Source organism: Streptomyces sp. NPDC002309, from assembly GCF_053593375.1.
Genome location: NZ_JBSFCI010000038.1, coordinates 1 through 57,372, shown reverse-complemented (window position 1 = coordinate 57,372; position 57,372 = coordinate 1). Strand labels below are relative to the sequence as shown.

49 protein-coding genes and 1 pseudogene (1 of these 50 only partly in view) are annotated in these 57,372 nt (G+C 71.6%); 20 read left to right on the top strand and 30 right to left on the bottom strand.

Annotated elements, in window-relative coordinates:
- The 6 genes from manA to ACWCPM_RS27660 form a co-directional block, all read right to left on the bottom strand.
- Positions 1-181 carry the beginning of a mannose-6-phosphate isomerase, class I gene (gene manA / locus ACWCPM_RS27685; protein ID WP_450978968.1) on the bottom strand. 971 nt of this gene lie to the left of the window's left edge, so only the first 181 of its 1,152 coding nucleotides appear in the window; it begins with the start codon at positions 179-181; the stop codon falls past the left edge of the window.
- A 158-nt stretch (positions 182-339) separates the two neighbouring features.
- Entirely contained in the window at positions 340-1,473 is a 1,134-nt protein-coding gene (locus tag ACWCPM_RS27680; RefSeq protein ID WP_450978967.1) for an SIS domain-containing protein, read from the bottom strand.
- Positions 1,474-1,565: 92 nt separating this feature from the next.
- Positions 1,566-1,736, bottom strand: coding sequence for a Trm112 family protein (locus tag ACWCPM_RS27675; RefSeq protein ID WP_450978966.1), 171 nt, complete (start codon positions 1,734-1,736; stop codon positions 1,566-1,568).
- A gap of 518 nt (positions 1,737-2,254) precedes the next feature.
- Positions 2,255-3,619, bottom strand: coding sequence for a phosphomannomutase/phosphoglucomutase (locus ACWCPM_RS27670; RefSeq protein ID WP_450978965.1), 1,365 nt, complete (start codon positions 3,617-3,619; stop codon positions 2,255-2,257).
- A 102-nt stretch (positions 3,620-3,721) separates the two neighbouring features.
- Positions 3,722-5,338: an L-lactate permease gene (locus tag ACWCPM_RS27665; protein ID WP_450978977.1), complete on the bottom strand. Its 1,617-nt coding sequence runs from the start codon at positions 5,336-5,338 to the stop codon at positions 3,722-3,724.
- Positions 5,339-5,582: 244 nt separating this feature from the next.
- Positions 5,583-6,005 carry a DUF3499 domain-containing protein gene (locus tag ACWCPM_RS27660; RefSeq protein ID WP_450978964.1) on the bottom strand — a complete coding sequence of 141 codons (423 nt, stop codon included), beginning with the start codon at positions 6,003-6,005 and terminating at the stop codon, positions 5,583-5,585.
- 294 nt (positions 6,006-6,299) lie between these two features.
- Between ACWCPM_RS27660 and ACWCPM_RS27655 the strand changes: the two genes are divergently transcribed.
- Positions 6,300-6,749 (top strand): metallopeptidase family protein, encoded by a 450-nt coding sequence (locus ACWCPM_RS27655; protein ID WP_450978976.1) that lies wholly within the window; start codon positions 6,300-6,302, stop codon positions 6,747-6,749.
- Between the two features lie 39 nt (positions 6,750-6,788).
- Here the strand turns inward: ACWCPM_RS27655 and ACWCPM_RS27650 are convergent, their stop codons facing one another.
- From ACWCPM_RS27650 to ACWCPM_RS27640, 3 genes are all read right to left on the bottom strand, one after another.
- Entirely contained in the window at positions 6,789-8,249 is a 1,461-nt protein-coding gene (locus ACWCPM_RS27650; RefSeq protein ID WP_450978963.1) for a DUF5719 family protein, read from the bottom strand.
- Positions 8,246-11,911 carry a glycosyltransferase gene (locus ACWCPM_RS27645; RefSeq protein WP_450978962.1) on the bottom strand — a complete coding sequence of 1,222 codons (3,666 nt, stop codon included), beginning with the start codon at positions 11,909-11,911 and terminating at the stop codon, positions 8,246-8,248. The genes ACWCPM_RS27650 and ACWCPM_RS27645 overlap by 4 nt, the downstream gene beginning before the upstream one ends.
- A gap of 224 nt (positions 11,912-12,135) precedes the next feature.
- On the bottom strand, positions 12,136-12,399 hold the full coding sequence (locus tag ACWCPM_RS27640; protein WP_003975777.1) for a WhiB family transcriptional regulator: 264 nt from the start codon (positions 12,397-12,399) through the stop codon (positions 12,136-12,138).
- Positions 12,400-13,107: 708 nt separating this feature from the next.
- Between ACWCPM_RS27640 and ACWCPM_RS27635 the strand changes: the two genes are divergently transcribed.
- The 4 genes from ACWCPM_RS27635 (at position 13,108) to ACWCPM_RS27620 (ending at position 16,989) form a co-directional block, all read left to right on the top strand.
- Positions 13,108-13,635 (top strand): cysteine dioxygenase, encoded by a 528-nt coding sequence (locus tag ACWCPM_RS27635; RefSeq protein WP_450978961.1) that lies wholly within the window; start codon positions 13,108-13,110, stop codon positions 13,633-13,635.
- 41 nt (positions 13,636-13,676) lie between these two features.
- Complete coding sequence (gene cofD, locus ACWCPM_RS27630; protein WP_450978960.1) at positions 13,677-14,636, top strand: 2-phospho-L-lactate transferase; 960 nt, start codon at positions 13,677-13,679, stop codon at positions 14,634-14,636.
- Positions 14,633-15,928: a coenzyme F420-0:L-glutamate ligase gene (locus ACWCPM_RS27625; RefSeq protein ID WP_450978959.1), complete on the top strand. Its 1,296-nt coding sequence runs from the start codon at positions 14,633-14,635 to the stop codon at positions 15,926-15,928. The genes cofD and ACWCPM_RS27625 overlap by 4 nt, the downstream gene beginning before the upstream one ends.
- Positions 15,929-15,990: 62 nt before the next feature.
- Positions 15,991-16,989: a DNA-3-methyladenine glycosylase family protein gene (locus tag ACWCPM_RS27620; protein WP_450978958.1), complete on the top strand. Its 999-nt coding sequence runs from the start codon at positions 15,991-15,993 to the stop codon at positions 16,987-16,989.
- A gap of 481 nt (positions 16,990-17,470) precedes the next feature.
- On the opposite strand, the gene ACWCPM_RS27615 is transcribed toward ACWCPM_RS27620, so the two are convergent.
- The gene (locus tag ACWCPM_RS27615; protein WP_450978957.1) at positions 17,471-18,553 is read right to left on the bottom strand and encodes a sugar phosphate nucleotidyltransferase; all 1,083 of its coding nucleotides are present in this window, start codon (positions 18,551-18,553) and stop codon (positions 17,471-17,473) included.
- Positions 18,554-18,736: 183 nt separating this feature from the next.
- A complete protein-coding gene (locus tag ACWCPM_RS27610; RefSeq protein ID WP_450978956.1) occupies positions 18,737-20,209 on the bottom strand; it encodes a peptidoglycan recognition protein family protein in 1,473 nt (490 codons plus the stop codon).
- A gap of 129 nt (positions 20,210-20,338) precedes the next feature.
- Here ACWCPM_RS27610 and ACWCPM_RS27605 point away from each other — a divergent pair, with 129 nt between their 5' ends.
- From ACWCPM_RS27605 to ACWCPM_RS27590, 4 genes are all read left to right on the top strand, one after another.
- Positions 20,339-21,094 carry a TIGR03089 family protein gene (locus tag ACWCPM_RS27605; protein ID WP_450978955.1) on the top strand — a complete coding sequence of 252 codons (756 nt, stop codon included), beginning with the start codon at positions 20,339-20,341 and terminating at the stop codon, positions 21,092-21,094.
- A gap of 394 nt (positions 21,095-21,488) precedes the next feature.
- Complete coding sequence (locus tag ACWCPM_RS27600) at positions 21,489-22,736, top strand: LCP family protein (RefSeq protein WP_450978954.1); 1,248 nt, start codon at positions 21,489-21,491, stop codon at positions 22,734-22,736.
- Positions 22,737-22,981: 245 nt separating this feature from the next.
- A complete protein-coding gene (locus tag ACWCPM_RS27595) occupies positions 22,982-24,766 on the top strand; it encodes an LCP family glycopolymer transferase (protein ID WP_450978953.1) in 1,785 nt (594 codons plus the stop codon).
- A gap of 94 nt (positions 24,767-24,860) precedes the next feature.
- Positions 24,861-26,546, top strand: coding sequence for an LCP family protein (locus ACWCPM_RS27590; RefSeq protein ID WP_450978952.1), 1,686 nt, complete (start codon positions 24,861-24,863; stop codon positions 26,544-26,546).
- A gap of 39 nt (positions 26,547-26,585) precedes the next feature.
- Here ACWCPM_RS27590 and ACWCPM_RS27585 read toward each other — a convergent pair whose 3' ends face one another.
- Positions 26,586-27,620 (bottom strand): glycosyltransferase family 2 protein, encoded by a 1,035-nt coding sequence (locus ACWCPM_RS27585; RefSeq protein WP_450978951.1) that lies wholly within the window; start codon positions 27,618-27,620, stop codon positions 26,586-26,588.
- Between the two features lie 138 nt (positions 27,621-27,758).
- Here ACWCPM_RS27585 and ACWCPM_RS27580 point away from each other — a divergent pair, with 138 nt between their 5' ends.
- Positions 27,759-29,222 (top strand): LCP family protein, encoded by a 1,464-nt coding sequence (locus ACWCPM_RS27580; protein ID WP_450978950.1) that lies wholly within the window; start codon positions 27,759-27,761, stop codon positions 29,220-29,222.
- A 78-nt stretch (positions 29,223-29,300) separates the two neighbouring features.
- Here ACWCPM_RS27580 and ACWCPM_RS27575 read toward each other — a convergent pair whose 3' ends face one another.
- The gene (locus tag ACWCPM_RS27575) at positions 29,301-29,867 is read right to left on the bottom strand and encodes an acyl-CoA thioesterase (RefSeq protein ID WP_450978949.1); all 567 of its coding nucleotides are present in this window, start codon (positions 29,865-29,867) and stop codon (positions 29,301-29,303) included.
- 118 nt (positions 29,868-29,985) lie between these two features.
- Between ACWCPM_RS27575 and ACWCPM_RS27570 the strand changes: the two genes are divergently transcribed.
- Positions 29,986-31,281 carry an LCP family protein gene (locus ACWCPM_RS27570; RefSeq protein WP_450978948.1) on the top strand — a complete coding sequence of 432 codons (1,296 nt, stop codon included), beginning with the start codon at positions 29,986-29,988 and terminating at the stop codon, positions 31,279-31,281.
- Complete coding sequence (locus ACWCPM_RS27565) at positions 31,274-31,897, top strand: HAD family hydrolase (RefSeq protein ID WP_450978947.1); 624 nt, start codon at positions 31,274-31,276, stop codon at positions 31,895-31,897. Before ACWCPM_RS27570 ends, ACWCPM_RS27565 begins: the two co-directional genes overlap by 8 nt.
- Positions 31,898-31,924: 27 nt before the next feature.
- On the opposite strand, the gene ACWCPM_RS27560 is transcribed toward ACWCPM_RS27565, so the two are convergent.
- The 3 genes from ACWCPM_RS27560 to ACWCPM_RS27550 form a co-directional block, all read right to left on the bottom strand.
- Positions 31,925-32,275 carry a four-helix bundle copper-binding protein gene (locus ACWCPM_RS27560; RefSeq protein WP_450978946.1) on the bottom strand — a complete coding sequence of 117 codons (351 nt, stop codon included), beginning with the start codon at positions 32,273-32,275 and terminating at the stop codon, positions 31,925-31,927.
- Between the two features lie 492 nt (positions 32,276-32,767).
- Entirely contained in the window at positions 32,768-33,607 is an 840-nt protein-coding gene (locus ACWCPM_RS27555) for a DUF6461 domain-containing protein (protein ID WP_450978945.1), read from the bottom strand.
- Positions 33,608-33,657: 50 nt separating this feature from the next.
- Positions 33,658-34,284, bottom strand: a complete 627-nt coding sequence (locus ACWCPM_RS27550; protein ID WP_450978944.1) for a hypothetical protein — start codon at positions 34,282-34,284, stop codon at positions 33,658-33,660.
- A 146-nt stretch (positions 34,285-34,430) separates the two neighbouring features.
- Between ACWCPM_RS27550 and ACWCPM_RS27545 the strand changes: the two genes are divergently transcribed.
- Complete coding sequence (locus tag ACWCPM_RS27545; protein WP_450978943.1) at positions 34,431-35,606, top strand: tyrosine-type recombinase/integrase; 1,176 nt, start codon at positions 34,431-34,433, stop codon at positions 35,604-35,606.
- A 199-nt stretch (positions 35,607-35,805) separates the two neighbouring features.
- Here the strand turns inward: ACWCPM_RS27545 and ACWCPM_RS27540 are convergent, their stop codons facing one another.
- Complete coding sequence (locus tag ACWCPM_RS27540) at positions 35,806-36,963, bottom strand: acyl-CoA dehydrogenase (protein WP_450978942.1); 1,158 nt, start codon at positions 36,961-36,963, stop codon at positions 35,806-35,808.
- Between the two features lie 185 nt (positions 36,964-37,148).
- On the opposite strand from ACWCPM_RS27540, the gene ACWCPM_RS27535 reads away from it, so the two are divergent.
- Positions 37,149-38,492 (top strand): UDP-glucose dehydrogenase family protein, encoded by a 1,344-nt coding sequence (locus ACWCPM_RS27535; RefSeq protein WP_450978941.1) that lies wholly within the window; start codon positions 37,149-37,151, stop codon positions 38,490-38,492.
- 203 nt (positions 38,493-38,695) lie between these two features.
- On the opposite strand, the gene ACWCPM_RS27530 is transcribed toward ACWCPM_RS27535, so the two are convergent.
- On the bottom strand, positions 38,696-39,202 hold the full coding sequence (locus tag ACWCPM_RS27530; protein ID WP_450978940.1) for a CGNR zinc finger domain-containing protein: 507 nt from the start codon (positions 39,200-39,202) through the stop codon (positions 38,696-38,698).
- Positions 39,203-39,303: 101 nt separating this feature from the next.
- On the opposite strand from ACWCPM_RS27530, the gene ACWCPM_RS27525 reads away from it, so the two are divergent.
- Entirely contained in the window at positions 39,304-39,663 is a 360-nt protein-coding gene (locus tag ACWCPM_RS27525; protein WP_450978939.1) for a VOC family protein, read from the top strand.
- Positions 39,664-39,679: 16 nt separating this feature from the next.
- Positions 39,680-40,072 (top strand): VOC family protein, encoded by a 393-nt coding sequence (locus ACWCPM_RS27520; protein ID WP_450978938.1) that lies wholly within the window; start codon positions 39,680-39,682, stop codon positions 40,070-40,072.
- Positions 40,073-40,161: 89 nt separating this feature from the next.
- Here ACWCPM_RS27520 and ACWCPM_RS27515 read toward each other — a convergent pair whose 3' ends face one another.
- The 4 genes from ACWCPM_RS27515 to ACWCPM_RS27500 form a co-directional block, all read right to left on the bottom strand.
- Entirely contained in the window at positions 40,162-41,283 is a 1,122-nt protein-coding gene (locus ACWCPM_RS27515) for a dipeptidase (protein WP_450978937.1), read from the bottom strand.
- A 243-nt stretch (positions 41,284-41,526) separates the two neighbouring features.
- On the bottom strand, positions 41,527-42,705 hold the full coding sequence (locus tag ACWCPM_RS27510) for a dipeptidase (protein ID WP_450978936.1): 1,179 nt from the start codon (positions 42,703-42,705) through the stop codon (positions 41,527-41,529).
- Between the two features lie 197 nt (positions 42,706-42,902).
- Positions 42,903-43,427, bottom strand: coding sequence for a 5-(carboxyamino)imidazole ribonucleotide mutase (gene purE, locus ACWCPM_RS27505; protein WP_450978935.1), 525 nt, complete (start codon positions 43,425-43,427; stop codon positions 42,903-42,905).
- On the bottom strand, positions 43,424-44,563 hold the full coding sequence (locus ACWCPM_RS27500) for a 5-(carboxyamino)imidazole ribonucleotide synthase (protein WP_450978934.1): 1,140 nt from the start codon (positions 44,561-44,563) through the stop codon (positions 43,424-43,426). The genes purE and ACWCPM_RS27500 overlap by 4 nt, the downstream gene beginning before the upstream one ends.
- Positions 44,564-44,719: 156 nt before the next feature.
- On the opposite strand from ACWCPM_RS27500, the gene ACWCPM_RS27495 reads away from it, so the two are divergent.
- Positions 44,720-45,223, top strand: a complete 504-nt coding sequence (locus ACWCPM_RS27495; RefSeq protein ID WP_450978933.1) for a GtrA family protein — start codon at positions 44,720-44,722, stop codon at positions 45,221-45,223.
- Between the two features lie 45 nt (positions 45,224-45,268).
- Here the strand turns inward: ACWCPM_RS27495 and ACWCPM_RS27490 are convergent, their stop codons facing one another.
- Together ACWCPM_RS27490 and ACWCPM_RS27485 are read right to left on the bottom strand one after the other, a co-directional pair.
- Entirely contained in the window at positions 45,269-46,537 is a 1,269-nt protein-coding gene (locus tag ACWCPM_RS27490) for an ATP-binding protein (RefSeq protein WP_450978932.1), read from the bottom strand.
- Between the two features lie 53 nt (positions 46,538-46,590).
- Positions 46,591-47,268, bottom strand: a complete 678-nt coding sequence (locus ACWCPM_RS27485; RefSeq protein WP_400034624.1) for a response regulator transcription factor — start codon at positions 47,266-47,268, stop codon at positions 46,591-46,593.
- 490 nt (positions 47,269-47,758) lie between these two features.
- On the opposite strand from ACWCPM_RS27485, the gene ACWCPM_RS27480 reads away from it, so the two are divergent.
- Positions 47,759-49,249, top strand: coding sequence for a peptide MFS transporter (locus ACWCPM_RS27480; RefSeq protein WP_450978931.1), 1,491 nt, complete (start codon positions 47,759-47,761; stop codon positions 49,247-49,249).
- A 140-nt stretch (positions 49,250-49,389) separates the two neighbouring features.
- Here ACWCPM_RS27480 and ACWCPM_RS27475 read toward each other — a convergent pair whose 3' ends face one another.
- The 6 genes from ACWCPM_RS27475 to ACWCPM_RS27450 form a co-directional block, all read right to left on the bottom strand.
- A complete protein-coding gene (locus tag ACWCPM_RS27475) occupies positions 49,390-50,673 on the bottom strand; it encodes a hypothetical protein (protein ID WP_450978975.1) in 1,284 nt (427 codons plus the stop codon).
- Positions 50,674-50,708: 35 nt separating this feature from the next.
- Positions 50,709-51,758: a hypothetical protein gene (locus ACWCPM_RS27470; protein WP_450978930.1), complete on the bottom strand. Its 1,050-nt coding sequence runs from the start codon at positions 51,756-51,758 to the stop codon at positions 50,709-50,711.
- Positions 51,759-51,760: 2 nt separating this feature from the next.
- Positions 51,761-52,618, bottom strand: coding sequence for a COG1470 family protein (locus ACWCPM_RS27465; RefSeq protein WP_450978929.1), 858 nt, complete (start codon positions 52,616-52,618; stop codon positions 51,761-51,763).
- Between the two features lie 235 nt (positions 52,619-52,853).
- On the bottom strand, positions 52,854-53,537 hold the full coding sequence (locus ACWCPM_RS27460; RefSeq protein ID WP_450978974.1) for an LPXTG cell wall anchor domain-containing protein: 684 nt from the start codon (positions 53,535-53,537) through the stop codon (positions 52,854-52,856).
- A gap of 120 nt (positions 53,538-53,657) precedes the next feature.
- Positions 53,658-54,164, bottom strand: coding sequence for an ATP-binding protein (locus tag ACWCPM_RS27455; RefSeq protein WP_450978928.1), 507 nt, complete (start codon positions 54,162-54,164; stop codon positions 53,658-53,660).
- Between the two features lie 176 nt (positions 54,165-54,340).
- Positions 54,341-54,724 (bottom strand): STAS domain-containing protein, encoded by a 384-nt coding sequence (locus ACWCPM_RS27450; RefSeq protein ID WP_450978927.1) that lies wholly within the window; start codon positions 54,722-54,724, stop codon positions 54,341-54,343.
- 239 nt (positions 54,725-54,963) lie between these two features.
- On the opposite strand from ACWCPM_RS27450, the gene ACWCPM_RS27445 reads away from it, so the two are divergent.
- A complete protein-coding gene (locus ACWCPM_RS27445) occupies positions 54,964-55,914 on the top strand; it encodes an RNA polymerase sigma factor SigF (RefSeq protein WP_450978926.1) in 951 nt (316 codons plus the stop codon).
- Between the two features lie 628 nt (positions 55,915-56,542).
- Positions 56,543-57,372, top strand: a pseudogene (locus ACWCPM_RS27440) (ricin-type beta-trefoil lectin domain protein); the annotation flags it as partial.

The window sequence follows — 57,372 nt, the reverse complement described above, 5'->3', positions numbered from 1 at the left end:
CCGGGCCGGCCGCGATCAGGTCGACCAGCGTGCCACGCTCGGTGCGTGAGGGTGCGCCCGGGTGGGCGCCCATCCACATCTCTGCCTGGGGTTCACCGGTCGGCTCGACACCGAGCAGCTGCGGGATCGCGGTGGTGGAACCCCAGGCGTAGGGGCGGACGGTGTTGTCGAGGCGGTCCATTCGAATCTCTCTGCCGGGGTCAGCTGCGCACCGGACGTGCCTACGAACGGCGTGCCAGGTTCGTAGGCCGTTCGTACGCCGTTCGTACGTCTTCGGTTTTCTTCGCGTAGGGGCGCCGGTTCCTCCCGTGTACGGAGGTCCGGGCGTCCTGAGCCAGATCAGGCCCTCGAGGCGAGCGCCAGGTAAACGGCGGCGAAATCCGTGATGGCGATCAGTTCGGAGAGGGTCTCCAGCTCGTCGCCGGGTTCCGGCTCCAGCTCGCTGATCGGTGTGTCGTGGCCGAGGGCCAGCTCGCGGGCGGCGGGGGCGGCGGTGAGACCGCCGATCGGGCGGTCGCGGAGCAGCACCACGTGCGCGTGCAGCGCGGGCTGCTCCTCGACACGGTCGCGGAAGAAGTCGTCGGGGTCGGCGCTGGCGGCGAGCCGGCCGGCCAGCAGAGCGCTGTGCGAGGCGAGCGCCTCGGGGAGTTCGGCCGCCAGGGCGGGCCGGCCGGCCAGTTCCGCGAGGCTGGCGGCGAAACGGCGGCCCGCGGGACCGGCCGACGTGCCCTCCGTCCAGATCACCGGAAGCGCGTCCGCGAGCTCTCCGGCGAGGGTCTTGGCGGCGTTGCTGTAGGCCTCGATGGCCGGCCCGCACCGTTCGGCGATGTGGTCGAGGCGGTCGGCGATCTTCTCCAGCGCCTCCGGCGGCGCGGTGACCAGGCCGATGCGGTCCAGCAGCGCCAGCAGCGGGGTGAGCAGCGCCCACAGGACGCCGGGCGCGGACACGGCGAGCGGCGGCTGCTCGTCCTGTTCGTAGGGGGCGGTCGCCATCGGTACGAAGAGGCCGTGGGCGCCCGCGACGGCCTCGGCGAGCGGGGTGCCGGCCGGCGCGACGGCGGCGACCGTGGAGCCGCGGCGGTATGCCTGCTCGGCGAGCAGGGACAGGCCCGGTTCGGTGCCGTCCGGGGTGGCGATCAGGAGCAGGTCGACCGAGCCCGCCCAACCGGGCAGCTCCCAGCGCAGGGCTCCCGCGGCGGGGGCGACACCGGTGGGCGCGAGGCGGATGACCGGGCTGCCTGGGCCTGCCAGCGTGCCGAGGAAGTCGGCGGCGTGGGCGGCGGCGGCGCCGGGGCCGGCGATGAGGACGGCGCGGGGGCGGCCGTCGGGTTTCAGCTCGCCGACTCCGGCCTCGACGGCGAGCCGGGCGGCGGTGCGGACGCGGGCACCGGACTCGGCGGCGCCGCGCAGCAGGCCGCGCTGGTCGGCCTCTGCGAGGCCCTCCGGGGAGTCGAGCAGCGAATCGTCGAGCATGGGCGGCAGCCTCCGAACGCCTGGGTCGGCGGTTGTGCGGGCGGCGGGTCCCTCTTGGGGTGGACCCGGTCCGCGCGGACGTCTGTGGACCGTTACGCCGGGCGGCGGGCCTCGTCGACGAGGAGGACGGGGATGTCGTCGCGCACGGGGTACGCCAGGCCGCAGTCCTGGCCGGTGCAGACCAGCTCGGCGTCCTGCTCCGAGAGGGGGGCGTGACAGGCCGGGCAGGCGAGGATCTCCAGGAGGCCGGCTTCGAGCGGCATGAGGGGTCCCTTCGGGGCGGGTTGCGGGTACCGGTTCGCGTATGTGTGGTTGTGTGGATGTGCCTGGTCAGGGTACCGCCGTGGGGGCGAGGGTGTACGGGGTTGGGGCGGCACGGTGACGGGGGTGGCGCCCGGGGCCGGGGCGAGGGCCGCGCCCACCGGCGCCGGAACCGCCGTGCGGGCGCCGTGGGTGGTACGACGGGATGCCGTCGCCACCCCCGTCACCGTGCCGCCCCGAACCCGCCCTCGCCGCCCCTGGCCCACCGGCCCGGGTACCCCTCACCCGGCCCCGGCCCCACTCGCACCCGGGCGGGACCGGCGCACGCGCGCGCGGATGATCACGGCGGGCTCACGCCCGGAAGGCCCGGACGGCCCGCACACTCACGCACAGCCCTACCCGGCGCCCTCGCGCCCGGACGGCTCGGCGCACGCCCGCGCGCGGACGGCCCCGGTCGTTTCGCCGTCCGCACGGCGCAGCCGTACCCGGCGCCCTCTCACGCAGCCGGACGCCGGCACGCTCACGCCCGGATGATCCCCAGCGCCTCGTCCCGCACCCGTGCCATCGTCGCCTCGTCCCGTGCCTCCACGTTCAGGCGCAGCAGCGGCTCCGTGTTGGACGGGCGGACGTTGAACCACCAGTCGTCGCCCGTGACCGTGAGGCCGTCGAGTTCGTCGAGGGTGACGCCGTCACGGCCCTCGAAGTCCGACCTGAGCGCGGCGAGGCGGCCCTGCTGGTCGTCCACGGTGGAGTTGATCTCGCCCGAGCCCGCGTAGCGGTCGTACTCGTCCACCAGGGCGGACAGCGTGCCCTTCTGGCCGCCGAGGGCGGCGAGGACGTGGAGGGCGGCCAGCATGCCCGTGTCGGCGTTCCAGAAGTCGCTGAAGTAGTAGTGCGCGGAGTGCTCGCCGCCGAAGATCGCGCCGGTGCGGGCCATCTCGGCCTTGATGAAGGAGTGGCCCACGCGCGTACGGATCGGCGTGCCGCCGTTCTCCTTCACGACCTCCGGGACCGTCCACGACGTGATCAGGTTGTGGATGACGATGCCTTCGCCGCCGTGCTTGGCCAGCTCGCGCGCGGCGACCAGGGCGGTGATCGCGGACGGTGAGACGGGGTCGCCGCTCTCGTCGACGACGAAGCAGCGGTCGGCGTCGCCGTCGAAGGCGATGCCGAGGTCGGCGCCCTCGGCGCGCACCCGCTCCTGGAGGTCGACGATGTTGGCCGGATCCAGCGGGTTCGCCTCGTGGTTGGGGAACGTGCCGTCCAGCTCGAAGTACATCGGCACGAGGTCCAGGGGCAGGCCCTCGAAGACCGTGGGGACCGTGTGGCCGCCCATGCCGTTGCCCGCGTCGACGACGACCTTCAGGGGGCGGATGGAGGTCAGGTCGACCAGCGAGCGCAGGTGGACCGCGTAGTCCTCCAACGTGTCACGCTGCGTGATCGTTCCCCGCTGCGCGGCCGGCTCCGGCGCACCCGAGTCGCTCCACCGCTCCACGAGTTCGCGGATGTCGGCCAGGCCGGTGTCCTGGCCGACCGGGGCGGCGCCCGCGCGGCACATCTTGATGCCGTTGTACTGGGCCGGGTTGTGCGAGGCCGTGAACATGGCGCCCGGCAGGTTCATCGCGCCCGAGGCGTAGTACAGCTGGTCGGTCGAGCACAGACCGATCTCCGTGACGTCGACGCCCTGCAGCGCCGCCCCGCGCGCGAAGGCACGGGACAGCCCCGGGGACGAGGGCCGCATGTCGTGCCCGATCACGATCGCGTCGGCTTCGGTCACTCGGGCGAACGCCGCCCCGAAGAGCTCGGCCAGCGACTCGTCCCACTGGTCGGGGACGACTCCGCGCACGTCGTACGCCTTCACGATCTGCGACAGATCAGCAGCCACGGCCAACCCTCCTGGAAGTACTGTCGGAACCCCCAAACTACCCGCCCCGGCCGACAGCGCACGACGCGGACCGAAACTGGTCCCCCAGCCGTAACCCTGAGGTCAGGGCAGCATCCAGCCGAGCACCGGTGAACTCTGGCCGACCACAATCAGACACATCACGAGCAGCAGCGCCAGGCTCCACGGCAGCACCTTGCGCAGCAGGTCTCCCTCCCGGCCCGCGAGGCCGACCGCGGCGCAGGCGATCGTGAGGTTCTGCGGGGAGATCATCTTGCCCAGGACGCCGCCCGAACTGTTGGCGGCCGCCAGCAGCTCCGGCGACAGTCCCGACTCGCGCGCGGCGGTCACCTGGAGCGCCCCGAAAAGGGCGTTGGCCGAGGTGTCCGACCCCGACACGGCGACCCCGAACCAGCCGAGGACCGGCGACAGGAACGCGAGCCCCGCGCCGGCCGCCGCCACGAAGTGGCCGATGGTGGCCGCCTGTCCGGAGAGGTTCATGACGTAGGCGAGGGCCAGCACGGAGGTCACCGTCAGGATCGCGAACCGCAGTTCGTGCACGGTCGCGAGCCACTCCTTGACCGCCACGCGCGCGTGCACCCCGATCACGACGGCCGTCAGCATGCCCGCGAGCAGCACGAGCGTGCCGCCGGTGGACACGATCGGCCAGATGAACACGTTGCCGCCGACCCGCTCCCCGTCCGGGTCGAGAACGTCGAGGAAGGGCCAGTCGTAGGTCTGAGTGGCCCCGGTCAACCAGTCCTTGACCACCGGAATCTGCGCCACGGAGAAGACCGCCACGATCAACGCGTACGGCGCGTACGCCCGCACGACCTCTCCGCGCGGGTCCCGCTCATCGAGTTCCTCGCTGCGGGCGCCGGTCAGCACGGACACGCGGACGGACTCGGTGGCGGGCCTGCGCGACCGCGGCACGGCGATCAGGGCGCCGGCTCCCGCCAACGCCGCGGCGATGTCGGCGAGTTGGGCGGAGAAATAGTTGGAGGCGGCGAACTGGGCGACGGCGAAGGCGATTCCGCACGCAATCGCCGGCAGCCAAGTCTCCCGCAGACCGCGCTTCCCGTCCACGAGCCCGACCAGCACCAGCGGCACCACGAGGGCCAGCAACGGGGTCTGACGCCCCACCACGGAAGCCACGTCCTCCAAGGGGAGTCCGGTGACCTGGGCGAGCGTCACCACCGGCGTGCCCATGGCGCCGAACGCCACCGGCGCCGTGTTGGCGACCAGCGCGACGACGGCCGCCTTCACCGGATCGAAGCCCAGGGCGACGAGCATCACCGCACTGATCGCGACGGGTGCGCCGAACCCGGCAAGCGCTTCCAGCAGGGCACCGAAACAGAACGCGACGACGAGCGCCTGGATGCGTGGGTCGTCGGAGAGTCGTCCGAACGACCGGCGCAGGATGTCGAAGTGCCCGGTCCGCACCGTCATCCGGTACACCCACAGGGCGTTGACCACGATCCACAGGATGGGGAAGATCCCGAACACCGCACCGTGGACCGCGCCGGAGATCGTCTGGTCCATCGGCATGCCGTACGCGAGCGCGGCGACCAGGACGGCCGCCAACAGGCCGGTAAGGCCCGCGAGATGGGCCTTCATGCGCACACCGCCGAGCAGGATCAGGACGATCGCCAGCGGCAGGAACGCCACCAGGGCGGACAGGCCGAGCGAGCCGGCTACAGGGGCCAGTTCCTGGACGTACACGAGCGCCTCCCCGGATTCCGCCATGCGGAAAGCGATTTCTCACGGGCGAAGGAATGGTCGTGTCCGCGACAAGCGCGCGTCAATGGGTGTGCGCCATTCGACGAATGAGGCGGGTGGGACCACGGGGGAGGAGCGAGAGAAACCGTGGAGACCCGAGAAGAGCCGAAGTGAAGCGGGGAGAACCGAAGAGAATGCAGAAGACCTGAGGAGAACCGAGGAGAGCCGAAGAGAACTGACCGACCGCTCAGTTGTCCGGGGAGCGCAGAACCCGCAGATGGCCGCGGCGCGCGACCTCCATCGGGTCCGCCGCACGGCCACCGCCGCCCGCCTGCGCCGCGCGCTGCTGGGGCCGCGCGGCCTCCCGCACGGCGTTGGCCAGCGCTTCCAGGTCGTCACCACTGGGGCGGGCGGGGGCGGAAGCGTCGAGGAGCCGGACGACCTCCCAGCCGCGCGGAGCGGTGAGGCGCTCGGAGTGCTGGGCGCACAGGTCGTAGCAGTGGGGTTCCGCGTAGGTGGCGAGCGGGCCGAGGACCGCGGTCGAGTCGGCGTAGACGTACGTCAGCGTCGCTACGGCGGGACGGCCGCAAGCGGTGCGCGAACAGCGACGTACAGGGCTCACGACGTTGGACGGTACCGCACTCTTGAGCGGGCCGCGACGACTCTCCACCAGGTCACTCCACCGTGTCGTGTTGTGGAACGCCCCACAGGCCCCTTCGGGCACACGCCGCTGACCTGCGTGGACATGCCTGTGCAGCGTGCCGTACGACCATGAGACCGGTCAACACTCCGTAGGAACGTCGTCAATTGCCTCGTGATCGCCGGTCTCGGAGAGATACGGAATCGCGCTCAAACCTAGCCGGAACGGTCATCCGGAGACATACCGAGGAGCCGCGGCCGGGGAACCGAAAGGGAGCGTGGACACCCGGCACGCGCCTCGCACGAGGACTACGCTTCACCAGTGATGGACAACCGAGTACCGCCCCGTGCCGCAGGCCCCGGGCCCCGCCGCCGTGATCGTCACGGCCGGGGCATGCGCGGGCCGATCGCGCCTCCTCAGGTGCCGCTCGCGGCGAGCCGGGCCGAGGCGTTCGCCGATCTGGTGCAGGACTCCGTGGAGCGCCTGGAGCGGCGGTGGCCGCAGCTCGCCGAGGTCGACTTCCTCGTCCTCGAAGTACCGCGGCTGGACGGTCCCGGGCAGGCGTGGAACGACGAGGCCGTACCGCTCGGCGGTACCGTCCCGGCGGCCGAGGGGCGTCCCGGGCGGGTGGTCGTCTACCGGCGTCCCGTCGAGATCCGCACCAAGGGCCGCGACGAGCGGGCGGCTCTGGTCCACGAGGTCGTCGTCGAGCAGGTCGCCGAGCTGCTCGGTCTCACGCCGGAGACGGTCGACCCGCGCTACGGCGAGGACTGAGCAGCCCGCTCCGGCGCCCGCGGAGCAGCGCGTACGCGCCTACTTCTGGAGCACCGACAGATCCTGCTCCGCCTCCGGCACGGCCACCGTCCCCAGGTCGTCGGGCAGGGTCTGCACCGTGAAGGCGGGGACGCCGTCCTGGGTCGCCGCGAGGGTCCGGGACGCGTGGACCGGCCCGCCCGACACCAGCTCGACCGTCAGCGCGTACGTGCCCTTGAGGCCGCTGGGCACCGGCACCTCGACGTCCTGTGTCGTGCCGGCCTTGACCGCGAACGTCTTCGACACCGGCTCACCGCCCTCGGTGCCCGCCGACGCCGTGACCTTGACCTGCGCCGCCTCGCCCGGAGCGACCAGCGACAGGGTCACGCCCTTCTCCGTGTTGCCGACCGACGTCGCGCGCGTGCCCACGGCTCGCGTGGCGGGGATGAACGCCGTCTCCCGGGAGTCACCCTTGCCGCGCACCACCTGCACGGCGGCCACGACCGGCACCGCCTGGTCCGAGGGCGTCAGCACCAGGGACCCGGCCTCGCCGCGCGTCACGTCGCCGAGGTCGAGGACGGTCGTCATGCCCGACTTCACGCGCAGGGTCTCGCTGCCGGCCGGGGTGATCAGGCCGTTCGGCGAGGCGAGGCGCACCTTGAGGTCCGCGTCGGCGTCGCCCGGTGTGAACGCGATCAGGCGTACTTCCGCGGCGTCTTGGGGAATCCCCGGGATAACCAGGCTCGCCGCCGGATCGGCCGCCGCCGCGAGCCAGTCGCCGCCCGCCTCGTCGTCCAGTGCCTGCACCGCGGCGCCGACCCGCCCGCTGCGGACGTTCACATGGACGGTGACGTCGGCCTCCTCGGCGTCGGTCAGCGTGGACAGCAGGATCGGCTCGCTGGAGCGGGGGGCGACGGTGATGCCCTCACCCACGGTGGACTGGAGCTCCCCGTCCTTGCCGAACAGCTCGATGTCCACCACGGCGGCGGAGTCGTCGGGGTTCGTCAGGTGCGCGTAGTCGGTCCGTCCGGCGGCCGTACTGGCCCCCGGGAACCAGAAGTCGGTGTCCGGAGCCGAGCAGTTGACCCCGAGCAGACCCCGGCCGGCGCCGGCCGCGACCTCGGTCGTCTGCTGCACGGTCCAGCCGGGGGCGAACTTCCCCTCCGCCGTGCCGATCAGCGCGGGCTCCTCACCTCCCGAAGTCTCCCCGGTGACGGGCGTGCCGGGCTCCTCGGGCTTCAGCACGGGCTTGTCGGCCTTGCCACCGCCGGCGGGCAGCAGCTCGGCCTTGCCCTCGCTCCCCGTGCCGTCGGTGACCGGGGTGAAGGAGGAGTACGTCGTCTCGGCGAGGTCGGAGGTGCTCGGCGTCGGGCAGGCCAGGCTGGAGCGCTCCACCGGCAGCTGGGCGGCGGCCTTCGCGGTGCCGGTGCCGGTCGCCTCCGGGGCGGACAGCGTGGCGAACCCGGTGACGGCCGCGAGCGCGCCGGCGCCGGCGATCAGGGACAGGGTGGTGCGGTTCACTGCTGACTCCCGTCGGGGCGCTCGTTGCCGCTGCCATGCGGGTGCTGCTGCTGCGCCGGGTCATAGGCAGGGTCGTAGCCCTGCGGGTACTGCTCGTAGGGCTGCTCGTACGCCCCGGGCTGCTGCTGCCCGTACGCGTACGGGTCGTACTGCCCGCCCTGGTAGGGGTCCGCCTGGTACCGGTCGTTCTGGTACGGCTGCCCGTAGCCGTCCGCGGGATACTGCCGGCCGGTCTCCTGGTACTGCTGCTCGCCGCCGTACGTGCCGTACTCGGCGCCCGCGTAGCTCGCGGTGTCCCATTCCCCGTAGGACGGCTGCTCCGGTACCGAAACCGAGGTCTCCTCCTGCTCGGGAGCCGTGAACTCCTCGTCCTGGCCAGCCTCTTCGGCCTCGGCCTGGGCCCGCAGGCGGCGGGCGCGGCGGCCGTCGCCCGCGAGGTCCTGCGCGGGGATCAGCGGCTCCTCGGGAAGGTCGTCGTCGACGTCACGGCGGCGCCCCGGCAGGGCGAGCACGACGAGGACGACGGCGAGGAAGCCCTGCGCCCACAGCCAGGCGGTGTGACCGAACGGGTCGTCGTAGGTGACGTCCAGGGTGCCGCCGCCGGCCGGGAGTTCGAAGCCCTGGGCCCAGCCGTCCACGGTGGTGCGGGTCAGCGGCTTGCCGTCGAGGGTGGCCGTCCAGCCGTCGGACGCGGTGTCCGCGAGGCGCAGGACGCGGCCGTCGGCACCGGCGGGGACCTCGGTGTGGATCTCGACGGGTCCGGCGGCGACCGGCTGCGGGGCGCCCGACCCGGAGGCCGGGACGACGACCGCGCGCGCGACCTGGCGGTCGACCCTCCACAGGGCGCTGCCGTCCCCCTGGCTGAGCCGGCTCAGGCCGGGGGTGGCGTCGAGGACCCGGCTGACCTCGCGGGGCGCTCCCTTGTGCACGAGGACGTAGCGCACGGCGAAGTCGCCGAGCTGGTCGGCCTGGTCGGCGCCGGAGCCGGCGACGAGGTTGGCGACGACCTTGTCGAGCGCGGCGTTGCCGCCGTCGGCCGCGGCGAGTTCCGCGTCGCCGAGGCGGGCGCCGGAGCCGCGGACCAGGGTGTAGCCGACGTGGGCCGGGGAGTCGCTGTCGAGGACGAGGGTGCGGGCCTGGTCGCGCGTGCCGCTCTCCTCGGCGACGAACGCGGGCACCTGCACCGGGTCGCGGCGCTCCACGGGGCCGTCGGCGCCGCGGATCATCCAGCCGACGGCGAGGATCAGCGGGCCCGCGGCGGCGGCGAGGGCGATGAGCGCGGCGACCGGCTGGCGCCAGCCGAAGCTCTGCTCGGCCACGCGGGTGCGTGCCCCCTCGGCGCCGATCACGGCGGCCGTCAGAAGCGCGATGCCGTAGACGAGGGTCGCGGGGCCGGCCCAGGCGGAGCCGTTGGACAGCACCGCGAGGACGAGGCTCACCAGGGCGACCGCCCAGGCCGACCAGATGCCCCGCCGGCGCTCCTCGCGCAGCAGGGCGGCCAGGGCCGCGAGCACGATGCCGAGCAGCGTCAGGCCGCTGACCGTGCCGGGTCCGCCCGGGCTGGCGCCGAGCAGGTCGAGGGCGGAGGCGGCCGAGCCGCCGTACTCCAGGCCGGCTTCGCGGAAGAAGCCGAACGGCAGCAGGGTCAGCGACCAGGGCGCGAGGACCAGCAGGGGCGTGCCCAACTGCGTCAGAAAGCGCAGGCCGTAGGCGGCGATGTCGCCGCGGCGCACGGCGAGCAGCATGACGCCGAGGATCAGCGCGACGGGCCACACGATCGGCGTGAACGCGGTGGTGACCGTCAGCAGCAGCGCGTAGGCCCAGGTGGCGCGCCAACTTCCGCGCGCGTCCGTGGTGTTCGCGAGACCGCCGGCGGCGACGGCCGCGCGCGCGAGGAGCGGCAGCAGCACGGCGAGGACGGCGGTGCCGAGCCAGCCGCCGGCGAGGGCGCCGGTGGCGGCGGGCAGGAAGGCGTAGGCGACGGCCGCCCAGGCGCGCAGCAGCCTGGACTCGACGAGCGGACGGGAGGCGAAGTACGCGGTGAGTCCGGCCAGTGGCACCGAGCAGACCAGCAGCACCGTGACCGCGAGGCCCGTGGAGCCGAACAGCGTGGAGGCCAGCATCGCCACCAGCGCGAGATACGGCGGCGCGGAGCCGTTGCCGCCGGCGCCCACCGGGTGCCAGGAGTCGAGGTAGCGCGACCACAGCGCGCCGGAGTCGGCGGGGGCGGGCAGCAGGGCGCCGCCCGCGAGGGAGCCGCCGCCGAGGAGTTCGCGGCAGGCGGCCAGCGAGACGAACAGCAGGACCAGGAAGAGCATCGGGGCGGGGTTGCGCGCGATGCGCTTCAGGCGGGCGAACTGCTCGATCTGCAGGAAGTCCCCGTCGTCGCCGGGTCCGGATTCGCCCCCGCCGTGCCGGCCCGCGCCCGAGGTGACCTCCGGGTCGGAGCTGCTCAGGACGCTGCCCGCCACTTGTTCGACGGTGGCCCGCACCGTCGCGCCCGGCGGCGGGAAGAGCGGGCGCAGCTCGCCCTTGTCGACCGTCGGCCGGCCACGCCTGCGGCGGCCCGCGATGATCCGCTCGGGCCGCAGAAGCACACCCATCAGGCCGCGGATCTCGTCGACCGCCTGCCCGGGCACCTTGCCCACCAGATAGGCGAGAGTGCGCAGCAGTGTGCCGAGGACGAGTCGGAGCAGCACCCAGGGCAGCACGGCCGAGCGGGCGTTGACGAGGAGGGTGTAGACGGCGCCGGCCTTGTCGACCTTGTGCGGGGAGGCGGTGGTGCGGCCCGCGCAGTCGACGGCGCGGCGCTCGCGCGAGGACGCCTCGGCGTGGCGTACGACCGCTTCGGGGGCGATGAGGACGCGGTGCCCGGCGGCGTGGGCGCGCCAGCACAGGTCGACGTCGTCCCGCATCAGCGGCAGGCGCCGGTCGAATCCGCCGAGTTCCTCGAAGACGTCGCGCCGGACCAGCATTCCGGCGGTGGACACGGACAGCACGGTCCGGACCTGGTCGTGCTGGCCCTGGTCCTGCTCGCGGCGGTCCAGGCCGGTCCAGCGGCGGCCGGAGTTGGCGATGCTGACGCCGACCTCGAGGAGCTGCCTGCGGTCGTACCAGCCGCGCAGCTTGGGGCCGACGACGGCGACGTCTTCACGGCCGAGTTCGAGTTCGTTCTCGACCACGCGCAGCAGCTCGGCCAGCGCGTCGGGTTCGGGTGCGCAGTCGTCGTGCAGCAGCCACAGCCACTGCACGGGCTCGCCGTGCGGCAGCTCGGGCATGTCGTAGGCGTCGTCGCGCCAGCTGCGCGTGACGGGATCCCAGCCGCTGGGCCGCTTCAGGTACGGCAGCTCCTCCGGGGTGAGGAGGGGCGCCGCGCGGTTGACCTCCTCGACGGCCTGGCCGAAGCCGGTGCGCCGGGCGAGGTGCACTACGCGGTCGGGGCCGAGCGCGTCGGCGACCTGCTGCGCGGAGTCGTCCGCACTGCCGGTGTCGGCGGCCATGGCGAACTGGACCGGCCGCTCCTGGCCGAGCAGCCCGGCGAGCGCGTCGGGCAGCCAGCGGGCGCCGTCGTGGGAGACGAGGACCGCGGTCACCACATGACGCGGGAACTCTGGTGTGGCAGCGGCATCGTGATGGGCTGCCGTGTGGCTGTGCACGGACATCGAGGTACGGGCCCCGGTTCGGTGGACTGCGGTGGACACCTGTGCCGTACGGGGGCGGCGGGGTGTCTCGGACGAGCGCCCACACTATCGGCAGAACCATGAGGGGCGGCGCGGAGCGCCTCGATGAGGGGTGGTGGCCGGGCGACCACGGCCCGCAGCCGGTGGACGACCCACCCGCGACGGGCCGTTCGCCCCGTATGCGCCGGGACGACGTGTCCCGTCGGTCAGACGGCCGCCTTCTTCAGGCGTCGGCGCTCACGTTCGGACAGTCCGCCCCAGATGCCGAATCTCTCGTCGTTGGCCAGGGCGTACTCAAGGCATTCGGAGCGGACCTCGCAGGCGAGACAGACCTTCTTGGCCTCTCGGGTCGAGCCGCCCTTCTCGGGGAAGAAGGACTCGGGGTCGGTCTGGGCGCACAGCGCGCGCTCCTGCCAGCCGAGTTCCTCGTCCGCGTCGTCGACCAGCAGTTGCTGCACCAGCTCGGTCATGTGCGCCCCTCGTCTGTCTTCGCGTCCCCGTGATGCGGCCGTTACCGATTCCGGCTGAACGACACGAGTGAAATTACAAGTGTGCTGCTCCGGGCGAGTCAAGCCGAGATCTGCTATTGAGCCCCTTATTCACTCTGCGGAACCAAGGCCGTGCGGAAAGTGTTCAAATCGCCATAAACCTTGACACGCCGTCGAGCCCGGGAGGCCACCGGCCCCACACGAGCCCTGTACGGAGAAGGACGCCCAGTGACTCGATCTCGTTCCGACGCGCACGGCGAAGCGCACCGGATCACATTCGGATCACGGAATGGCAACGACGCCTGCGCGCCCGGTTGTGCGCCATGTGTCCCGGTCAACACGTGAGCAAACCTTTCATCTGAGTGATGAACCGGAAGAGGTGAAAGATGTCCCACATATCGGACGTCGAGTTGACAGTGAAGGTGTCAGCCGGTGTCCTTGTGGGCATGCTCGCGAACTTGGCGCCCACCTCGACCCGCTCCGCCGGGTCCCCCGGTGCTGCCCACGCTCGCCGTAGCTGTTGTTGCTGTTCCGGCTGTTGAGCCCCTCGCGCTCCGGCCACCCCTGAGTCCACGCGACTCGGCTGCTGTTCCCCACGCCCCACCCGGGCGCCCCCTCCCGCCCGCGACCCGGGCGGACGGTCGTGACATCCAGCCCCCCGCCTCTCTCCGCCGAGGAACCACCGCATCCATGAACAGCGACAGCGACCTCCAGATCGCCGGCGACATCCTCGAAGTCCCGCACCTGCTCCAGGCCCCGCGCGAGCACCCGGCCACCGTCGCCGACTTCGTCGGCCTGGCCCGCTCGATCGCGGCCGACCGCGACCGGTGGGAGCACCTCGTCCGGTACGACGCCGGCAGCCGCTGGTACCACCGGCTGCGCACCGGCCCGGGTTACGAGGTCTGGCTGCTGTCCTGGCTGCCGGGCCAGCGCAGCGGACTGCATGACCACGGCGCCTCCTCCGGCGTCCTCACCGTCCTCGCGGGCACGCTCACCGAGCGGACGGAGCGGGGCACGCGCGCGTGGGGGCCGGGCGGGTCACAGGGCTCGCCGTCGGAACGGAGCGGGCAGTGGGGGAGGGTGTTCGCGCCGGGCTATGTGCACGAGATGCTGAACGACACCCTCGAACCGGCGGTCAGCCTGCACGTCTACCACCCGGGCCTCACCGAGATGCCGATGCACAGCCCGCGGTGCACGGCCCTCGCCGAGCTCCCGTAACCGCGTGCCACGGTGTCGTACCCGCCTGCAACACTTGCTCCATGCGGATTGTGGTTCTGGCAGGCGGCATCGGCGGTGCCCGGTTCCTGCGCGGTCTGAAGCGGGCCGTGCCGGACGCGGACATCACCGTCATCGGCAACACCGGTGACGACATCCACCTCTTCGGGCTGAAGGTCTGCCCGGACCTCGACACGGTCATGTACACGCTCGGCGGTGGCATCGACGAGGAGCAGGGCTGGGGGCGGACCGGCGAGACCTTCCGTCTGAAGGAGGAACTCGCGGCGTACGGCGTGGGACCGGAGTGGTTCGGCCTCGGCGACCGGGACTTCGCCACGCACATCGTGCGGACGCAGATGATCGGCGCCGGGTACCCGCTCAGCGCGGTCACCGAGGCCCTCTGCGACCGATGGCAGCCCGGCGTCCGGCTCATCCCGATGACGGACGACCGCGTCGAGACGCATGTCGCCGTGGAACTCGACGGCGAGCGCAAGGCGATCCATTTCCAGGAGTACTGGGTCCGGCTGCGGGCCTCCGTCCCCGCTCACGCCGTCGTGCCGGTCGGCGCCGAGCAGTCCAAGCCGGCGCCGGGGGTGCTGGAGGCCCTCGCCCGGGCGGACGTCATCCTCTTCCCTCCGTCCAACCCGGTCGTCTCGGTCGGCACGATCCTGGCCGTGCCCGGCATCCGGGAGGCGATCGCCGACGCCGGGGTGCCGGTGGTCGGCCTCTCCCCCATCGTCGGGGACGCGCCGGTGCGCGGGATGGCCGACAAGGTGCTCGCGGCGGTCGGTGTGGAGGCGACGGCGGCTGCGGTCGCCGAGCACTACGGCTCCGGGCTGCTCGACGGCTGGCTCGTGGACACCGTGGACGCGGGCGTCGTGGAGCGGGTCGAGACAGCGGGCATCCGCTGCCGGGCCGTACCGCTGATGATGACCGACGAGGAGGCGGCGGCGCAGATGGCGCGCGACGCGCTGGCGCTGGCCGAGGAGGTGCGGGCCTCGTGACCGGATACCGCGTCTGGGCGGTGCCCGGACTGCCCGAGGTGGCGCCCGGCGACGACCTCGCCAAGCTGATCGCCGCCGCCGAGCCGGGCCTGGCCGACGGGGACGTGCTCCTCGTCACCTCGAAGATCGTCTCCAAGGCGGAGGGCCGGATCGTCCAGGCGGACGACCGGGAGGCCGCGATCGACGCGGAGACGGTGCGGGTGGTGGCCCGGCGCGGGCCGCTGCGCATCGTCGAGAACCGGCAGGGCCTGGTCATGGCGGCCGCGGGCGTCGACGCCTCCAACACGCCCGGCGGGACGGTGCTGCTGCTCCCGGAGGACCCGGACGCCTCGGCCCGCGCCCTCCGCGAGGGGCTGCATGACGCCCTCGGCGTCGACGTCGGTGTCGTCGTCACCGACACCTTCGGGCGGCCCTGGCGCGCGGGGCTCACGGACGTGGCGATCGGCGCCGCCGGTGTACGCGTCCTCGACGACCTGCGGGGCGGCGTGGACACCCATGGAAACCTGCTCAGCGCCACCGTCGTCGCGACCGCGGACGAACTCGCCGCGGCGGGCGACCTGGCCAAGGGCAAGACGGGCGGACTGCCGGTCGCCGTCGTCCGCGGCCTGGCGCACACCGTGGCCGAGGAGGACGGGGAAGGAGCGCGGGCACTGGTACGGAGCCCGCGTGACGACATGTTCCGGCTCGGCACGTCGGAGGCCGTACGCGAGGCGGTGACCCAGCGGCGCACGGTCCGATCCTTCACGGACGAGCCCGTCGACCCCGGCGCGGTACGCCGGGCGGTCGCCGCGGCCGTGACGGCGCCCGCGCCGCACCACACCACGCCGTGGCGTTTCGTCCTGCTGGAGTCGCCCGGGGCCCGTGCCGACCTGCTGGACGCGATGCGGGACGCCTGGATCGCGGACCTGCGGCGGGACGGCAAGTCCGAGGAGTCCGTCGCCAGACGCGTGAAGCGCGGGGACGTCCTGCGCAACGCGCCCTACCTCGTGGTCCCCTGCCTGGTCATGGACGGCTCGCACACCTACGGGGACACGCGGCGGGACGGGGCCGAGCGGGAGATGTTCGTGGTCGCCACCGGAGCGGGCGTACAGAACTTCCTGGTGGCGCTGGCCGGGGAGCGGCTGGGTTCGGCCTGGGTGTCGTCGACGATGTTCTGCCGGGACGTGGTCCGCCAGGTGCTGGGGCTGCCCGGCGACTGGGACCCGATGGGAGCGGTGGCGGTCGGCCATCCGGCGGAGGAACCCCGGCCGCGCCCGGCCCGGGACGCCGGCAGGTTCATCGAGGTGCGGTGACCATGCCCCGCGCCCGCCTACCCTCGTAGAGCATCAGTCCTCTCTCCCCTGGGGTCACCTCCATGGCCGGCCGTTTCGCTCCCCGTCCCACCCGTACGACAGTGCGCGGTGGGGAGGTCGCCGTGCCCGCGGGCGTGCCCCGGCAGGCGGCGCCGGCACGGGTCCGGACCTGGACGCCCGAGGGCCCGCTGGAGCTGGGGCTCGTGCTGGGACCCCTGCGGCGGGGCCCCGGCGACCCGACGTTCCGTACGACACCCGACGGTTCGGTGTGGCGGGCGTGTCTGACACCCGCCGGGCCGGGGACCCTGCGGGTGTCGGTGCTCGACGGCCAGGCACGCGGCGAGGCATGGGGCCCCGGTGCGGACTGGCTCCTCGACCAGCTCCCCGACCTCCTCGGCGCCTCGGACGACCCGTCCCTCTTCGCGCCACGGCACCGGATCCTCGCGGTCTCCCGGCACCGGCGGCCGGGGCTGCGGCTGGGGCGGAGCGGGCTGGTGCTGGAGTCCTTGATCCCGTCGATCCTCGAACAGAAGGTCACGACCGACGAGGCGTACCGGGCGTGGCGACTGCTCGTCCGGAAGTTCGGCGAGCCGGCGCCCGGACCGGTGCCCGCGGGCATGCACGTGATGCCGGCGCCGCGCACCTGGGCCCTGATCCCGTCGTGGGAGTGGCACCGTGCCGGCGTCGACGACAAGCGTGCGTCGACGATCCTGCGGTCGGTACAGGTCGCCGCGCGGCTGGAGCAGACGACGGGCATGGAGCCCTCGGCCGCGCGCGCCCGCCTCGAGGTCGTACCCGGCGTGGGGCCGTGGACATCGGCGGAGACCGTCCAGCGCAGCCACGGCGCGCCGGACGAGGTGACGGTCGGTGACCTGCACCTGCCCGGGATCATCGGCTGGGCACTGGCCGGGGACCGGGAGGCGGACGACTCCGTGATGCTGTCCCTGCTGGAGCCCTACGCCGGGCAACGGCATCGCGCGGCACGACTCATCCTGCTCAGCGGCAGGGTGCCCCCGAGGAGAGCACCGAGAATGCCTCGCGGCGACATCGGCCGCTTGTAGCGCCGCAGGAGCCTGCCGGCGCGGAACCAGTCACCGGGGCCGAGGCCCGACATGCGGAACCCGGCGTGGGTGTCGAAGCCTCACGTGCGGAACCCGACGCCGGTGCTGAGGCCGGGGCGTGGCGCAGCCCGGCGGAACGGGGTGCCGCCCGCGCCCACCCGTGCCGCCCCAGGCGGCACGACTGCCCGCGGATGGCGCGCCCGACATGCCCGCCCGCACCCTTCCCGAACCGTCACCCGCGGAGTGTGCGGCACGAAGGACGGCGTTCTGCGCGGGCCGAGGGCCTGCCCGCGAAACCGCACCCGCGTACGGCGGGAGGGGGCGGGTCGGGGGGTGTCCGCCCGCAGCGGTTGGCGCGTCAACCCGGGCAAGTCGGTAAGTGACCGATTCCGCGCCGTTCCGAGGACGGACACCCCCCGGCCCGACCCCGACCCACCCACCGGACAGACGGCGCCGCAGGCACCCGCACCCGCACCACCCCCTACTGGTCCGACGAGAACCGCACCGCACCCCCCGGGATCCGCACGTCGCACCACACCCGCGCGCCCTCGCGGAGTTCGTTGTCGGGGCCCACCACCGCGCCGTCGCCGATGACCGCCCCCGTCAGCACGGACCGGCGCCCGATGCGGGCATGGGTGCCGATGAGGGAGTCGGTGATGACGACGCCGGGCTCGATCACCGCGCCCGGCAGGATCGTGCTGCCGAAGACACGCGCGCCCTCCGCGACGAACGCCCCCTCGCCCACCACCGTGCCGCCGGCCAGTTTCGCGTCCGGCGCGACCCTCGCCGTGGGCAGCACGAGACGGTCGCCGCAGCGCCCCGGCACCGCCGGAGAGGGCGCCCGGCCCAGCACCAGATCGGCCGAACCCCGCACGAACGCCGCCGGGGTGCCCAGGTCGAGCCAGTACGTGGAGTCGACCATTCCCTGCAGATGCGCGCCCGCCGCCAGCAGTTCGGGGAACGTCTCCCGTTCCACCGACACCGGCCGGCCCGCCGGGATCGTGTCGATGACCGACCGGCGGAAGACGTACGCCCCCGCGTTGATCTGGTCGGTGACGATCTCCTCCGGCGTCTGCGGCTTCTCCAGGAACGCCGTGACGCGCCCCGTCTCGTCCGTCGGCACCAGCCCGTAGGCCCGCGGGTCCGTCACCTGCGTCAGGTGCAGGGACACATCCGCGCCGGTCGTCTCGTGCGTGCGCACCAGCGCCCTGATGTTCAGCCCGGTCAGGATGTCGCCGTTGAAGACGAGGACCGGATCGTCAGGACCGGAGTGCAGCCGTGACGCCACGTTCCGGATCGCGCCACCCGTGCCGAGCGGCTCGTCCTCCGTGACGTACTCGATGTGCAGCCCCAGCGACGAGCCGTCCCCGAAGTGCGGTTCGAAGACCTCCGCCAGATAGGACGTGGCGAGCACGATGTGCTCCACGCCCGCCGCCCTCGCCCGCGCCAACTGATGCGTGAGGAACGGCACCCCCGCCGCCCTGACCATGGGCTTGGGCGTGTGCACCGTGACGGGGCGCAGCCGGGTGCCCTTGCCGCCGACCAGGAGGATCGCTTCTGTCACCTGTCGTCTCTGCTTCCTGCCGGGACCGGCCGAACTGTCGTTCGGCCGGCCAGTGTATGCAGACCGATGTCCGGTGCCTTCGACGGCCGTACGCCCTCACCGAAAGCCCCCCTCTGAACACGTCCGCCCCGTTTCTCCACCTGACGGTGGGTCCGCCGAGCCCCGCGGCACGCCTCCCGGCCCTCATGGCCGCCCCTGGAGACGTGACGCCTGCTCACGGATGGATCCGAGCTTGCCGTACAGAACCCGTCCTGGGCAGTCCGTCGCGAAACCGTCACGGTGTCCCGAGATGACGTTCAGTCGTACGTTCGTACCCTTTTTGTAGAGGTTGCCACCGCCGGACTTCAGGTTTGTCCTGCCTCCCGGATCGGCTCCGAAGAGCCCGAGCTTCCAGGCCGCCACCTGCCCCACGGCCTTCACCGTCGTCGCAGGCGGTGAAGCGGTGCTGAACGTGCCGATGACGGCGATGCCCGTGCTGTCGTTGTTGAACCCGAGGGTGTGAGCCCCCATGACCGCCTTCGCCACACCACCGGCGCGTCCCTCGTAGATGTTTCCGCACTTGTCGACGAGGAAGTTGTAGCCGAGGTCCCGCCAGCCCATGCTCACGACGTGGTAGCGGTAGATACCGCGAATGACGGATGGGGCCTGTGCGCAGGTGTAGTTGTTCCCGGTGGCGGTGTGGTGCACGAAGGCCGCCTTGACCGTCTTGGTGTAGAGGAACCCCTTCTCGCGCACCTTCTCGTCCGCTCCCCAGCCGTGCCGGGTGGTGATGCGCGGACGCGGGCCGATGTACGGCTGGGCCAGTTGCTCCTGGGTCATCTCGCCGGCGCGCAGCACGAACAGTTCGTCCTCGGTGTCCGCCCGGCCCAGCGCGGGGATCTCGGTGGCGCCGAGCGGGGCGAGCAGGGCGTTGGGCTCCGCGGAGGCCGCGGTCTCCGCGCTGAGGGGGCCGGTGAGCGGGGGGTCGCCGTCGGCACCGGAGCGCCCGGCGTCGGCATCAGCGGCGGCGGCATGGACGGTGGCGGCATGGGCGGTGGCGGCATGGGCGGCGGCGTCGGCCTCGCCGGTGTCCGCGTCGGCGGTGTCCGCGTCGGCGTCGGTCTCCGTCCGGCCGGGGTCCACGAGTTCGAGGCGGAGGCCGGAGGGGAGCGGGCCGGCCGTACGCCCGTCCGGGCCCACGGGCTCGACCCGCACCTCCACGCCGTCGGAGTCCCCGACCCACAGCGGTGCCGTGGCGCCGCGCAGGCGGCCGGAGGTGGCTTCGGGGCTGCCCGGGTCGGGGGCGTGTTCGCCGGTGTGGGTCTCGATGTCCTGCCAGCCGGACCAGGAGCCCGTCCCGGCCGACCGGGTACGGACCTGGACCCGGCCCTGGAGTGCGGCGTCCGGGTCGTCCCAGACGACGCCGACGAGGGAGAACCGCGGTACGTCCTGGCGGGGGAGGCCCTGCGCGGCGGGCGCGCCGGGGGCACGCTCACCGGTCAGGGGGACGAGGGGGAGGGACTGGGTGCTGCCCGGCACTTCGGGCTGCACGGACCGGCCGGCTGCTCGGCCGGCCTCGGGGCCCGGCGCCGTCGCGGCGCCGGCGGGCAGGGTCAACGGCAGGGAGAGGGCGGCGGCACACGTCACGCCGATGGAGGAAGCAAGGAGTCCACGCATGCTCCTGATCCTGGACATAGCCCTATAAATCTGTCCATCGGGGAATTGACACGCCGTCGAAAGGGACTCGCCCGAACCGGTGGCCCCACCGCTCCCTGCGCGCCCGGCCGCGCGCGTACGCTTGCGCGGGTGAACGCCACCGATCGCACCCCTGCCGACCTGCTGCGTTCCGCGCTCGCCGCGGACCCCGCGCGCCCCTTGGTCACCTTCTACGACGACGCCACCGGAGAACGGGTCGAATTGTCCGTGGCCACCTTCGCCAATTGGGTGGCCAAGACGGCGAACCTGATCCAGGACGGGCTGTCGGCCGAGCCGGGCGACAGGATCGCGCTGCTGCTGCCCGCGCACTGGCAGACGGCCGTGTGGCTGCTGGCGTGTTCCTCGGTGGGCGTGCTCGCGGACATGGACGGCGATCCGTCGCGGGCGGACTTCGTGGTGGCCGGCCCGGACCGGTTCGAGGACGGCCTCGCCTGCCGCGGCGAGCGGTACGCGCTGTCGCTGGCCCCGCTGGGCCGGCGCTTCCCGTCCCCGCCGGCGGGATACGCCGACTACGCGGTGGACGTGCCGAGTCACGGCGACCGGTTCGTGCCGTACGCGCCGGTGGACCCGGAGGCGCCCGCGCTGATCGTGGCCGGGGCGGAGTACACCGGGGCGGAGGTCGTGGAGCGGGCGGCGGCCGACGCTCCCGGGCTGGACCTGACGGGCCCCGGATCGCGCATCCTGTCCGCACGGCCGTACGGCACCTGGGAGGGGCTCAGCGCCGGGCTGTACGCCCCGCTCACGGTCGGGGGGTCCGTGGTGCTGTGCCGGAACCTGGACCGGCTGGACGGCGAGCCCCTGGCCAAGCGCATCGAGGCCGAACGCGTCACGGCGACCGCCCGCTAGGGCCTGCCCGGCCCCGGCGCGCCCCCCTCTCCGGCCCCCTGGGCTTCTCCCCCGGCGCCCCCGCACGAGAGCCCCCTCCGGCACCCCGACGGCTGCTCCGCGGCCACCCCCACACAAGAACCCCCTCCGGCACCCCTGCGCTCCTCCCCGGCCACCCCCACACAAGAACCCCCTCCGACCCCCTGCGCTCCTCCCCGGCCCGCCCCTCCAACCCCCTCTCGCACACGCCCCCTTGGCAGGCCCGGCGTCACCCGATCGGCCCATCAGCACCCGCGTCCGCACCCCATCCGGGCCATGGTCGAAGGAGCAGTAAGGGCAGCGCGACACGCTCGGACCGTTCGTACACGCTCGTACTCCATGAGGGGTGGACTCCGTCGTGAGGGACACCGCAGGCATGCCATCCGGGGGCCCGGACGACACCACGCCGACGGTCTCCCTGGGGCCGGGCGCCGGGTCCTCGGCAACCGGCGACGGGCTCATACGCCGGCGCCGGCGCCGCTGGACGCACGGAGGGACCGCCGGGATCGCGGCGATCCTGGCGGGCGCGACGTTCGCCGGATGGATCGTCTACACGAAGCTCGACGGGAACATCACACCCGACGAGGCCGCGGCCGCCGAGCTCGCGCGCTACGAGCGGGAAAGGCCCACCGCGCTGGTCCGGGACGCTCAGAACATCCTGCTCATCGGTTCGGACTCGCGTGCCGGTGAGGAGAACGGCGAGTACGGGCGGGACACCGGCACCGAGCGCTCGGACACCACCATCCTGCTGCATCTGTCGGCCGGGCGCGGCAGCGCCACCGCGGTGTCCGTCCCCCGCGACCTGATGGTGGACGTGCCGAGCTGCCTGCGCCCGGACGGCACGCGCAGCGACCCGATGTTCGCGATGTTCAACTACGCCTTCGAGACGGGCGGTTCGGCCTGCACCATCCGCACCGTCGAGAAGATGACCGACATCCGGATCGATCACCATGTGGTCGTCGACTTCAGCGGGTTCAAGAAGCTGGTCGACGCCGTCGGCGGCGTGCGGATCTGCGTGGCCGAGCCGATCGTCGACGAGGACGCCAAGCTGCGGCTGCCGGCCGGCCTCGTCACGCTCGACGGCGAACAGGCCCTCGGGTACGTGCGCGTCCGCAAGTCCCTGGGCGACGGCAGCGACACCGAGCGGATGGAGCGCCAGCAGCAGTTCCTCGCGGCCCTGGTGCAGAAGCTGCGCGGCAACGACGTCCTGCTCAATCCCGTGAAGCTGTATCCCGTCCTGGACGCGGCGACCTCGGCGCTCACCACGGACCCGGGCCTGGCGAGTCTGCGGGGTCTGTACGACCTTGTCCGCGGTCTGCGGAACATCCCCACGGACCGTGTGCAGTTCCTGACGGTGCCGCGGGAGTCGTATCCGGGCAACGCCAATCGCGACCGGCTGCTGGAGCCCGAGGCGGAACAGCTCTTCGAACGGCTCCGCTCCGACGCACCGGTGCAGGTCTCCGGAAAAACCGTTCTGGATTCCGCCGGAAGCGCGTACGAGGAGAACGGCGGTACGGATTCGCAGTCGAACGGTTACGGGGAGTACGCCGATTCCGTCCTCTCCCCCGTTTCCCCGGCACCCACGTTCAGCGGGAAGACCGCCGTCGAGGACGACTGCCGGTAAAGCGCGGACCAAGTCATCAGACATTCGTTCCGGGAAATGGGCGGATTGCCCAGTTGTAGGAACGTGGAATTCGTCACCGTCGTCGCTCGACGTTGAACTGGGCGGATAGTGTGAGCGCTTCGGTGCACCCCGACCCCCGGTCACACAGTCCATTTCCGGGGTCGCGCACTGTACGAGGTTTGTACGAGACCGAGCGCCTCAAGGGGGAAGGCGCCGCGTGGCCCCGACGGAGGATTCAGGCAACCGTGGACGCGCAAGGCCGTGGGCGGGCGGAGAACATCGATCCCGCAGACCAGTGGGTACTCAATCCGAACACCGGCGAATACGAACTGCGACTGGGCCCTTCCACACCGCAGTCAACGGTTCCCGGCCCGCGCAGAGCGGGCAACCGCGGTTCCGGCGGAGCACCCCGCGCCCGGACCTCGCCCGCCGGGCGGGAGAGGACCGGGAGGGAACCGGCCGGGAGGGAACCGGCCGCGGGGGAGAAGCCGAGCGCGTCCGACCGCGGTGAGGTGCCGGGGCAGCGCAGGCGCCGTGGCGCGCCCGCCGAGCCCCCCGCCGGGCGGCGCGGACGCAGGCCCGCGAAGAAGTCCGGGGCGCGGAAGGCCGTGCTGTGGACCGGCGGCGTCCTGGCCTTCGTGCTCGTCGCGGGTGCCGGGGCCGGATACCTCTACCTCGACCACCTCAACGACAACATCGACTCCGTCTCGGACGACGGTGCGAGCACCGGTGGCTTCCAGACGGACAAGGCCATCAACATCCTGCTGATCGGCACCGACAAGCGCACGGGCGCGGGCAACGGGTCCTACGGCGACACCGACAGCCCCGGCCACGCCGACACCACGATCCTGCTGCACGTCTCCAAGGACCGCTCCAACGCGACCGCGCTCAGCATCCCGCGCGACCTCAAGGTGGACATCCCGGACTGTCCGACCACTCAGGAGGACGGCACCACGGAGGTCATCCCGGGCACGCCGGACACCCGGTTCAACGAGAGCCTGGGGCAGAGCGGCCGTACGCCGAGCTGCACCATGCGCGCGGTGACCGAGCTGACCGGGGTCAAGCCGGACAACTTCATGGTCGCCGACTTCAACGCCGTCAAGACGCTGACCACGGCGGTCGGTGGCGTCGAGGTGTGTCTGGCCAAGGACATCGACGACGACAAGTCCAAGCTGAAGCTGTCGGAGGGCACGCACACGATCCAGGGGGAGCAGGCGCTGGCCTTCCTGCGCACCCGGTACTCCGTCGGCACCGGCGGCGACCTGAGCCGGATCGGCCTCCAGCAGCAGTTCCTGAGCGCGCTGATGCGCAAGCTGAAGTCCAACGACACGCTCACCAGCCCGTCGAAGATGCTGAAACTGGCCGAGGCGGGCACCGAGGCGCTGACCGTCGACTCCCAGCTGGACAGCATCGGCAAGCTGAAGGACCTCGGTCTCGAACTGGGCAAGCTGAACGTCAAGAACCTGACGTTCACCACCGTGCCGGTGGTCGACAACCCGGCGGAGACCGTCAAGGCCACCGTCGTCGTCAACGAGTCGCAGGCGCCCGCGGTGTTCCAGGCCATCCAGAACGACGTCTCCTTCACCGCGGTCAAGGAGAAGAAGGCCAAGGAGAAGGCCGAGGTGGCCGCCCGGCTCAAGGGCAGCAAGGCCGACGCCTCCGAGGTGCGGGTGCGCATCCTCAACGGCGGCGCCCCGGGCGGCAGCGCCTCGGAGACCCTCAGCTGGCTCCAGCTCGAGGAAGGCGTGTCCAAGTCGGAGAACGCCGGGAACGCCGACGAGGAGCTGGGCAAGACCACGCTGGAGTACGCGCCGGACCAGGCCGACCAGGCACGACGGCTGGCCGAGATCATGGGGCTGTCCGGCTCCGCGATGAAGCCCGGTGAGAGCGTGACCAACGCCCAGGGTCTGCCGACGATGACGCTGACGCTCGGCAAGGACTTCAAGGGCGCGGGCACACCTGTCTCCGGTCCGGCCAAGGCGCCGAACGTCGAGAAGTCCACGGCGGACAAGGTCGTGTGCGCCGAGTAGGAAATTGAGGGGTAACCCAACGGGTCCGTCATGCGTCTGACTTGGCGCGGGGCGGACCCGTTTGTTGACGGCGCAGGAGCGGGAGGGCAGGCAGATGGCACAGAGCAGTGTGCGCAAGGACGTGCCGGCGGTGGAGGGCACGGACACGGAGCCCCACACCGCGCGGGACGAGGAAACCACGGGCACACGCGCGGCGGTCCGCGGCGAGGCACATGGTGGTGGCGGGCGGCGCGGGGGAAGCCGGGGCACTCCACGGCGGCCTCGCAGACGGCGTGTGCTGCGCTGGTCGGCGACAGTGCTGTCGGTGGTCATACTCGGGACCGCCGGCGCGGGTTATCTCTACTACAAGCACCTCAACGACAACCTGGAGACCGGCCGGCGCAGCGGCGGCGACTCCAAGGCCGAGAAGCCCCGGCCGAACGCTGCCGGGCAGACACCGCTGAACATCCTGCTGATCGGCTCCGACAGCCGGAACTCGGCGGAGAACGTGAAGCTCGGCGGCTCCAGGAGCAGCATGGGCAACAAGCCGCTCGGCGACGTGCAGATGCTGGTGCACCTCTCGGCGGACCGTAAGAACGCGTCGGTGGTGAGCATTCCGCGGGACACCAGGGTCGACATACCCGCGTGCACGGACCCCGAGACGGGCGAGACGTATCAGCCGACCAACCGGATCATCAACGAGTCCCTCGCCCGCGGCGGGCCCGGCTGCACCCTGACGACCTGGGAGAACCTCACCGGGGTCTACATCGACCACTGGATGACGATCGACTTCGCCGGTGTGGTCGACATGGCCGACGCGATCGGCGGCGTCGAGGTCTGCGTACTGCAGAACGTGTGGGACCGCCCGCTGCCGGGCGTGCCCGGCGGCTCCGGGCTGAAGCTGGAAGAAGGAAGCCGCAAGGTCCAGGGCAAGCAGGCCCTGCAGTGGCTGCGCACCCGGCACGCCTTCTCCAGCGACCTGGGCCGGGCCAAGGCCCAGCACATGTACATGAACTCGATGATCCGCACTCTGAAGGAGCAGAACGCCTTCACGGACACCGGCCGGCTGATGGACCTCGCCGAGACGGCCACGAAGGCGCTGAAGGTCTCGGAGGAGATCGGCAGGGTCGAGGATCTGTACGACCTCGCCATGGAGTTGAAGACGGTGCCGACGAATCGCATCACCATGACGACGATGCCGTCGGTCACCGACCCGCAGGACGCCAACCACCTGGTGCCCCACAGCGCGGACGCCGAGAGGCTCTGGTCGATGATCCGCGACGACGTGCCCTTCGACAAGAACGGCAAGCCGACCTCGAAGAAGCCCACTGACCTCGCGGACAAGGACGGGAGCACCGCGAGGCCGTCCGGCGACCCGGCCGCCGACGACGCCGAGATCGGCGTGCTGGTGCAGAACGCCACCGGGTCCGCCTCCGCGGGCGCCGTCGACGGGCGGGCGAGCACGCTCGCCGGGGCGCTGGTGGCGAAGGGCTTCACCAGGGCGGCGGCGGACACAGCGGGCGGGCTGTCCGTGGAGAAGACCGTCGTCCGCTACCCCAGCGCCGAGTTGGAGGGCGATGCCCGGCGGGTCGCCGAGTCCCTCGGGATTCCGCTGAGTTCGGTGCGCAAGTCGACCGATGTCACCGGGGTCACGCTCGTCGTGGGCGCCGACTGGCGCGACGGCACGACGTATCCGAAGCAGGAGGCGCCGAAGGCCGGAGACGTGCCCGAGTCGGCGGGCGCGATCAACGGGTCGGACCGCGGCCAGTGCATGGACGTGTACGCGCCCTACCGCTGGTAGCCGTGGCGGGGCGCGCCTAAGGGCGCGCCCCGACGACGCTCACGCGGTGGCGGAGTCCCGCACGGCGGGGCGGCGCGAGGCGATGACCCGCTTCGCCAGGGACCTGGGGCTGGTCAGGAAGCCGTACCCCCACGACATGTGCATCGTGGCGAGGGCGACGGGGATCTGGAGCCGGGCCTTCAGCGGCAGGCCCCTGCCCGCCGGCACGGAACCCAGGGTGATCGCCGCGAGATAGCCGCCGGGGATCAGGAACCCCCACGGCGTCAGCGCGGCGCCCACGACCAGACCGGCGGCGATCGCGCAGACGGCGGTCGGCGGGGCGAGGTAGCGCAGGTTGATCGAGCCGGCGTGGTAGCGGGCGACGACGTGCCGCCAACGGCCGTAGTCCTTGTACTGCTTGGCCAGCGCCTTCACGCTGGGCCGCGGCCGGTACGACACCTTCAGCTCGGGCGAGAACCAGATCAGCCCGCCGGCCTCGCGTATGCGGAAGTTGAGCTCCCAGTCCTGGGCGCGGATGAACTCCTCGTTGTACCCGCCCTGCTGTTCGAGGGCCGCGCGGCGGAAGACGCCGAGGTACACGGTCTCCGCGGGCGCCGCCTGCCCCCCGGTGTGGAACGCGGCGTTGCCCACGCCGATCTTCGACGTCATCGCGGCGGCGACGGCGTGCTCCCAGTCGTTCTCGCCCTCGGCGTGCATGATGCCGCCGACGTTCTGCGCGCCGGTCTCCTCCAGGAGCCGCACGGCGGTCGCGATGTAGTTCGGGGAGAGGATGCCGTGGCCGTCGACGCGGACCACGACCGGGTGCCGGGACGCCTTGATCGCCGCGTTCAGCGCGGCGGGCGTACGGCCGGTCGGGTTCGGGACGGTGTGCACGCGGGGGTCCTCGGCGACCAGTTCGGCGGCGATCTCGTCCGTGCGGTCCGCGGAGGGGCCGAGGGCGATCACCACCTCCATCTCGCCGGTGTACTCCTGGGCGAGGATCGCGTGGACGGCGCCGCGCAGATGCCGCTCCTCGTTGAGGACGGGCATGATCACGGACACGGCGGGGAGCTGCACGTCGGGCTTCGTGTTCATAGGGGGCTCACGTTACCGCGAACGGGGGACAGCGAGCCGCCCCGCCCGTGGCGGTGCAGCGGTCCACAGATCGTATGGGCCTACGGTGCTGATGATCCCACGTACGGCCGTAGCGCCCGCTCCAGCGGAGGTCTTCCCATGCCCGCCTCGCCGCCTCGGTCCCCTGCCCGCCCGCAGCGCCGCCCGCAGCCGCGCCGCGCGGTGCGTCCACCCGTACGGCGGAGGAAGCCGCGTTGGGCCATGCGGGCGGTGACCACGCTCTCCGTGGTGATTCTCGCCTCGGCCGGGATCGGGCACGCGGTGGTCAGCAGCCTGGACGCAGGGATCGCCCGGGTGGATCCGTTCAAGGACATGAAGAACCGGCCGCGCGCCGGACACGGGATGAACGTGCTGCTGGTGGGCACCGACGGCCGGGACAAGATCTCCGAGGCCGAGCGGCGCCGGTACCGCCTGGGCGGAGCGCCCTGCCACTGCACCGACACGATCATGATCGTGCACATCTCGGAGGACCGGGAGCGGGCCAGCGTGGTGAGCCTGCCGCGCGACTCCTACGCGGAACTGCCCCCGCACACCGACCGCAACAGCGGCACACCGCACGCGGCGCACCCGGTGAAGCTGAACGCGGCCTACGCGGAGGGCGGGCCGCAGCTGACCGTGCGCACGGTCGAGCACATGACACGGCTCAAGATCGACCACTATCTGGAGATCGACTTCACCACCTTCATGCGGACCGTGGACGTCCTCGGCGGGGTGAAGGTCTGCGCCGCCCGCCCGCTGAAGGACTCCCACACCGGCCTGGACCTCCCGGCCGGCACGCACCGGCTGACGGGGGGCGAGGCCCTGCAGTACGTGCGCGCCCGCTATGTCGACGGGGCATCGGACCTCGGGCGGATGCAGCGCCAGCAGCACTTCCTGGCCGGGCTGATCGACCAGTCGACATCCTCCGGGGTGCTGCTGAACCCGATGAAGTTCCGGGACGTGACGCGGGCGGTGCTGGGCTCGGTGCGCGCGGACAAGGGCTTCGGCACGGACGAACTGCTGGACCTCGGCCGGGCGATGCGCAACTTCTCGCCGTCGTCGTCGGAGTTCACGACGGTGCCCATCGGCCGGATGGGATACCCCGTGAAGGGCATCGGCTCGACGCTGAAGTGGGACCCGGTGCGGTCCGGGCGGCTCTTCGCGGCCCTGCGCGACGACAAGTCGCTGGCGGAGAACCGGCCCAGGGACACCACTGCGCGCGTGGACGTGGCGCCCGCGCAGATCCGTGTCCAGGTGGAGAACGGCACGAGCACCCGGGGCCTCGGCCGCCGCACGGACGCCGCGCTCGCGGCGACGGGCTTCGCCACCACCCGCCGGCCGACCGACTCCGCGACCCAGTCCGTGCGCCGCACGATCATCGCCTACGACCCCCGCTGGGACCGCTCGGCGAAGTCGCTCGCGGCCGCCCTGCCGGGCAGCGAACTGCGCCCGGTCAAGGGGCAGGGGGCCACGCTCAAGGTGATCGTCGGGACGGACCACCGGCAGGTGCGGAAGGTGAAGGCGGCGGATGTGCGCGAGGGGGAGTTCGGGGTGGTGCGGGGCGACGAGGTCAAGTGCTCCTGAGCACTCCGCCACTGCACCGACGCCGTCGCTCCCCGGACCCCGCCGGTCCGCGCCCCCTCGGTGCCCGACGCCCGCCGCTCAGTCCTCGATGCCCTCCGCCGCGCGCCTGGCACGCAGGTCCAGGATGGCCCGGCGGCGGGCCAGGCGGTGGGTGCGCCGGATCTGGGCCTCCTGGCAGCGGCGCTCGTCACGCTCCGTCTCCGGCAGGACCGGCGGCACCCTGCGGGGCTTGCCGTCGGCGTCGACGGCGGCGAAGACGAGGTAGGCGGAGCCGACGTGGGTGGGCGGGGCGGACTCGTTCCAGCGTTCGGCCAGGACGCGGACGCCGACCTCCATAGAGGTCTTGCCGGTCCAGTTGACCTGGGCCTTGACGTGGACGAGGTCGCCGACGCGGACCGGCTCCAGGAAGGCCATCTCGTCCATGGACGCGGTGACGGCGGGACCGCCGCTGTGCCGGCCGGCCACGGCGCCCGCCGCGTCGTCCACCAGTTTCATGATCACACCGCCGTGCACCGTACCCAGCAGGTTGGTGTCGCTGTGGGTCATGATGTGGCTGAGAGTGGTCCGGGATGCCGAGGTGGGTTTACCCGGGATGTCCGAAGTGTCCGGGGTCTCCGGCTCCGGGGGGCTGGCCTGGTCTGTCATGGCCTCCACCTTATGCCGAGGCCGAGGGCGCGGAATTTGTGTCAGCTTGGCAACAGCACCGCTCTGATTCTCCGCCGGACCTTGTGAGGCACATGTCCCTGCCCTGCACACTGGGCGCATGAATGACTGGCCCCAAGGATCGTCCGACGACAACCGCGACAACCGGTACGGACGCGGCAGTGCGGGCGCGCAGCCCGAGAGCGCCCGCGTGATGCGCCAGGTCCGGCGCGGCCCGACGGCACCGCCCGGCGGCCGGCCCGCTCCGCCGCACGGAGTCCCGCAACAGCCGTCGTACGTCGACGGACAGGGGCACGACGGCTACGACAGCGGATACAACACCGGCCAGGTCTACGGCAGTCCGGCCGGCCGGGGCCCCGGTGGACCCGGCGGCCCCGACGACGGCTACGGCTACGGCGGTGGCGCGCCGCGGCCCGCGCCGAACTGGCGGCGCCGTATCAAGGTGACATCGATCACGCTGGTCACCGTGCTGGTCGTGACGCTGGTCGGCACGTACTTCTGGGCCGACTCCAAGCTCAACCGCGAGGTCGACCTCTCCAAGGTGATCGACCGCCCGGAGGCGGGCGAGGGCACCAACTACCTCATCGTCGGCTCCGACAGCCGTGAGGGCATGACCGCCGAGCAGAAGAAGAACCTGCACACCGGGTCCGCCGAGGGCAAGCGCACGGACTCGATGATGATCCTGCACACCGGCGGCAACGGCCCGACGCTGATCTCACTGCCGCGCGACTCGGACGTGGAGATCCCGACGTTCGTCGGCTCCGAGTCCGGCAAGACATACCAGGGCACCGGCCGGCATGTGAAGCTGAACGCGGCCTACGCCGAGGACGGGCCCGAACTGCTGGTCCGCACCGTCGAGTTCAACACCGGACTGCACATCGACCACTACGTCGAGATCGGTTTCGCCGGGTTCGCGAACATAGTGGACGCGGTCGGCGGCGTCGAGATCGACATCCCGCAGGACATCAAGGACAAGAAGTCCGGCGCGGACCTGAAGAAGGGCAAGCAGGTCCTCGACGGACAGCAGGCCCTCGCCTTCGTCCGCACCCGCTACGCGCTGGCCGGCTCCGACCTGGACCGCACGAAGAACCAGCAGAAGTTCCTCTCCGCGCTCGCCAACCAGGTGGCCACCCCGAGCACCGTCCTCAACCCCTTCGCGCTGTACCCGACGCTCGGCGCCGGCCTGGACTCGCTCATCGTCGACAAGGAGACGGGCCTGTTCGACCTCGCCGACATGTTCTGGGCGATGAAGGGCGTCAGCGGCGGCGACGGCAAGTCGATGAACATGCCGCTCGCGGGCAGCTCCGGCGGCAACCTCCTCTGGGACAAGGCCAAGGTGAAGACGCTCGTCGAGCAGCTCAACAACGACGAGAAGGTCACGGTCTCGGGTGACTGACACCCGGGAGCCGCGGCCCTTCGACGCGGTGCTCTGCGACGTCGACAACGTGATCCGGTTCTACGACTCCTCCCGGGTGACCGCCCTGGAGCGCGCCGCCGGGCTGGCCGAGGGCATCACCATGAAGGTGGCCTTCGCCCCGGAGACCGACCTGCCGCTGATGCTGGGCCGGATCGACATGCGCGAGTGGGTCGAGGGGATCGTCGCCGGCTTCGCCGGGCTCGCGCCGGAGGAGGTGGCGTACGACCTCGCCCGCGCGCTCGCCGACGCGCCCTTCCACGCCGACGCGACGGTGGTCTCGCTGCTGCGCCGGGTCCGGACCCTGATGCCGCTGGTCCTGGTCACCAACGCCACGGTGACCCTGGAGGCGGACCTGGAGACGCTCGGCCTGACCGATCTCGCCGACCACGTCGTCAGCAGCGCGCGGGTCGGGCTGGTCAAGCCGGACCCGCGGATCTACCGCATCGCCGCCGATCTGGCGGGCGTACCTCTTCACCGGTGCCTCTTCGTGGACGACGGCCCGGAGAACGTCGAGGCGGCTGTCGCGCTCGGTATGACGCCCGTCCACTTCCGGGAACCGGCCGACCTGGAACGGGCCCTGGCGCCGCTGCTCTGAGCGGCGCCGGGGCCCTTCGGCCGGTGCCTAGGCCATCGCGCGGCACATGTCGGCGCAGCGGCGACACGCCTCGGCGCAGCGCGTCATCTGCGGGTCGTCGGGCATGGACATACACGCCTCGGCGCACATGTCACAGGCCTTGGCGCACATCGCGCACATCTCGGCCGACAGCGGCGAGCGGCGCATCATCATGTCCGCGCACATACGGGTCATCTCGGAGCAGTCGATCAGGGCCCGCATGATCTGCATCTGCGCCTGACCGCCCTTCTGCATGCAGGAGCTCATGGTCTCCTCGCACACCGAGTGGCAGGACATGCACGCGTCGACGCAGTCCTGCATCGCCTTGCTCATCGCGGTCATGGTTCCGGGCTGGGTCATGGCTCCTCCTGGGGTGAGTGAGGGCGGAAGGGGTCCGTGGCCGGACCCCGTGCCCTTCCGTCGTACGCCTCCCCGCCACCGCGCGCCATCGGGCGGACGCGCACAATTCACCACGAATGCGATGCCACCGAAACGCAACGAAGGTCCCGCAAAGCGACAAAAGCCCCCGGATTCGCTCCGGGGGCTTGTGAGTCGATACTCCGAACGGCTGGCGCCGTGACGGACAGGGGCGCTACGGCAAGTTCCTCGCCATGACGATCCGCTGGACTTGATTCGTGCCCTCGTAAATTTGCGCGCCTACGTACGAAGCCCCTCCCAGAGAGGGTGCCCCCAGCATGCGCCCATGATCGCCAACAGTCCGCGCAGCCAGGAGACGCGCTGAAGGCACCTCCGTCAGTCGCGCGGGCCTGGCGCGGGGTCCGCGGTTTCCCTTTCCGCCAACCATGATCACGCATACGCAGGAGAAGGCACCCTCACGCGCCCGTTCGCTACTCAGCTGTCCAGTGCTCCGAAGGATCCATTGCCAGCACCTCGTTGCAAGTGATGACGACCGGCGCGTTCAGCCTCTTCCCGTGCGCGGCCCGAAGCCGCGGCGATCTCCTCGTAGGTCCATCCCTTGCGCAGACGCTCCCCCTGGGCATCGATGACGTCGATGGCCAGGCCGGTCCACTCCTCGGCAGGCTGTTCGGGGACGAGCCCCAGTTCGTACACAGCGTCCTGGAGGAGGGATTCGGTGACGCGTATGCCAGTCAGCCTCTCGGCCAGAGCGAGGACCGCCACCTTCCCGTCCACGTCCGGGGCGCTCTCGTCATGTTCTCCCTCGGGAGTCAGAGGGAAGCCGACTTCCCGCAACAAGGGGACCAGTTCATCGGGGCTGTTGCCGTCGCGCGCCCAGGGGCTCTCGAACGTCGTACGGAGCTCACCGTCCTCGAACCAGTGGAAGAGGTGGATGGGCTTGCCACCGTTGCTCGAGTGCGACACGACCCGGCCGCCCTTCGACAGCGTCTCCACGCACCCGCCCTCGATCCGCCGGCCACCATCGAAGCCGAGGACGAGTGTCCAATCGCCGTTCTCGCCCGAAGCAGTGAAGGCGCCCGCCACGTAGGACTCGTCCCAGTAGTCGTACTCCGCCTCGGCACGGTGGGCGTCGTCCGCCTCGAACAGCGCGACCACTCCCTGTCCAGTGCCGCGCGATTCCGCATCCATCTCGCGCAGCACCTCGCGCGGGCTCCGACCCCGAATCAGCGTCAGGGTGTATCCGCTCGCCATCGCGTGGCCGAAAAGCGGCGAGGTGCGGATCCAGGCGTAGTCGTGAGCGGTCACCAGGTTCATACGGCGCAGTGTGCCCGACGCCTCTGACAGTGTCCGGTGCAAGCCGGCTCTTACATCTGGAGCATGGACTCGGGCTGCGCCGAGTCCATGACAGCATCATGATCGCGTGACGAGCCCCATGCACTTCGGGCGTCTTGGCTACCCGCTTCGGCCATTTCCCCAAGTGCTGCCTTGACCTTGTCCGTCAACTCTCCACCTGCCTTACCGGCAACCGTGGTCAGGAAGCCGTCCCTTCTGGCTCGCTTCAGGTGATCCTTCACCGTCTCAGGTCGGCGGCCGATGAGCCGGGCCAGCCATGGAATGGGCGCGGGAGCCCCAAAATCCGCCATGGCGGTGTACGTGGCTACCAGCAAGATCAAGTACCGCTCCGAGACGCCTTCGCCCTCCAGGGCGAGCCCCGCCGCCTCCCCCATCTCATTCAGCTTCCCTGCCGCCTCCTCCAACGTTCGCTGGGCTTCGGGAGCCTGCTTGGCCAGTTCCAGGGCTGCGGCTACATCAAGCCTGCGCAGGACAGTGGTCGAGATGCCCCGTGCCACTTCACGAGCAGGGGCATCTCCGGCCGGCTCGATGGTGATCCGCTGCGGTCCCCCGTTGATCGGCCCTACGGGCCACCACATGCGGACCATCCACGCGCCTTGCTGCTGAGTGATCTCGAACCCGCCGTCATCCGCTGCCACATCGCTCAAATTAGCACACCCAGGGGGTTCCACCCTGTGTTGACAACCCAGGGTGGTCAATGTGCAAACTTTGTAGCACCGGGGAGTCACCGGCGGGACGACGGGGCGGGCCCGTACGTCGGCAGCACCAGAAGGGGGCCGCTCCAGTGTCAAGGGCATGGGTCGCACGCTCGAAGGACGACCCGAAGAAGTGGACGACGTACTGGTACGACCCGGACGGCAAACAACGCCAGAAGACCTTCGAGACCAAGAAGCGGGCTGACGATCAACGCAAGCGCAAGGCGCAGGAACTCGACGCCGGGACCTATCTCGACGACCGCTTGGGCAAGCAGCCCGTGACGGCTGTGTGGGAGCAGTGGACGAATCGAAGGAAGCTGGAGAACAGCACCAAGAAGCAGTACCGGTCGATCCTCAACACGACCATTGAGCCGTTCTTCAAAGCCCGCTCCATCGTGTCCCTGAAGGTCGCTGATGTTGAGCAGTGGCTCCTGTGGATGGAGCAGGACCGGAAGCTGTCCGCCCGCACACGGCGTCAGCGGTTCTCGTTCTTCTCCGGGATGATGGACTGGGCTGTCGTCAACGAGATCATTGGCCGGAACCCGTGCAAGAAGGTCAAGGGCGCGGGAAGCCGCGCCAAGGAGATCCGGGAGCAGAAGAGCACCGCAAGGCGGCTCACGACGCGGGAAGTTCTGGCCATGCTGGATGCCGCTCCTCCGCGATACCGCGCGATGCTGTGGCTCATGGCCGGGTGCGGCCTGCGGCTGGGTGAGGCCATGGCGGTGTCCCGCGATCAGATCGACTTCAAGACCGAGACGCTTCGCGTCGACTTCCAGATCGCGGAGGACGGAGACACCGCGTCGGGGAAGAACAGCGCGATCCAACGGCGGCACATCAAGGCTCGTGACGAAGGCGAGCCAGGGCGTTCCGTCCCCCTCCCGCCGAACGTCGCCTTCGAGCTTCGGCGGCACATCAGGAACCACCGCGTATGGGGGCCGGAGCGGCTTCTCTTCCCCAACGTGACTCGGACCGGTTACCTCTACGCGTCGTACTTCTACCCGAAGATCTGGATGGAAGCTCTGGGCAAGGGACAGGTGAGGTACTGCAAGGCGCACTCACTCCGGCACTACTACGGGTCGCGACTGCTGTACGCCGGAGTCCCCGAGAACGACGTGGCCGACTGGATGGGCCACAGCAGTACGGACGTACTGAGGGAGCACTACCACTACATCTTCGAAGGGGCCGAGCAGCGCGGCAGGGCCGCCATCGCAACGATGCTGACGCCCGGCGCCGACGACCCGATGGAGGCATCTGAAGTCGCCTGATCCGCGTACGACAACAGCCCCCGGCGTCGCGCCGGGGGCTGTGTTGTTTGTGCAGGTCAGTGAGCGTTTTCACCTCGGCATCTGCCCAGGATTCCCCCAGCGTGACGCCCAGGAACAGCCCTGATCGGGCCGCAACGGGCAGAAAGCCGAGAGTGCCCCTCCGGACCTTCGAAACAGCTCCTGACCTGCAAAAACATTGCTACGGCAAGTTCCTCGCCATCACGATCCGCTGGACTTGATTCGTGCCTTCATAAATTTGCGTGATCTTGGCGTCGCGCATCATGCGCTCCACCGGGTAGTCACGGGTGTAGCCGTAGCCGCCGAGGAGCTGGACGGCGTCCGTGGTGACCTCCATGGCCACGTCGGAGGCGAAGCACTTGGCGGCGGCGCCCAGGTAGGTGAGGTCGGCGTCGCCGCGCTGGGAGGCGGCGGCGGCCTGGTAGGTCAGGGCGCGGGCGGCCGAGATCTTCATGGCCATGTCGGCGAGCATGAACTGGATGCCCTGGAAGTCGGCGATCGGCTTGCCGAACTGCTTGCGCTCCTTGACATAGCCCTTGGCGTAGTCGAGGGCGCCCTGGGCGATGCCGAGGGCCTGCGCGGCGATGGTGATGCGGGTGTGGTCCAGGGTCTGCATGGCGGTGGCGAAGCCCGTGCCCTCGTCGCCGATCATGCGGTCGGCGGGGATGCGCACGTTGTCGAGGTAGACCTCGCGGGTCGGGGAGCCCTTGATGCCGAGCTTCTTCTCGGGGGCGCCGAAGGAGACGCCCTCGTCCGACTTCTCGACGACGAAGGCCGAGATGCCCTTGGAGCGCTTCTCGGGGTCGGTCACGGCCATCACCGTGTAGTACTCGGAGACGCCGGCGTTGGTGATCCAGCGCTTCACGCCGTTCAGCACGTAGTGGTCGCCGTCGCGGACCGCGCGGGTCTTCATACCGGCCGCGTCGGAGCCCGCGTCGGGCTCGGAGAGGCAGTACGAGAACATGCCGTCGCCCTGGGCGAGCGTCGTCATGTACTTCTTCTTCAGCGCCTCGGAGCCGGAGAGGATCACCGGCAGGGAGCCCAGCTTGTTCACGGCGGGGATGAGGGAGGACGAGGCGCAGACCCGCGCCACCTCCTCGATGACGATCACCGTGGCGAGCGCGTCCGCGCCCGCGCCGCCGTACGACTCGGGTACGTGGACCGCGTGCAGGTCGCTCGCCACGAGCGCGTCGAGCGCCTCCTGCGGGAAGCGGGCCTCCTCGTCCACCGCGGCGGCGTGGGGCGCGATCTTCGCCTCGGCCAGCGCGCGAACGGTGTCGCGGAGCATCTCATGCTCCTCGGACGGGCGGTACAGGTCGAAGTCAGCCGATCCGGCCAAGGTCTCTCACGCTCCAAGGAAGACGCTGTGGTGCTGCTGGCGCTAACTACCGTTAAGTAACCGAAATTTTAGAGGTTCGCCCGCGCACAGGGGTACGTGAGCTTGACGACAGCGGGAAAACTGCCTGTCGACACCGACAGCTATGCTCGGCCCCGCACTACCGACGCTACCCAGTGGAGTCCCCCATGGCCCTCAAGATCACCGTGATCGGTACCGGTTACCTCGGCGCCACCCACGCCGCGGCGATGGCCGAGCTCGGGTTCGAGGTACTGGGGCTCGACGTGGTCCCCGAGAAGATCGAGATGCTCCGCCGGGGCGAGGTCCCGATGTACGAGCCCGGCCTCGAGGAGCTGCTGCGCAAGCACGTCGCCGGGATCGAGGGCTCCAGCGGGCGGCTGCGGTTCACCACGGACTACGCCGAGGTGGCGGCGTTCGGCGACGTCCACTTCGTCTGCGTGAACACCCCGCAGAAGCACGGCGAGTACGCCTGCGACATGAGTTACGTCGACTCCGCCTTCGCCTCCCTCGCGCCGCATCTGACCGGTCCCGCGCTGGTCGTCGGCAAGTCGACCGTGCCCGTCGGCTCGGCCGACCGCCTCGCCGCCCACCTCGCCGAGCACGCGCCCGCCGGCGCGGACGCCGAGCTGGCCTGGAACCCGGAGTTCCTGCGCGAGGGCTTCGCCGTCGAGGACACCCTGCGCCCGGACCGGATCGTGGTCGGCGTGCGCAGCGACCGGGCCGAGAAGCTGCTGCGCGAGGTGTACACGACGCCGGTCGCCCAGGGCTCGCCGTTCGTGGTGACCGACTTCCCGACCGCCGAGCTGGTGAAGACCTCCGCGAACTCCTTCCTCGCCACCAAGATCTCCTTCATCAACGCGATGGCGGAGGTGTGCGAGGCCGCGGACGGCGACGTGCTGAAGCTGGCCGAGGCCATCGGCTACGACGACCGCATCGGGAGCAAGTTCCTGCGGGCCGGGATCGGCTTCGGCGGCGGCTGTCTGCCGAAGGACATCCGGGCGTTCATGGCGCGCGCCGGTGAGCTGGGTGCCGACCAGGCGCTGACCTTCCTGCGCGAGATCGACTCCATCAACATGCGCCGGCGCGGGCAGATGGTGGAGATGGCGCGGGAGGCGCTCGGCGGGGGCTCCTTCCTGGGCAGGCGGGTGGCCGTGCTCGGCGCCGCGTTCAAGCCCGACTCCGACGACGTCCGCGACTCGCCCGCGCTGAACGTCGCCGGGCAGATCCACCTCCAGGGCGGCCAGGTGACGGTGTACGACCCGAAGGGCATGGCCAACGCCCGGCGGCTCTTCCCGACGCTGGGGTACGCCGACTCGGCGCGGGCGGCGGTGGAGGGCGCGGACGTGGTGCTGCACCTGACGGAGTGGCGTGAGTTCCGCGAGCTGGACCCGGCGGTGCTGGGCGAGGCCGTGAAGTCCCGCGTCATCCTGGACGGCCGCAACGCCCTCGACCCGGAGCTGTGGCGGCGGGCGGGCTGGACGTACCGCGCGATGGGCCGGCCGACGGCCTGAGCGCGGCGCGGGAGCCGGGTCCGGACGGCGACGCCCCCGACGGCGATACCGACCGACGACGACGGCGATGGTCGGCCGACGACGGCGGCCCGACGGCGACGGCGGCCCTCACTACGGCACCGGCCCGACGGCGACGCCGGTTCGGCCGAGGCTCAGTCGGCCGAACCGGCGTCCTCACGCATTCTGCACCACGGGCCCGTCCCTCAGGCGCCCTTCGCCCGGTACCGGCGCATCTTCGCGCGCGCCCCGCACACCGACATGGAGCACCAGCGGCCCCGGCCGGCCGGGCTGCGGTCGTAGTACGCCCAGTGGCAGTCGGGCAGCTCACAGCCCTTGAGCCGTTGCCAGGTGCCCTCGGTCAGCGCCTGTGCCACCGCCGCCGCCACCCGCGCCAGCAGTGTTTCCCCTTCGGCCGGCACGAGGCGCGCCGAGCCGTCCCGCTCGTCGACCGCGACGTACAGCGGTGCCCGCGCCAGCAGTTCGCCCAGGGGTGTCACCGTGCGGTGCGGCGGGTGCCCGGCGTGCGCGAGGCAGGCGGCGCGCAGCGACTCGCGCAGTTCGCGTGCGTCGTGCAGGTCCCGTTCGCCGATCCCGAAGGGGGCCCGGCCGTCGGCCATGTCGAGGGCGTCGCGGCCCGATTCCAGGTCGACGGTGTTGACCAGGGCCTCCACCAGGGCGAGGCCGCCGGGCGCGGGCAATCTCGCGGTCATGGTTGCGACGTTACCGCCTTTGCGGGAGCATGAGGTAACCGTTACCGGTTGAGTCCGTCTGCGGGTAACCCCTTCCGTGGGCAATCACCTGAGGAGTGGTCATGGCTCTCGCACAGCTCGGCGCCGTCGTCCTGGACTGTCCCGACCCCCGCGCGCTGGCCGGTTTCTACGCCGAACTGCTCGGCGGCACCGTCGAGGGCGACGAGGAGTGGACGGACCTGAAGGTCCCCGGCGGGCAGCTCCTGGCCTTCCAGGCGTCGCCCGGCTTCACGCCCCCGAAGTGGCCGTCCGCCGAGGACTCCCAGCAGTTCCATCTGGACCTCACGGTCGAGGACCTGGACGCGGCCGAGGCGGGCGTGCTGGCGCTGGGCGCCCGGGTGCTGGACGCCGAGGACCCTTCACGCACGTGGCGTGTGTACGCGGATCCGGCGGGGCACCCGTTCTGCCTCTGCGCCTGCTGATCCGAAAGGCAGCTCCATGACACCCGGGATCCGTTTCCGCTTCGTCGTCCTCGACTGTCCCGAACCTCTCGCGCTCGCCCGCTTCTACGCGGGGCTCCTGGGCGGTACCCCGCGGCAGCAGGACGACGAGTGGGTCGTCCTGCGGGTCCCGGGTGGCCCGGGGCTGGCCTTCCAGCGGGTGGACGGCTACACACCGCCGGAGTGGCCGCGCGCGGACCGCACTCCGCAGCAGTTCCACCTCGATCTCGACGCCGGGTCGACCTGGGAAGAGGTGGACGCGGCCGAGAAGCGGGTGCTGGAGCTGGGCGCGCGGGTACTGGACGCGGAGGACTACGGGACCAGGGACTTCCGCGTCTACGCCGACCCGGCGGGGCACCCGTTCTGCCTCTGCCGGATCGAGCACACCTGAGACCGGCGGCCCCGCCACGACGAGCACCCCTGACATCGGCGGTCCCTTCTCTCCCACTCGGGTCTTTCCCCGGTCAGGTCATTCCCCGGTCAGGCGTCCAGTTCCGCGATCCGCGCGGTCGACGGCGCGCGCCGCTCCTGTGCCGCGCGGGCGGCGGATTCGGCCGTGCGCAGGACGCGCTGGAGGTTCCCCCAGGTCAGCAGGGCCAGATCGGTCTCCGGCCAGCCGCGTCGCAGAAGCTCGGCGACGAGATGCGGGTAGCAGGAGGCGTCGGTCAGTTCCTGCGGATGGGCGCATCCGGCGTCGTAGGTGCCGGACAGGCCCACGCTGCCGGGCCCGGCGACCGTGCGGACGTGGTCGAGGTGGTCGGCGACGTCCCGTACGGTCGGCCCGGTCTGCTCCGCCGTCAGCGGGACCAGGCACAGGCCCTTCGCCCTGCCCAGCGCGGTGAGCAGTTCGTCGGGGAGGTTGGCGGGGTGGGGGCGCAGGGCGCGGGCGCCCGAGCGGGTGCACAGGACGGGCGACTTGGAGGCGGCGAGGACGCGTTCGACGGTCCGCTCGGAGGCGCCGGAGAGGTCGGCGAGCACACCGAGGCGGTTCATCTCGCGTACGACCTCCTCGCCGAAGCGGGTCAGCCCCGCCTCGCTCGCCCAGGTGGTGCCGGTGAGGGTGACGACGCGCAGGCCGAGGGCGTGCAGGACGCGCAGCAGACTCACGGAGTCGTCCAGCGCGGCGGCGGTGGCCGGGCCCAGCAGCACGGCGGTGCGGCCGCAGTTGCGGGCGTCGATGACCTGCCCGGCGGTGCGGGCCAGGCGCAGTCCCTCGGGGTGGTTGCCGATCACCGTGCGGACCAGGTCCAGTTGTTCCAGGGTGGCGGCGACGGCCCGGTCGGCGGCCAGGCCGTCGGGCAGATGCAGCGAGCAGAGCAGGGCGCCGACATGGCCCTGCCGCATCCGGGGGACGTCGGTGTCGACGGCGGACTCGCCCAGTTCCAGGTCGTACCAGGGCAGATGGCGCAGCGCCCATGGCAGCCCGCTGTAGCCGTCGGCGACCGGGTGGGCGGCGAGCAGGGCGTGCGCCCGGCCCAGCAGGTCGGGGTCCCGCTCGTCCGTGCCGGGGTGGGGAGCCGGCGGGAACGGGGGGTCCAGGGTCAGGGCGTCGAACTCGCCGGCCTCCGCGGTGGTGTCCAGGTCGTTCTGGAGTTCGGCCATGGCTGGCTCCGTACGTGCGCGGGCGATCGCTGTACGGCCACCGTCGCACGGGCCACCGGAGGGCTCCTGGTGGGCGCGGCGTTCGGGGGAGCCGGGGCGAGGGGCGCCGGGCGGCCTCCGGCGGGGCGGGTTCCGGCGGGCCGGGTTCCGGCGGGCCGGGTTCCGGCGGGCCGGGTTCCGGCGGGCCGGGCCGGGCCGGGGCGTCGGCCCCGGGCCGCTCCCCGGCCCGGCCCGCCGTCGCGGTCAGCCGTCCAGCGATTCGATCGTCGCGTTGGACGGGCCGCGGGTGGACTTCAGGTCCCGGGCCACGTCCTCGGCCGCGCCGAGGACCCGTACCGCGTTCTGCCAGGTCAGCTTGGCCAGGTCGGTCCTGGACCAGCCGCGGTCCAGGAGTTCCGCGACGAGGTGCGGGTAGCCGGAGACGTCCTCCAGGCCCTCGGGGGTGAAGGCGGTGCCGTCGTAGTCGCCGCCGATGCCCAGGTGGTCGACTCCGGCCACCTCGCGCATGTGGTCGAGGTGGTCGGCGACGGTCGCCACGGTCGCGACCGGGCGGGGGTTGCGCTCCTCGAAGTCACGGTGGACCCGCATCGCCTCGGCGGTGGTGTCGAGGTGGTGGAAGCCGTGCGCGCGCATGTTCGCGTCCGCCTCGGCGGTCCAGTCGACGGCCGCCTGGAGCACGAATTTCGGCACGAAGGTCACCATGGCGACGCCGCCGTTGGCGGGCAGGCGCTCCAGGATGTCGTCGGGGATGTTGCGCGGGTGGTCGCAGACTGCGCGGGCGGAGGAGTGCGAGAAGATCACGGGGGCGGCGGTGGTGTCCAGCGCGTCCCGCATGGTCGTCGGCGCCACGTGCGAGAGGTCCACGAGCATGCCCTCGCGGTTCATCTCGCGGACCACCTCGCGGCCGAAGGCCGACAGGCCGCCGACCCCGGGCTCGTCGGTCGCGGAGTCCGCCCAGGCCACGTTGTCGTTGTGGGTGAGGGTCAGATAGCGCACGCCGAGCGCGTACAACGCCCGCAGTGTCGCGAGGGAGTTGTCGATGGAGTGGCCGCCCTCGGCCCCCATGAGGGAGGCGATACGGCCCTCCGCGCGCGCCGCCTCCATGTCACCGGCCGTCAGCGCGGGTGCGAGCACCTTCGGGTAGCGGACGAGCAACTGCCGTACGCAGTCGATCTGCTCCAGCGTCGCGGGCACCGCGCCGGGCAGGTCCGAGCGGACGTACACCGACCAGAACTGCGCCCCGACCCCGCCCTCGCGCAGCCGCGGCAGGTCGGTGTGGAGGTGAGCGCCCTGGGGAGTGGAGATGTCCCGGGCGTCGAGGTCGTAGCGGACCTGTTCACGCAGCGCCCAGGGCAGGTCGTTGTGCCCGTCGGCCACGGGGAACTCGCGCAGCAGTTCCCTTGCCTCGTCCAGTGCGGTCATGTCCGCCCCCTGTCTGTCGCCATCAGTTGCCGAAACGTTTCTTGCGTGAGGTGCCAGGACGCGCTGCCGCCGTCAGCCGCCGGACCGGCCCTCGCCGTCACTTGCCGGACCGGCCCTCGCCGTCGACTGCCGGACCGGCCTTCATCGTCGACTGCCGGACCGGCCCTCGCCGTCGACTGCCCATCCGGCCCTCGCCGTCACTTGCCGAAGCCGAAGCCGCCGCTCGCGCCGTCGACCTTGGCGCGCAGCCGCTTGCCCTTCTCGGTGGCCTGGTCGTTCAGCTCCTGCTGGAAGTCCCGCATCCGGCCGAGGAGGTCCTCGTCGTGGGTGGCGAGGATGCGGGCCGCGAGCAGTCCGGCGTTGCGGGCACCCGCGACGGAGACCGTGGCGACCGGCACGCCGGCCGGCATCTGCACGATGGACAGGAGGCTGTCCATGCCGTCCAGGTACTTCAGCGGCACGGGGACACCGATCACCGGCAGCGGGGTCACGGACGCGAGCATGCCGGGCAGATGGGCGGCGCCGCCCGCGCCGGCGATGATCACCTTGAGTCCCCGTTCGGCGGCCTGCTCGCCGTAAGTGACCATCTCGCGCGGCATCCGGTGCGCGGAGACGACGTCGACCTCGTAGGCGATCTCGAACTCGTCGAGCGCCTTGGCGGCGGCCTCCATGACGGGCCAGTCGGAGTCCGACCCCATGACGATGCCAACAACAGGGCTCATTCGGTGATCGTGCCTCTCAGGTAGCCGGCTGCGTGACGGGCGCGCTCCAGCACGTCGTCGAGGTCGTCGCCGTAGGTGTTGACATGACCGACCTTGCGGCCGGGCTTCACGTCCTTGCCGTACATGTGGATCTTCAGCTTGGGGTCGCGGGCCATGCAGTGCAGGTACGCGGAGTACATGTCGGGGTAGTCGCCACCGAGGACGTTGACCATGACGGTCCACTTCGCCCGCGGACGCGGGTCACCCAGCGGGAGGTCGAGGACGGCCCGCAGATGGTTGGCGAACTGGGAGGTGATGGCGCCGTCCATCGACCAGTGGCCGGAGTTGTGCGGGCGCATCGCCAGCTCGTTGACGAGGATCCGCCCGTCGCGGGTCTGGAACAGCTCGACCGCGAGATGGCCGACGACGCCGAGTTCCTTGGCGATGGTCAGCGCCATCTCCTCGGCGCGCAGGGCGAGCGCCTCGTCGAGGCCGGGGGCGGGCGCGATCACCGTGTCGCAGACGCCGCCGACCTGCTGGGACTCGACCACCGGGTAGGCGACGGCCTGGCCGTGCGGGGAGCGGACGACGTTCGCCGCGAGTTCCCGTACGAAGTCGACCTTCTCCTCGGCGAGGACGGGGACGCCGGCGCGGAACGGCTCGGCGGCCTCCTCGACGGAGCCCACCACCCACACCCCCTTGCCGTCGTAGCCGCCGCGGACGGTCTTGAGGACGACGGGGAACCCCTCGCCCTCGGCCGCGAACGCGGCCACGTCCTGCGGGTCGCTCACGAGGCGGTGGCGCGGACACGGCACACCGATCGCCACGAGCTTCGCCCGCATCACGCCCTTGTCCTGGGCGTGCTGGAGCGCCTCGGGGCCGGGGCGCACGGGGATGCCGTCCGCCTCCAGGGCCCGTAGGTGCTCGGTGGGTACATGCTCGTGATCGAACGTGATCACGTCGCACCCGCGTGCGAAGGCGCGCAGCGTGTCGAGATCGCGATAGTCGCCGATCACGACATCGCTCACCACCTGGGCCGCGGAATCCTGAGGGGTGTCACTGAGGAGCTTGAACCTGATGCCCGACGGGATGCCTGCTTCGTGCGTCATACGCGCGAGCTGGCCCCCGCCGATCATGCCGACTACCGGGAACGTCACACCCCCAGGATATCGGCCGGGCCAGGTCGGCCGGTTTCCGCCTCGTCGGCGGGTGTGTTCTTCGGCGGGCGTGAGGACATACACAGGCGATCACGGGAGGCCGGTGGTTAGCATGGCGGAGTTGCCGAGACCGACCGACTGGGGGCCTGTACGACCATGGGACGTGGTTCCGCAGGGCTGCGCAGACTGGTACGGGAGGTCGCGAGGTTCGGGGCGGTGGGCGGCGCGGGTCTGCTCGTCAACCTCCTCGTGTTCAACCTGGTACGGCATGTGACCGAGCTCCCGGTGGTGCGCGCCAGCGTGATCGCGACGGTGGTGGCGATCGCCTTCAACTACGTGGGCTTCCGCTACTTCGCCTACCGCGACCGCGACAAGAGCGGCCGTACGCGGGAACTGACCCTGTTCCTGCTGTTCAGCGCGGTCGGCCTGGTGATCGAGAACGGGGTGCTGTACGCCGCGACGTACGGGTTCGGCTGGGACAGCAGGCTCCAGAGCAACATCTTCAAGTTCCTCGGCATCGGCGTCGCGACGCTCTTCCGGTTCTGGTCCTACCGCTCCTGGGTGTTCCGGGCGCTGCCCGCCCGGGAGGCGGTGGCCGGCGCGGAATCGTTCCTGGAGACCTCCGAGCCCGCACGGCGGGCGCAGCGGGCCCGGGTGTGAGCCCCCGGGTGTGAGCCCAGGGTCGCGGCCCCGTCGGCGTCCGCCTCAGCGGACCGTCCGCTCCTCGTCCGACGCCTTCCCCAGCGGTGTGCGCGACAGGAACAGCCCGAAGACCGGGGGCTGCGCCTGGAGCATCTCCAGGCGTCCGCCGTCGGCCTCCGCCAGGTCGCGGGCGACGGCCAGGCCGATGCCGGTGGAGTTGCGGCCGCTGATCGCGCGCTCGAAGATGCGGGCGCCTAGATCGGCCGGGACGCCCGTGCCCTCGTCGGTGACCTCGATGACCGCCTGGTTGCCGGTGACGCGGGTGCGCAGGGCGACCGTGCCGCCCCCGTGCATCAGGGAGTTCTCGATCAGCGCCGCCAGCACCTGCGCGACCGCCCCGGGCGTGCCCACCGCCTCCAGATGCCGCTTGCCGGAGCTGACGATCGCGCGGCCCACGCCTCGGTAGGCCGGACGCCACTCGGCGAGCTGCTGCTGGATGACCTCGTCGAGGTCGAAGGTGACCGCGGAGCCGGTGCGCGGGTCGCGGCTGTTGGTGAGCAGCCGCTCCACGACGTCCGTGAGGCGTTCCACCTGCGTGAGCGCGATGGTCGCCTCCTCCTTCACGGTCGTCGGGTCGTCGGTGAGGGTGATCTCCTCCAGCCGCATCGACAGCGCGGTGAGCGGGGTGCGCAGCTGGTGGGAGGCATCCGCGGCGAGACGGCGCTCGGCGGTCAGCATCCGGGCGATGCGTTCGGCGGAGGCGTCCAGGACGTCGGCGACGCGGTCCAGCTCGGGCACGCCGTACCGCTTGCGGCGGGGCCGGGGGTCGCCGGAGCCGAGGCGCTCGGCGGTCTCCGCGAGGTCGGTGAGCGGGGAGGCGAGGCGGTTGGCCTGCCGCCAGGCGAGCAGCACCGCGGCGATGACGGCCAGCAGGGCCACCGCGCCGATCATCAGCAGGGTGTTGCCGACCTCCCGGGTCACCGCGGAGCGCGGCTCCTGGACGGTGACCGTCTCGCCCTCCTCGCCCTGCCGGGTCGACTCGATGACGTCGCCGGACGGCTTCTGGCCGATCTCGATCGGCCGCTGGCCGGGGATGTGGACCACGGCGTAGCGCTCGTCGCCGACCTGGTCGACGAGGATCTGGGAGGTGATCTGCTCATGGCCGAGAATCCGGCTGTCGACGATGCCGGTCAGCCGGACCGCCTCGGACTCGACCCGCTCCTGGGCGCTGGTGCTGATCGTGCGGGTCTCCACGACGAAGAGGGAGACGCCGAAGACGGCGATCACGACGAGCACCACGGCGAGCGTGGACTGGATCAGTCGGCGGCGCATGTCCCTCTTACCCGTGTATTACCCGCTGCTTACCCCTGGGGGCCGGCGCGGGGCTAGCTCTTCTCGAAGCGGAAACCCACGCCGCGCACGGTCGCGATGTAGCGGGGGTTGGCCGCGTCGTCGCCCAGCTTCTTGCGCAGCCAGGAGATGTGCATGTCGAGCGTCTTGGTCGAGGACCACCAGGTGGTGTCCCAGACCTCGCGCATCAGCTGGTCGCGGGTGACCACCCGGCCGGCGTCCCGCACCAGGACCCGCAGCAGGTCGAACTCCTTGGCGGTGAGCTGGAGCTCCTCCTCGCCCATCCAGGCGCGGTGCGACTCGACGTCGATCCGCACCCCGTGCGTGGCGGGCGGCTGCTGGGGCTCGGCGGCACCGCGCCGCAGCAGGGCCCGGACCCGGGCGAGCAGCTCGGCGAGGCGAAAGGGCTTGGTGACGTAGTCGTCGGCGCCGGCGTCGAGTCCGACGACGGTGTCCACCTCGTCGGCGCGCGCCGTGAGGATCAGGATGGGCACGGTGTGGCCCTCGGCGCGCAGCCTGCGCGCCACCTCCAGGCCGTCCATGCCGGGCAGCCCGAGGTCCAGCACGACCAGGTCGACGCCGCCCTGGATGCCCGCGTCGAGCGCGGTCGGTCCGTCCTCACGCACCTCGACCTCGTAACCCTCCCGGCGCAGTGCGCGCGCCAGCGGCTCCGAGATGGACGCGTCGTCCTCGGCGAGCAGTACACGGGTCATGAGCTGATGGTAGTCCGCCGGGGCCCTGGGAACGGGTGCGATGACGAGGCCGGGATTCTTACCCGGCCGTGCTTCGGTACGAACCTGGATCTGTGGCGTGCGGCCGTTCGGAGGCCTTGGAAAGGGCGAGCGCGGTTCCCGCGACACCTGTGATACCCGTCTCAAGTCCTTCCAATTCAGGCAGTGTCCTGTCGTATGGTGATTGAACGCCTGTAGCACCGCGAGGACCTTTGGCGGACGTCTGTCGCCAAAGGTCACTTTTGTGTGCGGGCCGGCTTTCCACCGGCCGCGAAAGGAATGACCTGTGGCCGGGCCGCGCGTGCATCGAGGCACGTGCGGCATGGATCCCGGTGGGCGCCGTCCACCGCTCCGTGTTGCGGGGCGAACTCCCCCTGGGCGTGGGGTGGACGACCGATCCGCCGGTGCCGGCCGTACCCCCCACCGGGCGCGCTCCGCTCTATGAGCGCGTCCCGACCAGCAAGGATCGACCATGGCGTCCAGCCTGACGAAGGACTCGGCCCCGGGCACCCCCGGCTCCGAGAAGACCTTCTTCGGCCACCCCCGCGGACTGGCCACTCTCTTCATGACCGAGATGTGGGAGCGGTTCTCCTACTACGGCATGAGGGCACTGCTTCCCCTCTACCTGGTCGCCCCGGGCGGGCTCGGCCTCGACGCGGGTACGGCGATCGCCATCTACTCCGTCTACGTCTCGACGGTGTACCTGCTCGCCCTGCCGGGTGGCTGGTTCGGCGACCGGGTCTGGGGTCCTCGCAGGACGGTCGCGATCGCGGGCGCGGTCATCATGGCCGGTCACCTGATCCTGGCGCTGCCCACCTCGGGCACCTTCTACTTCGGCCTGCTGCTGGTGGCCATCGGCTCCGGCCTGCTGAAGTCCAACATCTCCACGATGGTCGGCCACCTCTACGACGGCCCGAACGACCCGCGCCGCGACGGCGGCTTCACGGTCTTCTACATGGGCATCAACCTGGGTGCCTTCGCCGCTCCGCTGATCATCGGCACCGTCGGCCAGAACGTGAACTGGCACCTCGGCTTCGCGCTGGCCGCGCTCGGCATGGCGCTGGGCCTCGCCCAGTTCCTGATCGGCAGCCGCCACCTGTCGGACCGCTCCAGCACCGTTCCCAAGCCGCTGAGCAGGGACGAGCGCAACGCCACGCTCCACAAGTCCATGATCTGGCTCCTGATCGCGGTGGTCTTCTACGCCGTCGTCGTCGGCACCGGCCACTACACCCTGACCTGGGTGACGGTGCCGCTGCTGATCACCGGTCTGATCGTCCCGGTCGGTGTCCTCGTCCGCATCAAGCGCGACAAGGAGCTGACGGGCGTGGAGCAGTCCCGGGTCTCCGGCTACATCTGGTTCTTCGTCGCCGCGGCCGTGTTCTGGATGATCTACGACCAGGGCGGCTCGACCCTGTCGCTCTTCGCTGACGAGAACGTCGACAACCACGTCCTCGGCTGGGAGTTCCCGATCTCGTGGTTCCAGTCGGTCAACCCCGTGCTGGTGATGGCGCTGGCGCCGGTGTTCGCCACGGTGTGGCTGGCGCTGGCCCGCAGCCGCAAGGAGCCCAGCACGATCGTCAAGTTCGCGGGCGGTCTGGTCCTCATCGGCATCTCGTTCTTCGTCTTCCTGCTGCCGCTGGCGGCTGCCGACGGCGGCAAGGTCTCGCCGTGGTGGATCGTGCTGATCTACTTCTGCCAGACGGCCGGTGAGCTGATGCTGTCCCCGGTGGGCCTTTCGGTGACCACGAAGATGGCCCCGGCGAAGTACGCCTCGCAGATGATGGGTGTCTGGTTCCTGGCGGTCACCGCCGGCGACGCCGTCACCGGTCTGCTCTCGACCTACGGCGTCGACCTCGACAAGTCGGGCGTGGTGGCCGCGGAGGCCGCGCTCGCGGTCCTCGCCGGTGTGGCGATCTTCATGTACCGCAAGCGCGTCAAGGAACTCATGGGCGACGTGAAGTAGCCCCGCGCGCCCGAAGGGGCCACCGCGTCCTCCTCGGACGTGGTGGCCCCTTCGCGTGTCTCAGGACCTGCGTCTTTCACGACCTGCGTCTTTCACGACCTGCGTCTCTCAGAACCTGCGTCCCTCAGAACCTGCGTCTCTCAGGACCTGCGGGGCAGGAACGTGAACACCGCGCCGCCCAGGAGGACCGCCGTACCGGCGACCAGGGCGAGGGCCTTCAGGGTGCCGTTGTCCTCGACGCCCGTCTCGGCGAGGCCGCCACCGGAGTCCGAACCGCCCGCGGACGACCCGCCCGACGCCGAACCGCCCGAGGAGGAACCGCCCGCCGCGCCGCCCGGCTGCCCGGTGGTGTCCAGGGTGAGCGAGACCTCGGTCTTCACCGGCGTGCACGTCGTGGTCGTGCCCAGGGCCTCGACCGTCAGCACACCCGGCGACAGCGTCGACTCACCGCTCGCGCCCGGCTTGTAGGTCCCGGTCAGATCGGGGATCTCGATCGGGTCGCCCGCCTTGATCGCCTCGGAGTTGGTGGGCCCCTCGACATGGACCGTGCCCGTGTCGGCCCCGCCGAGCACCACCTCCATGGACGGCTTGACCGAGTCCTTCGGGATCTCGGCCGGGCTGTCCATCACCGACTCCTTGAAGCGCACGGTGAGATCGAAGCTCCCGCCGTTCCTGCGGGCGTCGATCTGCACCGGCGAGACGGCCTCCTTGTCACCGATGGGCGTCTTGCACGCGTAGGGGACCTGGACCTCCTTGCCGGTGAATTCGGTCTGCCCGCTCGTGGTCGGAGCGGGAGTGCCGGAGGGAGCGGGACTCCCGGAAGGGGCGGGACTCCCGGAGGGACCGGGACCACCGGTCGGTGAGGCGGTGGGCGATGCGCTGTCCGTGGGGCCCGGCGTGGGACTTCCCGTTCCCGAGCCGCCGTCGGCCGGCGTCACATTGATGGTCGCCGCGGCCTGCACGGCCTCCTTCGGGGCGCACTTCGTGTCCGTCGACATGACGTTGATGGCGTACGCGCCGGGCGTGAGCGTCACCGCGCCGGGCGCCGTCAGCTTCAGGGTGCCCTTCATGGCGGACAGCACCATGGCGCCGCCCTTGGGGATCGGCGGGTTCTCCCGGGGCCCTCGCATCGCGATGTCCGCGACCTGGGCGCCGGCCGCCTTCAGGGTGCCGCTCGGCTGCACCGAGTTCGCGGGCAGGTCGATGAGGTCGGGGTTCTTGGAGGCCGCCTGCACGAACGTCCAGACCACCTCCACCTCGTCCCCGACCTTCGCCGCCGCCGGCGCGGCGACCGCCACCTTCGTGGTGCCCTGCACCGGCGGCAGCCCCGAGATCGGCGGCGGCACGCACTCCGTCAGGTACGACACCTCGGCGGCCTGCGCGGGCACGGCGGCGAGCAGCACCCCGGCACCGCCGACCAGCATCGCCAGGGCGGCCGGTGTGACTCTCCTTCGCGTTCTCACGTGGGTCCCTTTCTGAGCGGAGTCGTTGGACTCGGCGGGCTGTCGTCGTGCGGTGCGGAGAGCCGACCGGCCGTGCCCGGATCGGCGTCCGGGGTGAACCACGGCAGGGTCGAGTTCGAGGGGGGCCGCGTTCGCCGGCGGGCGCCCGGGGACGGCAGCCGCACGGGGAGCCGGCGGTGCCTCACCCCGCCCGGCCTGCGCGGCCGCACCCGGTCCACCCCCGCCATCCCGGCGCGGAACACCGCCGCGGGCACCACGAGGCAGACCAGGAGCCAGAACAGCGTCACGCCCCAGGGCCGGCCCACGGCCCAGGGCTGCTCGGCGAGGACCTTCCCGCCGTACTTCAGGGAGACGCTGTAGTCGCCGTGCGCCCCGGCCGCCAGTTCGGCCGGCAGCCGGATCTGCGCTTTGCGGCCCGGCGCGATCGTGCCGCGCCACCGCTGCTCCTGCCACTCGGGCGCGAACACGCCGTGCGAGGTGCCGACCTGGAAGACGGGGTCGGTGACGGCCGAGGTGCCGACGTTGCCGACGGTGAACACGAGGGTGCGGGCGGGCGGCGCGCCGAACCAGGTCAGCAGGCCACTGGAGCCGTCGAGCCGGGTGTCGTCGAGCACCGACAGGCGCCCGCCCGCCGGTTCCGCGGGCAGCGGTTCGACGCTGTGCCCGGCCACCTGGAAGATCGCGTCGGCCTGTGCCTCGGGGCCGGTGACGGCGGCGACGTGCACGACGCACGGGCACGGCACGGGCGGCTCGGCGACGGGCAGTTCCTTGCGGAAGCGGCCCTCCGCGTCGGTGGTGACGGCCCGTCCGTCCGCGTTGGCACAGGAGTTGGTGCCCCCGACCACGCCCCGGGACGGCACGGACTGCCCGCAGATCAGGATCATCAGCAGCGTCCGCTCGCGCCATCCGCCGCCGGTCACGGTGACCGTGCCCCCGGTCCCCGCCTGCGAGGCGGACAGCTTCACGTCCGGCCCGTCGGCGACGGCGGCGGTGGGCGGCGGCACGACCAGCAGCAGCACCGCGAACGCCAGGACCAGCAAGCGCATCCTCACCTCGCCACTCCCGTCAACTCGATCGGCTCACACACTCGTTCAGGCGCGGGCTCGGGAGCCGCACGCCGCCTTCGCCGCAGTACGACGGCCAGTGCCGCCACGCCCAGGACCAGCGCGGCCGTGCCCGCCGCCACCGGTCCCCGCGGCACGAACCCCGCCGAGGTCCGCGCGGTGTCCCGCGCCCCGCCGGCCGCGGTCACCGTCAGCCGTACCTCGACCGCGTCCAGCGCGGGCCGGTCCGCCCAGGGTTCGCTCAGACGCAGGCGCCGGCCCGGGGCGAGCTCGACGGGCAGGGTGCGCGGAGCGCGGTCGAGGAGGGTGCCGAGGACGCCGTCGGCGCGCACGGAGAGGGTGGGCACGAGGTCGGTGGTGCCGCGGTTGACCAGGTCGTACGTGATGCGGTCACCGCGTACGGCGACCCGCTCGACGGTGAGCGCGGACAGTTCGGGGCCGCCGATCCGCAGCAGCAGGGGGACGGAGCGCGCCCCGCCGTCGCCGTCCCGCACGGCGATCGTCCCCGTGCGGTCACCGGGCGCGGCCCCCTCGGGCACGGCCACGGTGAACGAGACGTCGGCGCGGGTGCGGGCGGGCACGCGTATCTCGGCGTCGGCGAAGGTGACCGGGACGCCGGTGCCGGTCAGACGGACGATGACCGGATGCCGTGTGCGGTTGGTCACGGAGACCGTGTCCCGCAGCGCCGTGCCGGGCGCGCCCTCGGCGTAGAAGGAGGGGCGGCCTCCGCCGGCGGGCGCGACGGACCAGCCCTCGCCCGCCGCACGCGCCGCCGGGGCCGTGCACAGCAGGGCGAGGAGCGAGAGGCAGACGGCGTGCACGGCACGGGTGGGACACGACACGGCGGCTCCAGCGGTCGTACTCCGGGATGGTCGGCGGCGTAGCGCCCGGTTCCGGTGGTTCAGCGGGTCACCGCCGGGTTCCAGTGGCGCGGCGGCGCACCGCCCGGCTCCGGTGGCCCGGCGGCGCACCGCCCGGCTCCGGTGGCTCGGCGGCGCACCGCACAGTTCCAGCGGCTCAGCGGCGTGCGCGGGCCGGTTCCAGTGGCTCGGCGGGGCACCGCCCGGTTCCAGCGGCTCAGCGGCGTGCGCGGGCCGGCTGGTTGCGTCGCGTCAGCCACAGCGCGCCCGCCGCGCCCGCCAGCAGGACCGTTCCGCCGAGCGTGCCGAGGGCGATCGCGGAGTCCTCGGGGCCGGTCTGCGGCAGTTCCCCGCCGGCGCCGCCGCCCTGCTGGGGCGCTCCCCCGCCGCCCGACGCGGTGACGTCGAGCGTCAGGGACGGCCCGGGGTCGTTGCTCGGGGTGCAGGTCGTCGTCGTGCCCAGGGCCTTGATGGTGAGGATGCCCGCCGTGAAGGTGACCTTGCCGGTCTTCTTCGGGGTGTAGGTGCCCGACAGGTCGTTGATCTTGATGGGGGTGTCCGCGGGGATCGCGGCCTGGTTGGCGGGGCCGGTCACGGTCACCGTGCCGCTGTCGGCGCCGCCGAGCACGACGGTGGCACTCGGGTTCATCGCGCCCTTGCCGAGTTCGACGGGGCTGGAGGAGACGCCCTTCTGCCAGGACATGGTGATCCGGTAGCCGGATCCGCTCCTGACGCCCTTGATGTCGATGGGGGAGACGGCGCTCTTGTCGCCGATGGGCGTCTTGCACTGGTAGTTGACGTCGACGACCTCGGCCTGGGCAGCCGGGGCGGCGAGCAGCACGGCGGAGCCGGCCAGGGCCGCGGCGGACGCGAGCGCCGCGGTTCGTCTCCGGTACGACACAGTGGACATCGTCGCCCCCTCATTTCCTGACGGCACATCAGATCGGGCCGTCAAGGTACGCCCGGGGGGATGAGGAGGGAAGACGTGAGGCGTGCCGGAAGTGTGGGGATGCCGAACGCCCTAGGCGGGCGCCTGCAGCTCCGCCCAGACCTTCTTGCCGGCGACGCCGGGGGCCCGTACGACCCCCCAGTCCAGACAGAGGCGCTGCACGATGAACATCCCGTGCCCGCCGGGCCGGCCGGCCCGGTGCGGTGTCCGCGGCGCGGGCTGCCCCGTACCGCGGTCGGAGACCTCGATCCGGATCACCTTGTTGTCGCAGCTGAGGAACATCTCGTCCGGCCCCTCCGCGTGCAGGCACGCGTTGGTGACCAGCTCGGAGACGACCAGCAGCACGTCCTCCGCGGCCGCCCGCCGGTCCGCGGTCGCGGCCGGCAACCAGCCCCACGCGTACAGCGCCTGACGGGCGAAGTCGCGGGCCATCGGCACGACGCCGCTCTCGCCGTCGAACGTCAGCCTGCGTACCTGACCTGCCCCCGGCGACACGGTCGCGCCCCCCTCGGACGCCCCGGCAGCGCCGCCGGGCTCCGGGCCGCGGTCGCCCGGCGAATAGGGCCGGGTGGTGCTCATCAGCGCTTCACCTCACCGATCCACCAGTTCACGATTCAAGACTTCAGTTACGAATAGGTCGGTGCTCAGTACTCACTGTCCGCACGCTCGATCACGTTTGCCGCCGACATGTTCAGGATGTCTCCTGCCCGACCGATCCGGGGGAACACCCCCTACTTCGGGACGCCCCGGGACGCTCAGTCGGCATCGCCCTCGCCGGACAGGGCGGCCTCGACCGTGTCGTGCACGGTGAAGACCGCGTCGGCTCCCGTGATCTCGAACACCCGGGCCACCACCGGCTGCATGCCCGCGAGATGCACGCCACCCCCGGCGGCTTCCGCCTTCAGGCGGGCGCCGAGCAGCACGTTCAGGCCCGTCGAGTCGCAGAACTCCAGTCGCGAGCAGTCGACGACCAGACGGCTGAATCCCTTGGCGAGGCAGGCGTCCAGTGGTTCGCGCAACAGATCGGCGGTGTGGTGATCCAGCTCACCCGCCGGAGTCACGACGGCACTACGGCCCTCTTCCCGTACCTCCACCAGAAGCCGGCCCGACTGTGCGCTGCCGACCGTCCCGTGGTCCATGCCGTCTCTCTCTCCCGAGGTCGTGGCTACTGACTGTCGCCCTCGAACACTACGCCTTCCCTACGCCCTTCGACAGCCGAACATCCGCCCAGAAACGGACATATACCCACAGAAGCCACTTGCGAAGGGTTCGGGGAAGCGGGTAGGGCTAGTAGAGACACCCAACCGAAACGGCCGGCTTCGGAGGCGCCGCACACCGCAGTGCACGAATTGGCTTCGGCAGCCTTATGCCGAGAACGATGGAGGACATCATGTCACCCCGGCTCGACGCATCGCACGCCCGGACGGCGACGTCGACACCCGCTTCGGAACATCTGGATCCCCTCGCGCAGGACGGCGAGACGTTCGCCGTCCCCGAGGACGCCCTCGGCGTCCAGGACGACGTACTGGCCGGACTTCCGGAGATTCCCCCTTACGACGAGGTCGGTCCCGTCGATGCGCGGGCCCTGTCCAAGACCCTCTTCGAGCGGCTGGAATCGCTGGAGGAAGGCACGCACGAGTACTCCTACGTACGGAACACGCTCGTCGAACTCAACCTCGCGCTGGTCAAGTTCGCCGCCTCCCGCTTCCGCTCCCGCAGCGAGCCGATGGAGGACATCATCCAGGTCGGCACCATCGGCCTGATCAAGGCGATCGACCGCTTCGAACTCAGCCGTGGCGTCGAGTTCCCCACCTTCGCCATGCCCACCATCATCGGCGAGATCAAGCGGTTCTTCCGTGACACCTCGTGGTCCGTGCGCGTTCCGCGCCGGCTGCAGGAGCTCCGGCTCGACCTGGCGAAGGCCGGCGACGAGCTGGCCCAGCGGTTCGATCGCGCGCCCACGGTGGCGGAGCTGGCGGAGCGGCTCGGGCTGTCCCACGACGAGGTCGTCGAGGGCATGGCCGCGTCGAACGCGTACACCGCCTCCTCGCTGGACGCGCAGCCCGAGGAGAACGACAGCGAGGGCGCCCTCGCCGACCGCATCGGGTACGAGGACCACGGGATCGAGGGCATCGAGTACGTCGAGTCCCTCAAGCCGCTGATCGCGGAACTCCCCCACCGGGACCGGAAGATCCTGTCCCTCCGCTTCGTCAGCAACATGACCCAGTCCGAGATCGGCGAGGAACTGGGCATCTCCCAGATGCACGTGTCGCGGCTGCTGTCCCGGACGCTGGGACGGCTGCGCAAGGGACTGACGGCCGAGGACTGAGGCCGGCCCACCCACAGGCTTTCCGTCCGGCGCCTTCGGGCGCCGGACGCGCCGTACCGGCCCTACCACCCCTACCGCACGGGCCGCCACAGCGGTCCCCGCACGAGCCGCTTTTCGGCCCACCGCACGCCCCGTCGAGCGAGCCGCCACAGCGGTCCCCGCACCGGCCGCCTTTCGACCCACCGCACGCCCCGTCGAGCGAGCCGCCGTGTCGGCCGTGCCGCACGAACTTTCGCGCATGCCGCCCTGGCGATCCCCGTACGGACCGCCTTCCACCCCACCACACGGGCCACCGGACGGGCCGCCGGACGGGCCGCCTTGTCGGCCACCGCGCGCACTCCCCGTACACGCCTCCGCACGGGCCGCCTTGTCCGCCGTCACGCAGGGCGCCGCACGGCCCTGTATCGACCTCCGCGCGGGCCCCCGTATCGGTATCCGCACAGGCCCCCGTACCGACCTCCGCGCGGTCCTGTGTACCGGTCACGCATCAGCCGCGCATCAGCCGCCTCATTACCATCGGTAACCCCTTTCCTCACAGACCCCTCTCCACCACTATGGGCACCTTCCAAACTGGCCGGTACGTCAGGGACTTGGGCGAGCTCCGGCAAGGCCGCTAGGAGGCGGGTGAATGACTCGGCCCGAAGGGACCGACAACGACGAGGCGGACGACGCGCATTCCGGCGCGTCCGACGCACGGCTGACCGAACTGCTGCGCGCCGGCACCGCCGCCGCCTATCCGGCGCTCCAGGAGCTGCGCGCCCGGCATCAGGCGTCGGTCCTCACCTATGCCCGGCTGTGCACGACCGGCGACTCGTCGGCCCGTCAACTGGCGGCCCAGGCCTTCACGCTGGCGGCCCGCAAGACGGCACGGGGCACCGATCCGACCGCCCCGTGGCGACACCAACTCCTGCTGCTGACCGGCCGGGTGGCCGCGACCTGGGCCGAGGGCGACCGCGCGGCGGCGCTCGACTCGGGACTGCTGCTGGTCCTCAACACGGGCGGGCCCGACGGCCCCCTCCCGCCCATGCTCGCCGCCTACCGCGCGCTGCCCGAGCGTTCCCGCGGCCTGATCTGGTACGGCCTCGTCGAGCAGGAGAGCGCCGAGCGGACCGCCCTGCTGCTGGGCATCACCCGCGAGGACGTCACGTACGGCATCGAGCCGGCGCTGAGCACGCTCGGCCGGTCCCTGCTGCGGTCCCGGCTGGCCGCCTCCGACGACCCGAACTGCCATGACTTCCAGCGGCTGATCGAGGAGTCGCTGCGGCCGCAGTCGCCCCGGCACAGTCCCGACCTGGCCGCCCACATGGCGCACTGCCCGCACTGCGCCACCGCCTACGAGGAACTGACCGGCCTGCGCGACGCACCGCGCACGGCGCTGGCGGAGGGGCTGGTGCCGTGGGCCGGCGCGGCCTACGCGGCGCGGACCGGCGGCCGCACCCGCTTCGGGCACGTGCTGCT

Bases quoted from the DNA above. Each gene is read 5' to 3' on its own strand.
- ACWCPM_RS27680 (WP_450978967.1), bottom strand. From the start codon at position 1,473: ATGCTCGACGATTCGCTGCTCGACTCCCCGGAGGGCCTCGCAGAGGCC.
- ACWCPM_RS27675 (WP_450978966.1), bottom strand. From the start codon at position 1,736: ATGCCGCTCGAAGCCGGCCTCCTGGAGATCCTCGCCTGCCCGGCCTGT.
- ACWCPM_RS27655 (WP_450978976.1), top strand. From the start codon at position 6,300: ATGGACAACCGAGTACCGCCCCGTGCCGCAGGCCCCGGGCCCCGCCGC.
- ACWCPM_RS27645 (WP_450978962.1), bottom strand. From the start codon at position 11,911: ATGTCCGTGCACAGCCACACGGCAGCCCATCACGATGCCGCTGCCACA.
- ACWCPM_RS27640 (WP_003975777.1), bottom strand. From the start codon at position 12,399: ATGACCGAGCTGGTGCAGCAACTGCTGGTCGACGACGCGGACGAGGAA.
- ACWCPM_RS27635 (WP_450978961.1), top strand. From the start codon at position 13,108: ATGAACAGCGACAGCGACCTCCAGATCGCCGGCGACATCCTCGAAGTC.
- cofD (WP_450978960.1), top strand. From the start codon at position 13,677: ATGCGGATTGTGGTTCTGGCAGGCGGCATCGGCGGTGCCCGGTTCCTG.
- ACWCPM_RS27620 (WP_450978958.1), top strand. From the start codon at position 15,991: ATGGCCGGCCGTTTCGCTCCCCGTCCCACCCGTACGACAGTGCGCGGT.
- ACWCPM_RS27610 (WP_450978956.1), bottom strand. From the start codon at position 20,209: ATGCGTGGACTCCTTGCTTCCTCCATCGGCGTGACGTGTGCCGCCGCC.
- ACWCPM_RS27600 (WP_450978954.1), top strand. From the start codon at position 21,489: ATGCCATCCGGGGGCCCGGACGACACCACGCCGACGGTCTCCCTGGGG.
- ACWCPM_RS27590 (WP_450978952.1), top strand. From the start codon at position 24,861: ATGGCACAGAGCAGTGTGCGCAAGGACGTGCCGGCGGTGGAGGGCACG.
- ACWCPM_RS27585 (WP_450978951.1), bottom strand. From the start codon at position 27,620: ATGAACACGAAGCCCGACGTGCAGCTCCCCGCCGTGTCCGTGATCATG.
- ACWCPM_RS27580 (WP_450978950.1), top strand. From the start codon at position 27,759: ATGCCCGCCTCGCCGCCTCGGTCCCCTGCCCGCCCGCAGCGCCGCCCG.
- ACWCPM_RS27575 (WP_450978949.1), bottom strand. From the start codon at position 29,867: ATGACAGACCAGGCCAGCCCCCCGGAGCCGGAGACCCCGGACACTTCG.
- ACWCPM_RS27570 (WP_450978948.1), top strand. From the start codon at position 29,986: ATGAATGACTGGCCCCAAGGATCGTCCGACGACAACCGCGACAACCGG.
- ACWCPM_RS27560 (WP_450978946.1), bottom strand. From the start codon at position 32,275: ATGACCCAGCCCGGAACCATGACCGCGATGAGCAAGGCGATGCAGGAC.
- ACWCPM_RS27555 (WP_450978945.1), bottom strand. From the start codon at position 33,607: ATGAACCTGGTGACCGCTCACGACTACGCCTGGATCCGCACCTCGCCG.
- ACWCPM_RS27535 (WP_450978941.1), top strand. From the start codon at position 37,149: ATGGCCCTCAAGATCACCGTGATCGGTACCGGTTACCTCGGCGCCACC.
- ACWCPM_RS27530 (WP_450978940.1), bottom strand. From the start codon at position 39,202: ATGACCGCGAGATTGCCCGCGCCCGGCGGCCTCGCCCTGGTGGAGGCC.
- ACWCPM_RS27525 (WP_450978939.1), top strand. From the start codon at position 39,304: ATGGCTCTCGCACAGCTCGGCGCCGTCGTCCTGGACTGTCCCGACCCC.
- ACWCPM_RS27520 (WP_450978938.1), top strand. From the start codon at position 39,680: ATGACACCCGGGATCCGTTTCCGCTTCGTCGTCCTCGACTGTCCCGAA.
- ACWCPM_RS27515 (WP_450978937.1), bottom strand. From the start codon at position 41,283: ATGGCCGAACTCCAGAACGACCTGGACACCACCGCGGAGGCCGGCGAG.
- ACWCPM_RS27510 (WP_450978936.1), bottom strand. From the start codon at position 42,705: ATGACCGCACTGGACGAGGCAAGGGAACTGCTGCGCGAGTTCCCCGTG.
- purE (WP_450978935.1), bottom strand. From the start codon at position 43,427: ATGAGCCCTGTTGTTGGCATCGTCATGGGGTCGGACTCCGACTGGCCC.
- ACWCPM_RS27495 (WP_450978933.1), top strand. From the start codon at position 44,720: ATGGGACGTGGTTCCGCAGGGCTGCGCAGACTGGTACGGGAGGTCGCG.
- ACWCPM_RS27490 (WP_450978932.1), bottom strand. From the start codon at position 46,537: ATGCGCCGCCGACTGATCCAGTCCACGCTCGCCGTGGTGCTCGTCGTG.
- ACWCPM_RS27485 (WP_400034624.1), bottom strand. From the start codon at position 47,268: ATGACCCGTGTACTGCTCGCCGAGGACGACGCGTCCATCTCGGAGCCG.
- ACWCPM_RS27480 (WP_450978931.1), top strand. From the start codon at position 47,759: ATGGCGTCCAGCCTGACGAAGGACTCGGCCCCGGGCACCCCCGGCTCC.
- ACWCPM_RS27475 (WP_450978975.1), bottom strand. From the start codon at position 50,673: ATGCTGGTCGGCGGTGCCGGGGTGCTGCTCGCCGCCGTGCCCGCGCAG.
- ACWCPM_RS27470 (WP_450978930.1), bottom strand. From the start codon at position 51,758: ATGCGCTTGCTGGTCCTGGCGTTCGCGGTGCTGCTGCTGGTCGTGCCG.
- ACWCPM_RS27455 (WP_450978928.1), bottom strand. From the start codon at position 54,164: ATGAGCACCACCCGGCCCTATTCGCCGGGCGACCGCGGCCCGGAGCCC.
- ACWCPM_RS27450 (WP_450978927.1), bottom strand. From the start codon at position 54,724: ATGGACCACGGGACGGTCGGCAGCGCACAGTCGGGCCGGCTTCTGGTG.
- ACWCPM_RS27445 (WP_450978926.1), top strand. From the start codon at position 54,964: ATGGAGGACATCATGTCACCCCGGCTCGACGCATCGCACGCCCGGACG.